We start from the raw sequence: 57671 nt of genomic DNA on the forward strand, positions 1-57671 counted from the left end.
TTGCCGATTTTGAGGCGGAGTGCGCCAAGCACGTCGGCTACGACTTTTTTCGTGTCGGCAGAGAAGAGCAGCAGGTCGCCTTCTGCGGCACCGGTACGTTCCTTCAGGGCTTCGATTTCTTCAGGCGTAAAGAACTTCACGATCGGGCCTTTGAACTCGCCTTCCTTAACTTGAATCCAGGCCAGACCTTTGGCGCCATAGCGGGCCGCAAACGGCCCCAGGTCGTCGATTTCTTTCCGGCTCCAGGTGCCGCAGCCTTTGGCGTTCAGCACTTTGACTTCGCCGCCTTTTTCGATTACGGAGGCAAATACCTTCACACCGCTGCTTGCCACCAGGTCACTTACTTGGATCAGCTCAAGGCCAAAACGCAGGTCCGGTTTGTCGGAGCCGTATTTGTCCATTGCTTCGGCATAAGTCAGGCGCTGGAACGGAAGCGGAATGTCCACGTTGATCGTCTCTTTGAACAGGCGGGCCATCAGCTGCTCCATCATGCCCAGCAGTTCGTCCTGGCTCAGGAAGGAGGTCTCAAGGTCAACCTGGGTGAACTCAGGCTGGCGGTCGGCGCGCAGGTCCTCGTCGCGGAAGCAGCGGGCGATTTGGAAATAACGTTCGATGCCGCTGACCATCAGAAGCTGTTTGTACAGCTGCGGAGATTGCGGCAGGGCGAAAAATTCGCCTTCATGCACCCGGCTTGGCACGAGATAGTCGCGTGCGCCTTCCGGAGAGCTTTTGGTCAAAATCGGCGTTTCAACTTCAAAAAATCCTTGCTCGTCCAGGAAGTCGCGGAAAATCTTCGAAGCTTTGGAACGCAACCGAAGTGTATTTTGCATTTCCGGACGGCGCAGGTCCAGGTAACGGTATTTGAGGCGGAGCGATTCGTCGACTTCAATGCCGTCCTCAATAAAGAACGGAGGGGTTTTGGCCGTGTTCAGCACTTCGATTTCCGTAATTTGCACTTCCACTTCACCTGTAGGCAGGTTAGGATTGACGGTTTCAGGGCTGCGTTTCACGACTTTGCCGGTCACGGACAACACGTATTCACTGCGCGCACGGTCGGCAATGGTCAAAGCTTCGCCCGAATAAGCCGGGTTAAAAACGATCTGTACAATGCCGCTGCGGTCGCGCAGGTCAATGAACAATACGCCCCCCAAGTCGCGGCGGGTCTGCACCCAGCCGTTCAGCGTTACCGTTTCTCCGATTTGGGCCTCTGTGATCTGGCCGCAATGATGTGTCCTTGTCTTAGACATACAATTAACTCCCTTTTATATAAATTTGATTGATCTAAACCATTTACTTTTCATTTCTTCAGCTTCATTTCATATGGCGCTTCACAATTTATTTCAGCTCATCAGCCAGCTCGGACAGCTTCACCGTTCTCTGCTCGCCGTTCTCCATCGACTTCAGCGCAATTTCGCCGCGCGACAGCTCGTCGTCGCCCAGAATCGCCGTGTAGCGCGCCTGCATCCGGTCCGCTGATTTCATTTGGGCTTTCATCTTCCGGCCCAGATAATCGCGTTCCGCCGAGAAACCGGCCTGCCGCAGCTTGAACAGCTGCTTGGTGATCTCCTGCTCGGCCGCTTTGCCCAGCGCTACCAGGTAGACGTCCAGCGGCTTGACTGCCGGCACTTCCACGCCTTGGTTTTCCAGGATGAGCTGAATCCGCTCCAGGCCGATGCCAAGCCCGATGCCTGGCTGGTCCGGACCGCCGACTTCGCCGACGAGGCCGTTGTAGCGGCCGCCGCCGCCCACAGTGTCAATAGCGCCGATGCCTTGCGCTTTATACTCAAAGGCAGTAAGCGTATAGTAGTCCAAACCGCGAACAAGACGAGGATTTACGGCGTAATCAACGCCCATTTCGTCGAGATACTTTTTGACCTGCTCAAAATGGGTGCTGCACTCCTCATCCAGACTATCCAGGATCGACGGCGCGTTGACGAATTTCTCCTGGTCCGTTTTGCAGTCCAGCACGCGCATCGGATTCCGGTGAATCCGGGACTGGCAGTCCTTGCACAAGCTGTCCTTCATCGGCAGCAGGAAGTCCAGCAGCTTCTCGCGGTAAGCGGCCCGTACGGCGGCATTGCCGACGGAGTTCACTTCCACCTTGACGCCTTTCAGGCCCAGCTCGATGCAGAACTGATAACCCAAGGAGATCACTTCGGCATCAATCGCCGGATCCGTGGCGCCAAACGCCTCAATCCCGAACTGATGGAACTGGCGCTGACGACCTGCCTGCGGACGTTCATACCGGAACATCGGACCGATGTAATAAAGCTTGCTCACATCAGGTTCACCGTACAGTTTATTTTCAACGTAGGAACGGACCACGCCGGCAGTCCCCTCCGGACGAAGCGTCATGCTCCGTCCGCCTTTATCTTCAAACGTGTACATTTCTTTCTCAACAATGTCCGTAGTTTCGCCGACGCCGCGTTCGAACAGGGAAGTTTGCTCAAAAATCGGCGTCCGAATTTCCCGGTAATTAAATCTGCGGCACAAATCGCGTGCTTTTTCCTCTACGAACTGCCATTTCTCTACAGTACCCGGAAGCAGATCCTGAGTGCCTGTCGGTTTTTGAAAAGCCATCGTTAGTTCCTCCACTTTCTTGTCTCGGTATAGGAAACTTGAATTTTTACCATATAAAAAATCCCCCGCCTCTGATGCTTAACGCAACAGGGACGAGGGACCTGATTATTTAGTCACCCGTGGTGCCACCCACATTCCGGCCGATTGCCTAACCACCTGCAACCAGTCGCTTTAACACGGTTAACGCCCGTCTACGCCATACGGCTACTGCAAGGTTCGCCGCAGGTTCTCCAGGAGGTCTTTCGTTCAATCATCTACGGAATTCTTCCAGCCTGCCCCGCAATCCGAACGTTGTACGTTCCTTGCGGTTCCGGAATTCCTCTCTGTGGTAGTGGGGTTGAAGTACTTTGTCCCTTCGTCGAAATTCGAAATATCGAATATAACTGTTATTGTTAGATTTTAAGGAACTAAAGGAACAAAGTCAAGAAAGAAACAAGAAAAAAACCTGCTTCATTCAGCAGGTTCAACAGCATATATTAAAAAAGGGGGTCATGCCTTTATTATAAACAGCCAATATTACAAAGAAACAGTTGCAATATTACAGTTATATTACAAAGAGGCAAGCGCTTCCCCTAATTCGCCTCAATTAATCAAAACGTTCTACATAGGCCCCTTCCGAACGCAGCTTCTGCACGACTTCCTCATACTGCTGCTCGTTCACCCGGGCGCTTAATACATATTGAAGATCATTATAATCGTCATTTGAGATCGGATAGGTGCCAAGCTCTAGATCATCCTGCTCGGGACGGTCTTCACGCCGATCCCGCTCGGCTTCCGTATCGTTATCCTTGACGTTGTTAAGCGGAATAGCGCTTTGCGTCGTATAAACGCCCCCGCTGCCTCCTCCTGCCGTCTGTGCTCCGCCCGCATACATCCCCGGGGTGCTTCCGACTGGAGCGATCGGAATCAAAATTTCGCGGTCGTTGCCGATGCCGCCTTCAAGACGGCCTACCTCCAGATTCTCCAAAGAATACCCGATCAAACGGGTTCTGGCAGATTCGGCATCATCTTCGGTTTTAAAATACGCTTGAATATGCCTGGACATGAATATCACTTCCTTTTCTTTTTTTGGGGGTATATTCACAGCACCTTCAGCAGTTCCCGAACAAACGCGGGCTCATCTTTAGGAGTACGGGAGGAAATGAAGTTGCAGTCCACCACGACTTCCTCATCGACAAAATTAGCACCGGCGTTCACCATATCATCCTGAAGCGGAGGATAAGAAGTGATCGTTCTGCCTCGCAGCAAACCTGCGCTGGCCAGAATTTGTGGCCCATGACAGATCGCCGCTACCGGTTTTTTGGAGGCATCAAACGCCTTGACAAATTCCAGTACGTTCGGATCCAGCCGCAAATTTTCCGGCGAAGAGCCGCCCGGGATCACCACGGCATCGTAATCGTCTGCTTTAACGTCCGTAATGGCTTTGTCTGTTGTATATTCAGCTTTGCCTTGCTTGCCTTTTAAAGTTTCGCCGGCTTTGAGCCCGATGATATCTGCTTCATGTCCGGCCTGTTTTACTTCATCGTAGGGTACCTGCATTTCGGAATCTTCGAATTCGTTAGCGAGTAAAAAAGCTACTTTGCTCATCGTATATCGTTCTCCTTTCCAGCGGTGTTAATCTTATGTTCATGTTGTTATTACCCTTCCTGCTTAGGTTTCTAACAAGTCCTCCTCTCAGCTTATGGCAGGGAGGAATATCCTCTACGGGAAAAAAGCATCCCGGTCTCAGGACGCCCTAGTTATGAATCCGGTCATAAGGTCCGGCTCAGGAACGGCTTCCCCGGTTTGGGCCGCTGTTCCTCGGCCTGTTCCCTTGAAGCGCTGTTCCCGGCTTTTCCCCGGCGATTCGGCCGAGCTCAGCCGCTTCCCGAATATGGCCCGGGAAATAAAGCGCGCCCGAATAGCAAGCAGCAGGTTTATCCGATTGTCGCAATGAGAAGAACCCCTTTACCAAATTTCATTCTTTTAAAGAATGCCCGAAATAAAAAACCTCTATGCGGTTACGGCATGGTCATAGCCATAACGCTGCATAAAGGTTCAAATTTCGCGATTATTTCTGTGGGCTTTCCACCCAGAACGTCACAGGTCCCCAATTCACGAGCTCAACGTCCATTTCAGCCCCAAAACGGCCGGTTTCCACCGTCAGCCCTTTGGCGCGCAGCAAGTCGTTAAAGCGGTTATAGAGCGGCTCAGCCTTGTCTCCGCCCGCTGCTTGGCTGTAGCTCGGCCGTTTCCCCTTCCGGGTATCCCCATATAACGTAAATTGGGATACAGACAGGATGCTGCCGCCCACATCCAGAACGCTGAGGTTCATTTTCCCGTCTTCATCATCAAAAATCCGCAATCCGGAAATTTTCTCCACCAAATAAACGGCGTCCGCTTCCTGATCGTCATGGGTAACCCCGACAAGCAGCGCCAGTCCCGTGCCGATCTGGCCTGTAATTTCGCCTTCCACTGTGACCTGCGCCCGTTTGCAGCGCTGTACAAGTACCCGCATGTTCCAACCAATCTCCTTGCTTGATTATTGCATAATCCGGTGAACGGAATACACATCCTGTACCCGTTTGATTTTTTTCAACGACAGCCTGTAAATGATCTGTATTGCGAATGAGGATCGTCATATGGATCAGCGCCAATTTGTTTTTATCCGAGCGGCCCGAAACAGCCGAGATATTCGTTTTGCTTTCCGACACAGCCTGAAGCACTTCATTCAGCAGGCCTCTGCGGTCATGTCCGGTGATCTCAATATCCACGCTGTAATTAGCTTCAACAGCGTCTTCCCATTCCACATCGATTACACGTGCTGCTTCTTCTCCGTCGTCGCCGGCCGGAATGTTCGGACAATCCTTCCGGTGTACGGATACACCGCGGCCCCGAGTAATATAACCGATAATGTCGTCGCCCGGAACCGGATTGCAGCAGCGCGCAAAGCGGACCAGCAAGTTGTCGACGCCCTTGACCTTAACGCCGTTAGTCGGACGATGTTTCTTCTCATCCGGCTGGGCTTTGACTTCCTTCACTTCCGAGGTAAGCTCGATCTGCCCCGCTTCTTCCTGCTCCTTGCGGAGTTTCTCCGTGAGCTTCGTACAGCATTGGGCGGCGGTTAATCCGCCGAAACCAATGGCCGACAGCATATCCTCAATGTCGTTAAAAGCAAACTTGCGAGCAACATCAAGCAATTTGTCATCCGTCATTAAGGAAGAAGGTTCATAACCGGCGCGTTTCAATTCCCGCTCAATTAAATCTCGACCTTTTTCGACATTTTCTTCGCGTTTTTCTTTCTTGAACCACTGCTTGATCTTGCTCCGCGCATGTGAAGACTGCGCAATTTTGAGCCAATCCTGGCTGGGTCCATAAGAATGTTTGGAGGTTAAGATCTCGACGATGTCCCCGTTCTTGAGCTTATGGTCGAGCGGCACGATCCGCCCGTTGACCTTAGCCCCAATCGTCCGGTTGCCGACCTCGGTATGAATCCGGTAAGAGAAATCGAGAGGAACGGAGCCCATAGGCAGTTCGATGACTTCCCCTTTTGGTGTAAAAACAAAAACCAGATCCGAGAAGAAGTCCATCTTTAGGGATTCAACAAATTCAGAAGCATCCTGGGCTTCATGCTGCAGCTCCAGAATCTCTTTAAAAAACGGCATTTTGCTTTCCGGTCCTGTCGTGTCTCCTCCGCCTTCTTTATAAGCCCAATGGGCAGCGATACCGAACTCGGCCGTTTTGTGCATTTCCCACGTCCGGATTTGCACCTCTGTAGGCTCGCCGTTAGGACCCACTACAGTCGTATGAAGGGATTGATACATATTCTCCTTCGGCATGGCGATATAGTCCTTGAACCGGCCGGGCATCGGCTTCCAAAGCGTATGGATGATGCCAAGCGTCGCATAACAATCCTTGATATTGTCAACGATAATGCGAATAGCAAACAGATCATAAATTTCGTTGAACTGTTTGTTTTTACTCGTCATTTTCTTATAAATGCTGTAAATATGTTTTGGCCGGCCGGACAAATCGGCCACCACGCCCATTTCGTCCAGCTTCTCGGAGATGCGCGAAATAACGGAATCGATAAAGGCCTCGCGTTCCGCACGTTTCTTATGCATTAAATTGGCAATCCGGTAATACTGCTGCGGATTCAAATAACGAAGCGCAATATCCTCCATCTCCCATTTGATCGCGGAAATACCGAGACGGTGCGCAATGGGGCAAAAGATTTCCAGCGTTTCATAAGCAATCCGGCGCTGGCTTTCTTCGGACTGGTATTTCAATGTCCGCATATTGTGGAGCCGGTCCGCAAGCTTGATCACAATAACCCGGATATCCTGAGCCATCGCAATAAACATCTTGCGGTAGTTCTCATTTTGCTGCTCTTCCTTCGACTGGAAGCGGATGCGTTCCAGCTTAGTCAGACCGTCAACCAGCATTGCGCAGCCGCTGCCGAATTGCTCTTCGATTTCCTGGAGGGAAACCGTCGTATCTTCCACTACGTCATGCAGCAGGGCCGCAATAATGGACAAGACATCCATGCCCATATTAACGACAATATCCGCTACAGCGAGCGGATGAAGAATATAAGGTTCTCCCGATTTGCGGACTTGACCATGATGAGCTTGTTCGGCGAATTCGTACGCTTCGCGGATGCGGTTCAGATCAGCTTCTGTAATATAGGCCGACGCCTTTTCAAGTAATCGCTGTATACCCATTGAATCGTTGTCGTTTCCTTTCTATTCATAAATGAACAACCATGAGAACGCTCCATTGCAGCACATGATAACAACTCGTTCATTTATACGTAAAATAGGTTAATTCCGTCCATTCAAATTGAAATATGAAAATGGAACCTGTACATAGCTCTTCCGCATCAGGTTCCTCGAAAATAATGATTTCCTATAATTATGCCTCTTGCATCAGGCCGCGTCAACCATTCTGCATGAAGGCTTGGTAAAGATTTTGGGTAAATATTAAAATCGTTATTGAAAAATGGAGCTTAACTCTATAAGCTTTTAAGATTGAGGATACAACTGTGTGGAATAAATAAACAACAAGGGGCGGAAAACGTGCAACGTGAAATTCAAGTCAATGAAAAACTTCCTTTCGGGCCCGGGCTGCTGCTGAGCCTTCAGCATCTGTTTGCCATGTTCGGAAGCACCATCCTGGTCCCCAATCTGTTTCATGTCGATCCAGGAACGATTTTATTGATGAACGGGATTGGGACTTTGCTTTATATCCTGATATGCAAGGGGAATATTCCTGCTTATCTGGGCTCCAGCTTTGCTTTCATCGCGCCGGTAACCAGCGTATTGCAAGAACATGGTTATAGCTCTAGCAGTTATTCGCTGGTGCTGGGCGCCTTTGTTGTGACAGGGATTATATTCGCCATTGTGGCGCTGATCATCCGGTTCGCCGGGACAGGCTGGCTGGACATCGTCTTCCCGCCTGCGGCCATGGGGGCGATTGTTGCACTGATCGGTCTTGAGCTGATCCCAGTCGCTGCTCAAATGGCCGGACTTATTGCGCCGGACGGTGCAGATCCCGCTTCCTGGACCCCGGACGGCAAAGTGATCGCCCTGTCGCTGATTACCTTGACCGTAACCCTGCTCGGAGCCGTAATGTTCCGCGGTTTCCCTAAGATCATCCACATTCTGATCGGTATTGTGGTCGGCTACGTGCTCGCTTTCCCGCTCGGTTTGATGGATACTTCTGCTATCCGGGACGCTCACCTGGTACAGCTCCCAACTTTCACGACTCCTACGTTTAACTGGTCGGTCATTCTGACCATTATTCCGGTTTCGCTCGTCGTTATCGTGGAGCATGTCGGGCACCTGTTGGTGACCGGCAATATTGTAGGCAAAAATCTGTCCAAAGATCCCGGCCTGGACCGGTCGCTGCTTGGCAACGGCATCTCCACGATCCTTTCCGGCTTTGTTGGCTCCACGCCAAATACGACTTATGGCGAGAACATCGGAGTCATGGCGCTGACCCGCGTCTATTCCGTGTTTGTGGTCGGCGGAGCTGCGATCATCGCGATTGTGTTATCCTTCTCCGGTACCTTCACCGGCGCAATCGCGGCCATCCCCCAGCCGGTTATGGGCGGCGTCTCCCTGCTGCTGTTCGGAGTAATCGCAGCTTCAGGCCTGCGTATTCTGGTTGAGCAGAAAGTCGACTACTCTAAAGCGCAGAACCTGCTGCTGACGACGGTTGTCCTGGTAACCGGTCTGAGCGGAGCAAGCGTTACCTTGGGTTCCGTCCAGCTGAAAGGCATGGCGCTTGCCACGATTGTCGGCATCCTGCTCAGTCTGTTCTTCCGTCTGCTGCAGGTAACGGGCCTGTCCAACGAATCCGGCGAACCAGCGCCGCCAGCCAAAAATCCAGATTAATCCGGCAAAGAAATACAAGGACCGCCTTCCAAGAAGGCGGTCCTTGTATTTCTTTCAGCATGTCATTTTTGCAAATCAGAAAGGATACTGTGTCAGCGTAAAGACCTCCACGTCCGGCAGCTTGGCCCGGCCGTTCAGATCCTGCAGTTCAATCATAAACGCTGCGCCGACGACATTCCCGCCAACTTGACGAATCAGATCGACACAGGTTGCAATCGTTCCGCCTGTTGCCAGCAGATCGTCTGCAATCAGCACGTTTTGGCCCGGTTTAACAGCGTCGCTGTGCATAGCCAGAACATCCGTACCATATTCAAGATCATAGGAAACCTCAATCGTATCGTAAGGCAGTTTGCCTTTCTTGCGGATCGGCACAAACCCAACCCCAAGCGCATAAGCCAGCGGCGCTCCAACCACAAAACCACGGGCTTCCGGACCTGCGATCAGGTCGATCTTCAGATCGGCAATCATCTTTCTCATTTCCTCAATCGCTTCCCGGTATTTAGCCCCGTCATTCAGCAGGGTCGTAATATCTTTAAAGCTGATTCCCGGCTGCGGGAAATCCGGAATAACCCGGATATAATCTTTGAAATTCACTTGTCAATCTCCTCCTAAAAATATTCCAGTCATCCCGCAGAAATCAGGATACGCCTTTCATTCTGCCTAGAATCCATTCTGTCAGCTCTGAAATGCCGGCGAAGAGCAGATAATGCTCCATCTCAGCCAGCAGGCTCAATTCATTGTAGCGTATGGACGATTCCAAAGGTCTTTTGGCCGGAGCCGGATTTAATCTTATCATTCCCCGGTCTCTCGAAATAAAGTTCAATTCTTCAAAAATCGCCAGCGTCTTCGTAACCATCCGGGACGACAGGCGGGTTTGACCCGACAGCCAGCCGATCAGCTTCGATTCCGGCACAGCTTGCCCGGCCGCTTTGCGAAGCAGCGCATACACCTGTTTAAATTGCTCCCGTGTCGGGCTTTCCACACGTTCTGATTCTTCTCCTGCCGAATGCAAAAGATAGATCCGTTCCACTGCACCAAAGGAAGCAATCAACGTGTTCAGCTGCTCCGGCGTTTCAGGAGCATCTGCGATAAACAGCACCGTAACTTCCTCCGGCCGGCAGCTGGCCGCCGCTTCCTCGGATTCCATGATCAGACCAGCGTTCCTATCATATACCCAAACTGGCAATTCCCGCAATTGTCTATATAACTTTGTTCCGCTGTCTGGTCTGGCAACCAGTGCGGCCTGGCCTTTATTGTTCTCCGGCAGGGTCTGCCAATGATCAAATAATTCATCCAGCTTATGCCATGGGTTCTTGATCCCCCGATAATCAAAAATTTGGGTATGCTCCACAGAGCCGTCCATCAGCATCAACTGAGCTTTGCGGGAGCCGTTCCATTCATTGATGCTGGCTTCCGCCACCAGATTCATTACGGCGCCTTCCGTCAGCAGCCCGGCCCAAGAACCTTTGCCAAAAGCAACTGCTTCGACCACGCTTCCGTTTTGCTTCAGCGTAATTTTCAAATGCCTGCGGTCCTTGCCCATTTGGCGGCATTCCAGAATTTGTGTTCCCTGAATCAAGAAACGCGGGCAGCCATTGTTCATCCCGAAAGGCTCCAGCTTGGACAGCAGCTCAATCGTTTGTACATTGATTTCATCAAGGGTACACTCCAAATCTGCCGTCAGCACCGGTATGTAATGCTCTTCTTCCATAACCTTATCCGCATAGGCATTAAGACGTTCACTGAACGCTGCCAGCTGATCCCGATGCAGCGACATCCCCGCTGCGGAAGGATGACCTCCAAAATGATCGAGAAGATCAGCGCATTCAGTCAGCGCCTCGTACATGTCGTAACCCGGAATAGAACGGGCTGAGCCTTTGCACATGCCCGTTTCGGCGTCGATGCCGAGGATGAGCGTGGGACGGTAATATTTTTCAACAAGCTTTGAAGCCACGATGCCAACAACCCCGACATTCCAGCCCTCACCAGCCACTACTACGACAGATGGAATCTCCCCGTTCGGATGATTTTCTTCAAGCTGCTTTATGGCCTCCTGAACGATATCATCCACGATCTGCTGTCGTTCACGGTTCAATAAATCAAGCCGGTCTGCAAGGACAGCAGCTTTATCCGGATCTCCTGTAATTAACAGCTCTACTGCTTCTTTGGCATGCTCCAGCCGTCCGCTTGCATTGATTCGCGGAGCCATAGCGAAACCAATCGTAGTGGAATTCAGGACCGTGCTTCCAGAAACCTGGAGCAGCGCGGTCATTCCGGTAAGCGGCTCCTCCTTCATAGAAGCCAGCCCTTGCGTGACGAGGATCCGGTTCTCTCCCGTCAATGGCATTAAGTCCGCCACTGTTCCCAGTGCTACCAGCTGAGTCCATGAAGAAGGCACCTGTTCAACCAAAGCACAAGCCAGCTTGTAAGCCACCCCTACGCCAGCCAGCCCTTTGAAAGGGTAAGGACAAAACGGGAGTTTAGGATTGACAAGCGCATAAGCTTCGGGCAGAACGGCTGGGGGCTCATGATGATCCGTAATCACCACATCCAAACCCAATGTTTGGGCAAAGGCAACCTGTTGTACCGCACTAATTCCGGTGTCCACCGTCACGACAAGAGTCACCCCGCGCTGCGACGCCGCTTCCAGGGCATGATTATGCAGGCCGTAACCTTCTTTGGAGCGATGGGGAATATACCATTCGAAATCAGCCTGCAGATGTTCCATCAAACGGATCATAAGCGATGTGGATGAAACGCCGTCAGCATCATAATCGCCGTAGATTAGAATCCGTTCCCGGTTTGCCAGCGCCTGCCGGATGCGGGCTACCGCTTCCTCCATACCATGGAGACTGTAGGGGTCATGCAGTCCTTCTGCCCCGGCCAGCAAGAAAGCTTCAGCTTTCTCAGCTGTATCAAACCCGCGTGTCACAAGCAGGGATGCTACCATTTCGGGCAGCTTCATTTCCGACGTCAGCCTGGCTACCGCCTGTTGATCGGGCTTAAGTGTGCTCCAGCGATAATGGGCATGCAGCATCTGAAAACCACCTCCTGCTTCTCAATACCAACTCTATTTCATTGCAGCAATGTTTCATCCTGGTTCTTAATCTCGTAATTGCTTTTATAGGGATATCCGGAGTCGTACGGCATCACACGCACCTCGGCTTCCTGGATATAAGAGAATCTTCTGAGCAGCAAAACTTTAGCTCTTCCGGCAATTTCGACCGCCTCATGCATGGAAATACGCGGATTCACGCTAATCTGGGCATACACGGCGAGTTTGCTTCCGCGATCAGCGATTTGGAGCTCCTCAACGGTTATAACCCCGTACACCCGCTGGATCGTTTCCATCATTTGCTGCTGCTGCGTGTCATATTCCGGTTCTGGCACTGTTGAAGCGTGAATGATCGTCTCATACAGCATACGCCCCACTTTCCAGAGCACCAGAATCCCAACCACAATAGCCGCTGCCGGATCAAACTCGAGAAGAACGTCATTATCAAGTAAATCGCCAGTCATGGCACAGACCACACCAATTACAACGATAATCGACGAAAAAAGCGACAATCTGCGATCAGCCAGCAGCTTGTTTCGCGTCTCGCTGCGGCCCGCCTGCCGGAATTGATTGTGGAACAGCGCCTCATTAATGCCAATAGACAGAATAGCAGCCATTCCGGCAGCATAATGGGGAGCCGTAAAGGTCGACCCCATCAAGCTTCTAACAGACACAGCGATGGACTGAGCCGCTCCCCATACCAGGATCAGACTTAGCACGGCAATCATAAGCAGGCCGTTTCCTGTTTGTTTCCTTTTGGTCCGGGCGGTCTTCCCGGATCTTACAGGCGGCCTCCCCGGCATCCGTCCTGCTAAGGCATAAATGGCGTCTCCAGCGGAAAATAAAGCATCCGACAGCAATACCCTGCTGCCGCCCAACCAGCCTATGGCGCCCTTAAATAGAGCGAGGGTCAGACAGTTGAGGGCTCCCGCCCAGGATGCTTCATCCAGTTGCATAATTTGCCGGTTACTCATGTTAGTCCTCCTTGCAGATCAGATCCATCGAGCCAATCAGGTTTATCCGCTGTATGCGGACAAAGTGAGAAGTGAAAATGAAAGCCGCGTCATGGGCGACGCGGCTTTGCACTCTTTAATTATAGCTTAATTAGTCGCTTTTGCCGGTTTTTTGCTTGTGTTTACATTTTTGCCTTTAAGCAGGAACCAAAGCGGGCTCGCGATAAAGATCGAAGAATAAGCACCAAACAGCAGCCCGATGACCATCGCAAGCGAGAACATCCGAATCGCTTCACTACCGAAGATTAACAGAGCCACGGAAGCAATAAAGACGGTGAATACCGTGTTGATCGAACGTGTCATCGTTTGAGAGATACTTTTGTTTACCACGGCATGCAGATCCTGGCGAGTTTTCACTTTCGCAAAACGCATATTCTCACGAACCCGGTCAAAGATAACGACGGTATCGTTGATCGAATAACCGACGATCGTAAGCAGCGCGATAATAAACGTAAGGTTGACTTCCAGATGGAAGATCGAGAAGATCGCAATAACCATAAAGGCGTCATGGAGCAAGGCGATGATGGCCGCTACGGCAAAACGCCACTCAAAGCGAATTGTTACGTAAATGATAATCCCCAAGCTGGCCACAAGCACAGCAATCAGGGCATTTCGTTCAAGCTCCTTCGCAATTTCCGTATCTACCGTATTGATTTCAGTGGATGCGTCTTTGCCAAGCTTACTTGTAACAGCTGCCTGCAGCTTGCTTTGATCCGCTTCCGTCAATACATCCGAGAACCGGACACTGCTCTGCTGGGAACCGGGCGTAATGACCATATCTCGCTGGCCTAAACCAGCCTCATTCAGAACCTCCTGAATTTGCGCTTTGGACAACTGCTTAGCAGAAATGTCCACGTTGGAGCCTGATCGGAAATCAACCCCGTAATTTAACTGGAACACTAACAGGCTTATAATCCCTATTACGGTCACTAGGATAGAGAACGAATAGAAATATTTGCTGTATTTAATGAAATCCCAGTTCCATCTTGTTTTTGGGTTGGCTATTTTATCATTTGTATTAGAGGGCACCGATTTCACTCTCCTTCACACCAAGCAAGCCCGGTTTCTTGATGACATTTCCCTTCACCAGAAGCACAAGCAGATAGCGGGAGAAGAAAATGTTCGTAATAATGCTCACCACGATGTCGATCATCAGAACGAGCGCAAAGCTGCGAACGGAACCTGTTCCCATCCAATACATAACCGCTGCTGCGATGAAGGTAGTGACGTGAGCATCCATAACGGTCCTGAAGGAAACCTTGTTCCCTGATTTGACCGCGGACATAATGCTCTTGCCGCTTCTGAGTTCTTCCTTGATCCGTTCATCGGTAATGATGTTGGCGTCGACCGCCATCCCGATCCCGAGTACAAAGGCTGCAATCCCTGGAAGGGTAAGCGTCACTCCTGCAAAGTGGAAGACCAGCAGCATCATCCAGACATACGAAATCAGGGTAAAGCTCGCAATAACGCCAGGAAGATGATAGATGATCATCATAAACAGCAGAATGACCACGGATGCAATTCCGCCTGCCAGCAGCGTTTGATGAAGAGACAATTTACCCAAAGTCGCGTCCACGACCTGGGAATATTTTTCCGTAAGCTTCAGCGGCAAAGCACCGAGATTGATTGTATCTCTTAGCTCTTTCGCTTCGTCAAGCGTATAGGAACCCGTGATGACAGCGGTGCCTTGATTCAGCTCCTGTTGTACTTCTGGAGCGGAAAGCAGCTGATCATCCAGGAAGATCGCAAGTTGTCTTTCCGCGGAACCCGAAGGTTTAGCCGCAAGGCGTTTGGTCACTTCAGCGAACTTCTCTTTGTTTTTCAATTTGATGCTGATTTGCGGACGATTCAGCGAATCATAAGTGATGCTTGCTCCATTTTCGGCAAAATCACTGCCCACCAGCTCAATTTTATTGTACTGGTTGGCTTCTTTCTCTGTACCGTCCTTGCTGCGGAAAGTCAGCGATGCCGGTTCACTCAGCTTCTTGCGGACTTCCTCGTTGTTTGCTGCTCCCGGTATTTTGAGCCGGATCCGGTCCGTTCCTTCCGTCGTAACTTCAGGTTCCGTCCCGCCAAGCAAATTGGAACGTTTCTCAAGACTAAGTGCCGTTTGTGTCAGGGATTCCTTGGTAACTTTAGCCCCGTTCTCCAAAGGTGCCGCTTGATACAAAATCTCAAGCCCGCCTTTCAAGTCCAGGCCCAGTTCCATCTTATTAATCAACCAAGGGCTTGTCCCGGCCATAACCCCAATGGTGATTACCACTACGGCTATGAATGTGACGATTCTTTTCATCCCGTTCATTGTTCCCCTTTCATTCTCAATATTCCTATTATAGCCATGCAGGAAAACGCCGTCAATTTGTGAGAAACAAGTTGAAGCATGTCAAATTATGGTCTCCTCAGGCAAAAAAAGAACCCCTGTTATTCAAAACGGGATCCACGATAGGCGGAAAGCGTCAGATAATTCATAAAGGTTGTTGCTTTTAAGGTGAGAATGTCATTCACCAGACGGTGTACCGGCGGTATGCCATCCTTTTTGTATTTTGAGCTGATACATTCCCATATTTCGGCCGGCGTTACCTGTTCATAGCCGAACAAGCGAAATTCCTCTGCTTTGCTTTGGCAGAGCTCGTCAATGGCTTTAATCAGTTCCTCATCGTTGAATTCTTCTTCAGCCATCCGGGTAAACTCCTTTCGCTCTCGTAGGTTAACTGCAACCTCTCAGCCATTATACCATTTAATAGTGATGGTGGAATCAGTTAATATTTCGGTTCCTGCCTTCAAAAATCCTGCTTCTTCATAAAGTTGCTTGAATCTGGACAAAAGTAGCTGTCATGAAGCTGGACAGGTTAGGCATATCCATATATCAACTACCTGATCGCACTGCCCAGGATTATGAAAGAGATGAGGGACCCGATTTGAACAAACAATCTTTTATTCGCGGAACCATGATTCTGCTGGCTGCAGGCATCGTTAACCGGATCTTGGGCTTTATTCCCCGCATTTTATTGCCAAGAGTCATCGGCGCGGAAGGCGTGGGCCTGTACCAGCTGGGTTATCCCTTTTTTCTGGTGCTGGTCACCATCATCTCCGGCGGTATCCCCCTTGCCATTGCCAAGCTGATCGCAGAAGCCGAATCGGAGGGCAAACCCGAGAAATCCCGGGCCGTGTTGCGCACCAGTCTTATTCTTTCGGGGACGGCAGGTTTTGCTTTTATGCTTCTCTCCCTGCTCGCCGCCCCTTGGCTGATGAGAAACGTGCTCACCGACGGGCGTGTGTACCCGGCTTTTATCAGCATGAGCCCGATGATTTTAATTGTCGCTGTATCATCCGTCTTCCGGGGGTACTTCCAGGGAAAACAAAATATGATCCCGTCGGCAAGCTCGTCCATTCTGGAGACGCTGGTCCGAATCCTGTGCCAGCTTTGGTTCGCTTCCCTGTTCCTGCCGATGGGCATTGCTTACGCTGCGGCCGGCGCAATGCTGGGGGTAGTGGCTGGTGAAGCGATCTCTTTGCTCTCGCTGCTTTGGCAGTTCTTTCTCTATCGCAGGAAGGAAGACCCGTCGCAGCAGACTGAACGGACCGATCAGGACGGACAAACCCAGCCGGATTTCCTTCCTTCTGGCGCTGCGGCGCCAGCCGCTTCTCAGACAGGGTTGATGTATACCCTTCGCCGTATTTTAAAAATCGCAATACCGGTGACCGGAGGCCGGCTGGTCGGATCGCTTTCTTATCTGCTGGAATCTATAACTACGGCTCAGAGCCTGGCTATTGCCGGGGTCGCAACCGCAGTGGCGACGGCCCAATATGGGGCTCTCCAAGGGATGGTCATTCCTGTGCTTCTGCTTCCCGGGGCCCTTACGACCTCTCTGGCAATCTCCCTAGTTCCTTCTTTGGCGGAAGCTCAAGCCAAGGGAGACAGGAAAACGATCCACAAGCGACTCCATCAGTCCCTGCGGCTGGCGCTCGTCACCGGAGCTCCGTTTGCAGTCGTCATGTATGTACTGGCCGAACCTCTCTGCCAGCTTCTTTACAACAACACCGAGATTGCCGGCATGCTGAAGGTTATGGCTCCATTTGCTTTGTTTATGTACGCTCAAGCTCCCTTGCAAGCTACGCTGCAGGCTTTGGACAAACCAGGAACCGCGCTGACCAACACCTTGATCGGGGCCATCGTCAAAATCGGTCTGATTCTTTACCTCGCTTCAAACCCGTCACTGGGCATTTATGGAGCCATTATCGCCAGCATCGCCAACATCATCATCGTTACGCTGCTGCATGGCGCAGCGGTTTCCCGTGCGCTCCAGTACCGCTTCCCGGTTGCGGATGTCGTCAAAGTCATTTGTGCAATGGTAATCATGGCCGGCTGCGCCAGCTACCTGTATCATGAGATTCCCTTTACGCCTTCGGCCATTATTCAATTTATCCTCTCGGCCGCTGTTGCCTTTGTGCTTTACCTGATTTTGACCTTTGCAACGGGATTGATCGACCGCTTTGACCTGCAGCGGGTGCCCGTCTTCGGAAGATGGTTCCGCTGACCTTGATTTCTGCGGTCTAGGCTTGTCATGCTTGCCATACAATTAAAATATATCATTGACGTTTAGGAGGTTGTTTATGGAACACATCCGCCGCTTTATCCCTTTCCGCATTGCCGGCCCCACGCTTTCCGGACTGTGGTACGCTTATTTATGGATGATGATCGGTGCATTGTTTCTCTCTTTATTGCTTAAGTGGTCCCGGTTTGAAGAGGACAGTTTATCCACCTTTACGTATGTCGTGCACGCAATTTCCGTGCTTGCCGGCAGCTTTGTATCCGGCAAAAGAAGCGAACGCAAAGGGTGGTACCAGGGGGCGATCACCGGTATCCTTTACGCAGTTCTATTGTTTGTGATCAGTTTCCTTGCGCTGGACTCCTCTTTCAAAGGCGGTGATCTTCTTTACTTCATTCCGGCTTTTCTGATTGGAGCTACCGGCGGGATTTTTGGGAAAAATGCCAGAAAAAGCTGAGGCTCGTGCAAACTAAGGATATCCTCTCTCTATTTGGATATGATAAACTATTTAAATCGGAGTTTTGAACCTAGAGGAGGCTATTCCTGCTTTGCTTTACGAATCTATGTATTTTATATCCGGCTTAACCGTCTTGATGACCGCTATCCTAATTTATGTGGGAACGGGCCGGAATCCCTTGATTGCCGCATACCGGTTTATTTATGAACTGTTCCATTCCTGGAGGTTTCTGCTTGTGTTCATCGCCATGTGCTGCGTGCTTGTGGTGAATAAATATGAATTAAAGCTGGAAAGCTTGATGCCGGCTCGGAGCAATTATACCTCCGTTTTCTTTGGAATCGAAGGTCATTTTGTCCGTCATTTCCAACAGTTTTTTCACCATCTCTGGGTCTCCCAGATTTCGGCATTCTTTTATGTCATTATTCTTCAATCCTTGCTGGTGGCTTCCATTGGCATTTATGCGGGTCAGCGCAACAAAATATTTTTGTTTGCCTCCTGCTATACCGTGCTGCTGAATTATGCGGTCGCCATCCCTTTTTTCTTGTTTCTCCCGATCAACGAGGTGTGGTCCTACACCCCTGCGGGCGTGACTTTTTATATGCTGGAGGCCTTTCCTAAATTTGAAGAGGTTTATAGACCCCTCTCGGGATTGGATAACTGCTTTCCCAGCCTGCATACCGCGATTTCGGTCTCCATGGCCATTTTGGCCGTCCGTTCCGGGAACCGCAGATGGGCGGCCATCGCGTGTACGAGCGCCGTTATCATCATTTTCTCGATCTTCTACATGGGCATCCACTGGCTGACGGATATGCTGGGCGGACTCCTTTTAGCCGCTATTTCAACTACGATTGCAGTGTACTGGGCATCACGCACCGTTCGTTATGCAGAAGCCAAACCGATGCTGCTGCAGCAGCGATGATCCACTTGTTCTAACTATTCAAGAAATTCCGATCCTGAAAAATAAAAAGCCGGCTGCAGCCTTTCGAGCTGTATGCCGGCTTTATTATTCTACCTGCAAGCTACTTTCGCGATACCCGGTTCATGTCTTCCAGGGGAGTTACTCGGTAGCCGATGAAGCAACGCTGTGGCTGATCGCACTGCGGTCAAAGGTCATCTTCGTTACATCATTGACACGAATGACAACGATGTCGTCGGTCAATTCCACAATTGTGCCGTGGAGACCGCCGATCGTAACGATTTTATCCCCTTTTTTCAGTTCTCTCAGCATAGAGTTCCGATTTTTCTGTTTCTTCTGCTGTGGACGAATCAGCAGGAAATAAAATACGGCAAACATGATCACAAAAGGAACGATGATGCCAATAATCCCGTTGCTTCCTTGAGCCGCTGCATACTGGAACATATGCATGTTGAATCCCCCTTCATTCTAAAGACGATATTTTAGAATCCTTTTTCATTGCCAAACAGGCCGTACTTCTCGAAAAATTCATCCCGGAAGTCCAGCAGCCTGTCCTCCATAATCGCCTGACGAACCTGTTTCATCAGATTGAGCAGGAAATGCAGATTATGGTAAGTGGTCAAGCGCAGGCCAAACGTTTCATCACTCTTGATCAAATGACGAAGGTATGCACGCGAATAATTGCGGCATGTATAGCAATCGCATTCCGGATCCAGCGGACCGAAATCGCGGGCATACTGGGCATTGCGGACCACCAGTCTTCCTTGGCTGGTCATGGTTGTGCCGTTGCGGGCAATCCGGGTCGGAAGCACGCAATCAAACATGTCTACGCCGCGGATCGCACCTTCTATAAGCGCATCCGGTGAGCCTACCCCCATCAAGTAGCGGGGTTTGTTGCTCGGCAGTAAAGGCACCGTGTAATCGAGCACTTCATACATAAGATGTTTAGGCTCGCCTACACTCAGTCCACCAATAGCATAACCCGGAAAATCCAGGGAAGTCAAATCACGCGCGCTCTGCTTGCGAAGGTCTTCAAACATCCCGCCCTGCACGATGCCGAACAAACCTTGATCCTGAGGCCGGGCATGGCTTTCCAGGCATCTTTCCGCCCATCTTGTCGTGCGTTCAAGCGAATCTTTTACGTATTTATGTTCAGCCGGATACGGGGCGCATTCGTCAAAGGCCATCATGATATCCGAACCGAGGGCGTTCTGGATTTCCATTGCTTTTTCCGGAGAAAGGAACAGCTTGTCTCCGTTCAGATGGGAACGGAAGTGCACGCCTTCTTCGGTGATTTTTCTCATGTCGCTAAGCGAAAAAACTTGGAAGCCGCCGCTGTCCGTCAGAATCGCGCGGTCCCAGTTCATAAACTTATGCAGTCCGCCGGCTTCGCGGACAATTTCATGGCCCGGGCGCAGAAACAGATGATACGTATTGGACAAAATAATCTGAGCGTTCATCTCTTTCAGTTCTTCCGGACTCATCGTCTTCACCGTAGCAAGCGTGCCCACCGGCATAAAGATCGGGGTTTCGATGACGCCGTGCGGCGTATGAACGCGGCCGAGCCTGGCTCCGGACTGCTTGCAGGTTTTAATATGTTCGTAAGTAATCGCTGCTGCCAATCTTATCAACCATCCTCTAACAATCTATTAATAAATCAACATGGCATCTCCAAAGCTGAAGAAGCGGTATTCCCGTTCAATAGCTTCCTGGTATGCCTTGAGAATCCGTTCTCGTCCAGCGAGCGCGCTGACCAGCATCACCAGCGTCGACTTCGGCAGATGGAAGTTGGTAATCAGGCAGTCCACCAAACGGAACTGGTAGCCCGGATAGATGAAAATGCCGGTCCAGCCGCTGGATTTGACAATTTTCCCGTCTTCACATTTGCCAGCCACCGTCTCCAGTGTACGTGCCGAGGTTGTTCCTACCGCTACCACCCGGCCGCCCCGCGCTTTCGTCTCATTCAGAATATCGGCCGTTTCCTGCGGCAAAATATAATATTCTTCGTGCATCACATGATCTTCCACACGATCAACCGACATCGGACGGAAAGTTCCCAGGCCTACATGAAGCGTTACAAAAGCAATCGTAACTCCCTTGGCCTTAATCTGATCCAGCAGCTCCTGCGTGAAATGCAGCCCCGCCGTGGGGGCAGCCGCAGAACCTTCATGCCGGGCATAAACGGTCTGATAACGCTCCTTATCCTCCAGCTTCTCCTTAATGTAAGGGGGCAGCGGCATTTGACCGAGCCGATCCAAAATTTCGTTAAAGATGCCGCTGTATTGAAAATTGAGCACCCGACCGCCCATTTCGCCTTCTTCTTCCACTACGGCTTTAAGTTCATCACCGAAGACGATGACCGAACCTTTCTTGAGTTTCTTCCCGGGTTTGACGAGCGTTTCCCACTTGTCTCCCGATAAGTTTTTGAGCAGCAGCACTTCGGCTTTCGCCCCTGTATCTTCTTTAGTGCCAAACAGCCGCGCCGGCAGCACTCTCGTATCGTTAAGCACCAAAGTATCGCCCGGTTTCAACTCTTCCAGGATATGCGAGAATTGATGGTGCTCGATATGGCCCGTTTCTTTATTTAAGGTAAGCAGCCGTGAAGCTGTACGATCAAGCAGCGGAGTCTGCGCAATCAGATGCTCCGGCAGTTCAAAGTCATATAATTCTACATCCATTTACAATCAGTCCTTCGTAATCGTTACATTTTGATAATAGTGTTGCAAAATGCTCTGGTAATCATACCCGGCATCCGCCATTCCTTTGGCTCCCCACTGGGACATGCCAAGTCCGTGGCCGTTGCCCTGGCCGATAAAGAGGAAGCTATTCGTCTGATCCACTGCACGGGCTTGTCCGTCTCCACTCATGACAACCAGTCCACCACCGGACAAGCTGCTCTTGCCGGAGGCCGACAGGACGGTTGTCCCGGAGGCTGCGGTCGCGCTTGCGGTCTGTCCGCCTGCACCCTGTACAGTATACCTTCCTGTCTCCACAATATCAAACAATGTGCTTGGCAGACTGCCGAAGGTAGAACGGAACAAATCCGGATATTTGACCTTCAGCACTTGACCGTTCGCCTTGACCTCTACCGCACGTCCCGATGGCCCCCGCTTCGTCACCTGGAGCGAAGTAATGGAGGAAGGGATGGTGCTGGAAACCTTGCCTTTCATGCTGGCTACAAGCTGACTGGAGCTGAAAGGTCCACGGATCCAGGCATAAGAGCCGGATTCGTCCACCTGTTCAAGCACTACAGCCTCATCGCCGGGATTCATTTGCGCAACCGGATCTACTCCCGATTGGATCAATGGCAGCGGACGCACATTTGTACTGCTGGCCGTTACCGTCAAATACTTAAGTCCCGCAGCAGTTGAGGCGCCGGTCAGCTTGGTATTGTCTTCACGCACGTAACCGGTTTTGCCGCTGCTGAGCAGGACATGGTACCATTTCTTCAAGCTGGCGGAGGCCACCTGGTCTTCTGTACTTGGAACAGCAGCATATACCGGGGCCGGATTCCCCCAGACTTCGGAAGAATCAGCAGTCATTCCTCCGCTATTGGAGGAGAAAAGTCCTTCTATGACTTTCCCGCCGCTTTTCAGCACCTCACCTGCCGTACTGTCTACCGCCTGAATGATGCTGTCCGCTTCGGCGCCCACGCCGGAATAAACCTGGCTGAGTGTGGTATCGACTACCCCCGCAACATTAAATTTGGTTGGAGATTGAAACATGGCATAACTCCGGGCTGCCACAGCCTGTGCTTTAAGCGACTCCAGCGGCCAGGAAGCGGAGACCTCCCCGCCTACCACGGAATACAAATATTGCTCCATAGGAAGCTCATTTACGAGCGCCAGCTGTCCGTTCACCATACTGATTTCGAATCCGCCGCGGTATTTGCGGCTGGATCTTTCTTTGATCTGTGTAACGCCGCTTGGTCCGGCATCCACCCATAACTTGGCTCCGGTGCCCGTCAGCATATAAAAAGGGGTATTCACCGGCGTACTCAAGTCAGATGTCACGTCGCTTTGAATAATCAAAGCCGGTGAGGCCGCCTCTACCGGAGACAGCTGCAGATTTGGCAGCTTGGCGGAGACGGCTGCTTTGGCCGCCGCCAGCTGGGCATCGGTTGCAGCCTCGCCGATCCAGACAGAATAACTAGGCTTATCCCCCGCATCTGGCACCAGAACCTCCCATGCATCGATGCCCTGGGCATGAATTTGATCACGCAAGGACTGGGCATCGTAAGCGGAATTAAAATTCCCGGCCGAAAGATAAAGTTTGCCCCGCACTTCAGGTTTTTGCGAACCCAGCAAACTACCAAGCGTGCCGGAAACAGCGCTCAAAGCTTTGTTGGCTTCATCGGCAGTGGCGTACAAACCAGTATACAGCTGATAAACCGTCTTCCCTCCGGCATCTTCAGAGAACAAAAAAGGTTTGTTATTCGTAGCTTGAAGTTTTTTGGCTGCCGCAGCAGCCGTACTGAAATCGGATGTCTGCAGCGCTTTAATCCGAAAACCGTTCACGCTGAATTTTACCTGTTTGCCAGCAGCAGACTGAATCCAGTTCTTATAGCCGTCTGCTGTTCCCGGCCCTGCGCCGAGTTCTGTTGCAGGCAACAGGGTTACATAAGGAGTAGTAGACTTATAAGTGCTCCCGAGATCCAGAAACATAGCAACCCTGATCCGATTATCCTGCACCGGACTCATCGAATCATCGGCCGAAACCGGCACGCATAAAGCTCCAAACAAAAGTAATCCGGCTCCGAGCCCTCTGCTCCACTTCATTAAACCGGTTAACCTGCTGTTAAATTTCATACGAACCTCACTTTCCGTATTGCCTACTTTATAAAGTTTGTTATAAGTTGTTCACTTTCACATGGGGTCAGGAACCGGCAGCCCCAAATGTTGGTAAGCCGCCGGCGTTGCGACACGTCCTCTCGGCGTCCGCTGAAGGAATCCGATCTGGAGCAGATACGGCTCATAAACGTCTTCAATCGTCTGACTTTCTTCACCGATTGTCGCCGCGATCGTATCCAGGCCGACAGGGCCGCCCCTAAAGCTTGTAATCATCGCCCGCAGCATTTTATGATCAATCTGATCCAATCCCCTTGGATCGACCTGGAGCATGCGTAGGGCCTCTACAGCGGCATCCTCCGTTATGATCCCGTCGCCGCGCACTTGCGCGAAGTCGCGGACTCTTTTCAACAGCCGATTGGCAATCCGCGGCGTTCCGCGTGAACGAAGAGCAATTTCTTCCGCCGCATCCCCGACAATCTCAATGCTCAGAATATCCGCTCCCCGGGAGACGATATAACTTAATTCCTCTACCGAATAAAACTCCAGACGGCTGACCACCCCAAACCGGTCGCGCAGCGGCGCAGACAGAAGTCCGGCCCGCGTTGTTGCCCCTATCAATGTAAAAGGAGGCAGGTCCAGCCGCACCGATCTGGCGCTTGGCCCTTTGCCGATCATAATATCCAGTGCAAAATCCTCCATCGCCGGGTAAAGCACTTCCTCCACCGTTCTGTGAAGACGATGAATTTCATCGATAAACAGAACGTCGCCTTCCTGCAGATTCGTCAGCAGTGCCGCCAGATCGCCCGGACGTTCGATAGCCGGACCCGAGGTGGTCCGCAGATTAACGCCAAGCTCGTTGGCAATGATGTTGGCGAGGGTTGTTTTTCCCAGCCCCGGAGGGCCATACAGCAGCACATGATCCAGCGCCTCCTTGCGCATTTTGGCCGCTTCGATATAAATCTTCAAGTTCTCTTTAATTTGACCTTGTCCGATATATTCGGATAAATAACGAGGTCTCAGACTGAGTTCCACCGCCTGATCTTCCATCATCAGATTGGCTGAAATGATCCGGTCCTCCATGTTTGCACCGCCTCCTTCCTGTTCCTTGCTTTATCCGACATACAGCAGCTTGAGCGCCTTCTTCATCACGGCATCCACCGTTTCGTCCGGCGTTACGCTGTCCTTCATATTTTGCCATGCCTTATCCAGCTCGGCATCCGTGTAGCCCAGCGATTTGAGCGCCTCTTTGGCTTCCTGCCAGGTTGATTGATCCGGGTTAAACAAGTCCACTTCCAGCTCGGAGTGAATCACTATGCCGCCCGTACTGATCCCGTCCAGCTTGTCCTTCAGATCCAGAATAATCCGCTGGGCCGTCTTTTTGCCAATTCCGGGCAGTTTCGTCAAGAACGTTATATTCTCCTGATAAATCGCAGCTACTACACTATCCGGCGTTCCCCCGGCCAATATGCCAAGCGCTACCCTTGGTCCTATGCCCGATACCTCGATCAGCTTGCGGAACAGCTTCTGCTCTTCCCGCGTAGCAAACCCGAACAGCAGAATCGCGTCTTCACGCACATGATGGTGGGTATAAATCGTAACTTCTTCTTTGTCTTTACTTTTAGCAAAATAATACGGATTCGGACAGAACACCTGATATCCGACCCCATGCACGTCAAGCACCACATATTCCGTTTCAAAATGGACGACACGCCCTCTAAGAAAATCGATCATTTACGCAAAACCTCATTTATCCTGGAATTTAAAGTATAAGAATGAGCGTGGCAAATCGCAACCGCCAGCGCATCCGCCACATCGTCCGGCTTGGGCACTTTCTGCAGCTTAAGGAACATGCGGGTCATTTCCTGAACCTGTTTCTTCTCCGCTTTGCCGTATCCCACGATCGCCTGTTTGATCTGCATAGGCGTATATTCGGCAATCGGCAGCCCTTTTTGAACGGCAGCAAGCACCATAACGCCTCTCGCTTGGCTGACCGTCATGGCCGTTGTCACGTTTCGGTTGAAGAACAGCTTCTCCAAAGCCACCGCATCCGGCTTATATTTGTCGATCAATTGAGTCATTCCTTCATAAACATGAAGCAGCCGCTCTTCTTCGGGCGTGTGTGCTTCAGTTTGAATACATCCGTACTGCACGGGCACAACCTTGCTGCCCTCTTTATCCACAAACCCGAATCCTACGATCGCAATCCCCGGGTCAATCCCTAAAATACGCAAATTCATCTCTCCCAAACCCATGTCCGTCTCCAACATGAGGCGAACATATGTATTCAATCTATTATAGCAAACTTTATGCAATCAAGGGCAGGTTTAGATCCGGTTCGGACCGAATTTAGAGAAATAGACCTATAAAAATCGGGTAGGAGGCTACCCATTAATTGGGCAGCCGACCTCCCACACCACCGTACGTACCGTTCGGTATACGGCGGTTCCATTAGGAATGCGCAGTAACTTGTCGATAATAATCAGAAAAGAAAAGGAATCCGAGGTTCTTCAGCCTATTGTTACCGAGGGACTTCGAGAGGATTGGGCTATTGGAGATTCTCCAATAGCCCTTTCTTGTGTTTGCGTATTCCCACGCCTTCTGTTCATGAATTCCGAGCGATATAAGCCTTTCGAGTTTCGTCCTCACTCGTTTCCATTGCTTCCAGAAGACCATTCGGATACGCCTTCTCATCCATTTATCAGTGGTTTGGAGTAGTTGTTTCATGTCAGCAAGCTTGAAATAATTTACCCATCCCATGATGTAACGCCTAAGCTTCAGCGCCCGGTCGGTGTTGCCCATTCCGTTGCTTCTCGACGTTAGCTCTTTCACTTTAGCTTTCATCTTGGATACGGATTTGGGATGGATTCTGACCCGCGTTTCCCCTTTGCTCTGGTAGAATGAGAAGCCAAGAAATTTAACTTTTGTCGCATCGTCCACAATCGTTTTCTCCCGGTTTACCTTGAGAAACAACTTCTTCTCGATGTAAGGGAGAATTTTCGTCAGGGTACGCTCCGCACTCCTCCTGCTCCGGCAGAATATGAGCATATCGTCTGCGTATCGCACGAATCGATGTCCTCTTGCTTCCAGTTCCTTGTCCAATTCATTCAGCATGATATTGCTGAGAATCGGACTTAGGTTCCCTCCCTGCGGTACGCCGATTTCCGTGTCCTCAAACTTATGCTTCACGACGACTCCCGCCCGGAGATACTTATGGATGAGCGAGATCACTCGTCCGTCTTTGATCGTTCTTGAAAGCACCTCGATAAGCTTGCTTTGGTTGACGGTGTCAAAGTATTTCTCCAAGTCCATATCCACCACGTAACGATATCCCTCTTGCACGTATTGTTGGCTTCGTTTCATCGCGTGGTGTGCGCTCCGTTTGGGTCGGAATCCGTAGCTGTTGTCTGAAAACTGCCTCTCATAAATTGGCGTAAGCACTTGGGCGATTGCCTGCTGGATGACTCGGTCAACCACTGTTGGAATGCCAAGGTTTCTCTTCTTTCCGTTCTCTTTGGGAATCTCTACCCTTCGAACGGGATTCGGGCGGTACTTGCCGCCCAAGATCAGTTGCTTGATGGTCTCGCCGTTGTCTCTGAGATATTGTAGAAGTTCATCTACTCCCATCCCGTCGATTCCGTGCGATCCCTTGTTCGCTTTGACTCTCTTGAATGCTTCGTTCAAGTTGTCCCTGCTAACGATTTTCTCAAGCAACCGGTCCTTCGACTCGGTTGCGTTGGTGTCGTCGGTTTCGGTTATCCTCGCAGGACTGTGCACTCCCGCATATCCTTCGTGTTCCGCACTATTCTTTTGCAAAGAGTCTTCCGTTAGAAGTTGGCTGCCCTTGGCTCCTGTTTCGGTAACTTTCATTGACTTCACCTCCTAAGGTTCAGCCCTTCCCTCGAACCGTCGACTGTTCGCGGTACTATGGCGTCTGCTGACTTCTCATGATAAATCTTGTTTCAACCGTGATTCGAAGTGCATCTCCTCACGTCCATGAGACCTCCCACGGTAAGACGATTCACTTTCCTTCCATATACCCACATCATTTACATTGGTACGTCCGTGTAGTTAATTGGACTTCGTCTTGTTTAGCAGACTCATCCCGTATCCTATGCCTGATGATGTTCGTGTTCCTTGGGCCGGAAGTTTGCCTCCAGCTTCCTTTGGATTCCACCTCGCGGTGGACACCCTTGCTCTTGGCTAGTGGTTGGTAACTACAAACCCCCACAGTGGACTTTCACCACCTAGTTAATCGCCATGCGTGGCACACTAAAAAAGAGACGTTCCTGTGAACGTCCCAATTCGTTACCGCCAATCTCGGCTTTGATTTAATGCATGCTGCCCCCGGCCTCGGAGTCCAGCGCATAATCGCTGAAAGTCGAAATTACACTGTTGTATTCCTCCAGATCCTGTACTCGGATTCCGTTATGAAGCTGATTCACAATTTCTTTGGGGAGAGCGGATTCCATAGACTTGATATCAATTTGGAAAAACGTCCGCATCACCTTCTCCTTCTCCGGCTTGCCTTCAAACAAACTTAAGGTTCCATGGGCATCAAGCCCGATGTAGCCTTTCTCTTTACAGGTAGCCGACAGCTCGGCGACATGCTCCTCCAGCCAGACTTCTCCTTTATGATCAATCCTGCCCTGCCAGGCGGGATGAGCTTTCATTAATCCGATAATTTCGTCCGGCTTCATAATTCCGATGATTTTATGTTCAGAGCCGCAAACGTACACCGTACCTGTATGCACAATACGAGCCCGCTGGGAACGGGTCAACTCAGTTTTGAAATCTTCATGGGATCCCTCTTCGGCGTGGTCTTCCGTCCACTCCTGGATGCCGGCCAGCGTTTCCGCAGCCACCGGTCCGTCATCGCTCAGCAGTTCTTTTAACTGCTCGGAGAGAGGCATGCCCAGGCTCGCAAGACCAACTAGCAATCCTACAACCATAAACGTCCATAGGGCTCTTCTCCACCTTCTCCAGCGGTTTCTCATCCTTCTTTTCAATTTGAAAATACTCACAGGTGTATCCCTTCTATCCAGTGTTATTTTTTCCTATTTTGACCCTGCAGGGATGCAATTATGCAAATAACCTGATGATGACGGATCTCCGCAAATTATAAAAAAATCAGAACCACCCGTCCAACGGGTGGTTTGCACTAGGGGTATAACCCCTTGTTGCCAAACTGCGCCTAAAGACGCTAGCCTGACCACAAAGCGTTCAGGCTCAGTGTTATTTGTCTCTTTCACTTACCAGTTAAACTGGTTTTACTTTTTCTTGCTCTTGTTGCTGCTGAATGGATCTTCATACTCTTTTACACTCAGCTTATCCACTGCCTGGTCATGTGCCTCTTGCTCTCGAATGTATTTGGCGACGGTGGCTTCATTTAGCCCCACTGTACTTACGTAGTAGCCTTCCGCCCAGAATTTACGATTCCCATACTTATACTTCAAATTGGCATGCTTCTCAAAGATCATGAGTGCGCTTTTCCCTTTTAAATAGCCCATAAAGGAAGACACAGATATTTTCGGTGGAATCGCCACCAGCATGTGCACATGATCCGGCATCATATGTCCTTCTAATATCTCGACTCCCTTGTATTTACATAGACGCTTCATGATTTCAATTAGATCTCGTCTCACTTGATTGTAGATCTCTTTACGTCTATACTTCGGGGTGAACACAATGTGATACTTACACATCCACTTTGTGTGCGCTAAACTAAAGTTTTTATTTGCCATTTAAGACCATCCTTTCGAATTGAGCCTGAACATCTCAATTTTATCGGGATGGTCTTATTGGTGTAACCCTAGATCCCTCCACCCGCATAGCGGGTGGTTTTATATTTCGCGCGTTTCACGCGCTCAACAGGCTGAAGCCTAAAAAACAAAAAAGCAGCCATTCCTAAGAATGACTGCTTTACTGGAATCGGGATGACACGATTCGAACATGCGACCCCCTGGTCCCAAACCAGGTGCTCTACCAAGCTGAGCTACATCCCGATAACTATGGTGCCGGTGAAGGGACTCGAACCCCCACGGTTTCCCTCACGATTTTGAGTCGCGCGCGTCTGCCAATTCCGCCACACCGGCACGGTGTAAAACTATAAAGAAAATGGCGCGCCCTAAGAGATTCGAACTCCTGACCTTTTGATTCGTAGTCAAACGCTCTATCCAGCTGAGCTAAGGGCGCATAATGGAGCGGACGACGGGAATCGAACCCGCGACCCTCGCCTTGGCAAGGCGATGCTCTACCGCTGAGCCACGTCCGCATAAAATAAAGATGAAAAGTGAGCCATGAAGGACTCGAACCTTCGACACCCTGATTAAAAGTCAGGTGCTCTACCAACTGAGCTAATGGCTCGTACAATGAAATAAAATGGCGGAACCGACGGGATTCGAACCCGCGATCTCCTGCGTGACAGGCAGGCATGTTAGGCCTCTACACCACGGTTCCACAGCCTAAGGTCTTGCATGGGATCCCTCTTGGGAATAATTGCGGGGGCAGGATTTGAACCTGCGGCCTTCGGGTTATGAGCCCGACGAGCTACCGGGCTGCTCCACCCCGCGTCGTTATAAAGATTGTTTTGTTGTACGGGGCCTCCGAAAAGTAATCGGATTACGCTCCAAAGACTGAACTTCACTTTTTGGAGTGAAGTGGTGGAGGCTGAGGGGATCGAACCCCCGACCCTCTGCTTGTAAGGCAGATGCTCTCCCAGCTGAGCTAAGCCTCCGAGAAAAATATGGTGACCCGTAGGGGATTCGAACCCCTGTTACCTCCGTGAAAGGGAGGTGTCTTAACCCCTTGACCAACGGGCCTTACTAAAATCCTAACTGGCGGAGAGAGAGGGATTCGAACCCTCGAGACGCTTGTGACGCCTACACGATTTCCAATCGTGCTCCTTCGGCCAACTCGGACACCTCTCCATAATGGCTCCCCGAACAGGACTCGAACCTGTGACAACTCGATTAACAGTCGAGTGCTCTACCAACTGAGCTATCAGGGAACAATAAATATTAAATTTCGCTTGGCGGCGTCCTACTCTCCCAGGACCCTGCGGTCCAAGTACCATCGGCGCTGGAGGGCTTAACGGTCGTGTTCGGGATGGGTACGTGTGGAACCCCTCCGCCATCGCCACCAAACATGATTTTTGCGCTGCTTCACTTCCGCGTCTTTCGCTTCAGCAAAAGATCAGACCCTAGAAAGGACATGCAGCTTAAAATCGGTTCAGATGTTTGATCACCTGAAAACTGGATACGAAACAATCAATTGCGAATTAGTTGTTCTCGGGGCCCCCGCAAAGGATTTGGAATCAGCTGCGAAGCCAATCTTCACTTTGGTGGGTCCATTTTGGATAAGCCCTCGACCGATTAGTACTGGTCAGCTCCATGCATTGCTGCACTTCCACCTCCAGCCTATCTACCTCGTCGTCTTCAAGGGGTCTTACATACTGGGAAATCTCATCTTGAGGGGGGCTTCACGCTTAGATGCTTTCAGCGCTTATCCCTTCCGCACTTAGCTACCCAGCTGTGCTCCTGGCGGAACAACTGGTGCACCAGCGGTGCGTCCATCCCGGTCCTCTCGTACTAAGGACAGCTCCTCTCAAATTTCCTACGCCCACGACAGATAGGGACCGAACTGTCTCACGACGTTCTGAACCCAGCTCGCGTACCGCTTTAATGGGCGAACAGCCCAACCCTTGGGACCTACTTCAGCCCCAGGATGCGATGAGCCGACATCGAGGTGCCAAACCTCCCCGTCGATGTGGACTCTTGGGGGAGATAAGCCTGTTATCCCCAGGGTAGCTTTTATCCGTTGAGCGATGGCCCTTCCATGCGGTACCACCGGATCACTAAGCCCGACTTTCGTCCCTGCTCGACTTGTCAGTCTCGCAGTCAAGCTCCCTTTTGCCTTTGCACTCTTCGAATGATTTCCAACCATTCTGAGGGAACCTTGGGGCGCCTCCGTTACTCTTTAGGAGGCGACCGCCCCAGTCAAACTGCCCACCTGACACTGTCCCCATACCGGTTCACGGTACCAGGTTAGAACTCCGATACGATCAGGGTGGTATCCCAACGGCGCCTCCAAGGAAGCTTGCGCTCCCTCTTCCTAGGCTCCCACCTATCCTGTACAAATCGTATCAAAGTCCAATATCAAGCTGCAGTAAAGCTCCATGGGGTCTTTCCGTCTTGTCGCGGGTAACCTGCATCTTCACAGGTATTAAAATTTCACCGGATCTCTCGTTGAGACAGCGCCCAAGTCGTTACGCCATTCGTGCGGGTCAGAATTTACCTGACAAGGAATTTCGCTACCTTAGGACCGTTATAGTTACGGCCGCCGTTTACTGGGGCTTCAGTTCATAGCTTCGGAGTTACCTCCTAACCACTCCCCTTAACCTTCCAGCACCGGGCAGGCGTCAGCCCGTATACTTCGCCTTGCGGCTTCGCACAGACCTGTGTTTTTGCTAAACAGTCGCTTGGGCCTTTTCACTGCGGCCCCCTCGGGCTATTCACCCTACCGAGGCACCCCTTCTCCCGAAGTTACGGGGTCATTTTGCCGAGTTCCTTAACGAGAGTTCTTCCGCGCGCCTTAGAATTCTCTTCTCGCCTACCTGTGTCGGTTTACGGTACGGGCACCTTCACCTGGCTAGAGGCTTTTCTTGGCAGTGTGAGATCATGACCTTCGCTACTGCAATTTTCGCTCCCCATCACAGCCCAAGGTTATGTAGCACGGATTTGCCTATGCTACCCTCTCACTGCTTGGACGGACATCCATCAGTCCGCGTCACTACCCTGCTGCGTCACCCCATCGCTCATAACGGTTTACGGTGGTACAGGAATTTCCACCTGTTGTCCTTCGACTACGCCTGTCGGCCTCGCCTTAGGTCCCGACTTACCCTGAGCGGACGAACCTTCCTCAGGAACCCTTAGGCTTTCGGCGGATCAGATTCTCACTGATCTTTTCGTTACTCATACCGGCATTCTCACTTGTATGCTGTCCAGCGCTCCTTACGGTACACCTTCAACCTACATACAACGCTCCCCTACCCCTGATGCAAAGCATCAAGCCATAGCTTCGGTGGTGTGTTTAGCCCCGTTACATTTTCGGCGCAGAGTCACTCGACCAGTGAGCTATTACGCACTCTTTAAATGGTGGCTGCTTCTAAGCCAACATCCTGGTTGTCTGGGCAACTCCACATCCTTTCCCACTTAACACACACTTGGGGACCTTAGCTGATGGTCTGGGCTGTTTCCCTTTTGACAATGGATCTTAGCACTCACTGTCTGACTCCCGGTTAATCAGTCTATGGCATTCGGAGTTTGACTGAGCTTGGTAACCCTTGCGGGCCCCGCACCCAATCAGTGCTCTACCTCCACGACTGTACCACCGAGGCTAGCCCTAAAGCTATTTCGGGGAGAACCAGCTATCTCCGAGTTCGATTGGAATTTCTCCGCTACCCCCACCTCATCCCCGAACTTTTCAACGTTCGTGGGTTCGGGCCTCCAGTGCGTGTTACCGCACCTTCACCCTGGACAGGGGTAGATCACACGGTTTCGGGTCTACGCCCACGTACTATAATCGCCCTATTCAGACTCGCTTTCGCTGCGGCTACGGCTTCTCACCTTAACCTTGCACGGGAACGTAACTCGCCGGTTCATTCTACAAAAGGCACGCCATCACCCTGCTGACGAACAAGTTCGCAGCATAGGGCTCTGACTTCTTGTAAGCACACGGTTTCAGGTTCTCTTTCACTCCCCTTCCGGGGTGCTTTTCACCTTTCCCTCACGGTACTGCTTCGCTATCGGTCACTAGGGAGTATTTAGCCTTACCAGATGGTCCTGGCAGATTCATACGGGGTTTCACGTGCCCCGCACTACTCGGGATCCGTCTCGGAGGGAATAGACTTTCGGTTACAGGGCTTTTACCTCTTCTAGCGGGCCTTTCCAGACCTCTTCGCCTACCCTATTCCTTTGTAACTCCATGTGAGACGTCCCACAACCCCAAGAGGCAAGCCTCTTGGTTTAGGCTCTTCCGCGTTCGCTCGCCGCTACTGACGGAATCACTACTTGTTTTCTCTTCCTCAGGGTACTTAGATGTTTCAGTTCCCCTGGTCTGCCTCTTCATTACCTATGTATTCAGTAATGAGTGACTGGCTATTACACCAGCCGGGTTTCCCCATTCGGACATCCCCGGATCAAAGCTTGCTTACAGCTCCCCGAGGCCTTATCGTTGTTCGCCACGTCCTTCTTCGGCTCCTAGCGCCTAGGCATCCTCCGTGTGCTCTTAGTAGCTTAACCAAATCGCTCGGATTTTGGGTCAACACGCTCTGTTGTTCCCCGGTTTCTTATTTGAAATGAATCAAGGTTGAAACCGACTCACAAAGGATCGATTGCCTCCAAAATGCCTCGCTCTACAGTTAGCACTTCACTTGTTCTCTAAGATCACAAGTTTCAGCTAAAAAAGAATGTTCTAATTCGCATTTGTTGTTTCGTTATCCAGTTTTCAAGGATCAAGGCAGTTTCGGAAAACTGCGGTTTTTGAGAGTTTGAGCTCTCAAAACTGACCAACGAGTGAGAAGTGAAAGCTTTGCGAAGCAAAGATACTTCGAGAGCATCCTTCTTCGCGGTATTTGTACCGCTTCGCTGCGGAAGCGAGGTACTCCATAGAAAGGAGGTGATCCAGCCGCACCTTCCGATACGGCTACCTTGTTACGACTTCACCCCAATCGTCTACCCCACCTTCGGCGGCTGGCTCCCCTAAGGGTTACCCCACCGACTTCGGGTGTTGTAAACTCTCGTGGTGTGACGGGCGGTGTGTACAAGACCCGGGAACGTATTCACCGCGGCATGCTGATCCGCGATTACTAGCAATTCCGACTTCATGCAGGCGAGTTGCAGCCTGCAATCCGAACTGAGACCGGCTTCTAAAGATTCGCTCCAGATCGCTCCTTCGCTTCCCGTTGTACCGGCCATTGTAGTACGTGTGTAGCCCAGGTCATAAGGGGCATGATGATTTGACGTCATCCCCACCTTCCTCCGGTTTGTCACCGGCAGTCACTCTAGAGTGCCCAGCCTTACCTGCTGGCAACTAAAGTCAAGGGTTGCGCTCGTTGCGGGACTTAACCCAACATCTCACGACACGAGCTGACGACAACCATGCACCACCTGTCTCCCCTGTCCCGAAGGAAAGGCCTATCTCTAGACCGGTCAGGGGGATGTCAAGACCTGGTAAGGTTCTTCGCGTTGCTTCGAATTAAACCACATACTCCACTGCTTGTGCGGGTCCCCGTCAATTCCTTTGAGTTTCAGTCTTGCGACCGTACTCCCCAGGCGGAATGCTTAATGTGTTAACTTCGGCACCAAGGGTATCGAAACCCCTAACACCTAGCATTCATCGTTTACGGCGTGGACTACCAGGGTATCTAATCCTGTTTGCTCCCCACGCTTTCGCGCCTCAGCGTCAGTTACAGCCCAGAAAGTCGCCTTCGCCACTGGTGTTCCTCCACATCTCTACGCATTTCACCGCTACACGTGGAATTCCACTTTCCTCTTCTGCACTCAAGTCACCCAGTTTCCAGTGCGACCCGGAGTTGAGCCCCGGGATTATACACCAGACTTAAATGACCGCCTGCGCGCGCTTTACGCCCAATAATTCCGGACAACGCTTGCCCCCTACGTATTACCGCGGCTGCTGGCACGTAGTTAGCCGGGGCTTTCTTCTCAGGTACCGTCACTCGGATAGCAGTTACTCTACCCGACGTTCTTCCCTGGCAACAGAGCTTTACGATCCGAAAACCTTCATCACTCACGCGGCGTTGCTCCGTCAGACTTTCGTCCATTGCGGAAGATTCCCTACTGCTGCCTCCCGTAGGAGTCTGGGCCGTGTCTCAGTCCCAGTGTGGCCGTTCACCCTCTCAGGTCGGCTACGCATCGTCGCCTTGGTGAGCCGTTACCTCACCAACTAGCTAATGCGCCGCAGGCCCATCCACAAGTGACAGATTGCTCCGTCTTTCCCAAGAAAGTCATGCGACTCTCTTGCGTATCCGGTATTAGCTACCGTTTCCGGTAGTTATCCCAGTCTTGCAGGCAGGTTGCCTACGTGTTACTCACCCGTCCGCCGCTAAGCGGATCAGGAGCAAGCTCCCGATCCACTCCGCTCGACTTGCATGTATTAGGCACGCCGCCAGCGTTCGTCCTGAGCCAGGATCAAACTCTCCAATAAAGATGGAAGGTCCCTGCCACCCGAAGGCGGTAGGTTTTCCATTCAAAGTGTTTGTTTAGCTCATTTTGAATCTGACGAGATTGGAGCGAATTTCAAATCGACATGGATTTCAAATCCGTCCCAAAATATCTCATTTATTTCTCACTCGTTGTTCAGTTTTCAAAGATCAAACTTGTCATTCCGTCGCCGCTTTCGTTCTCAGCAGCAACTCTTATATCTTATCACGGTCGTTCCGACTTTGCAAGAACTTTTTTTTAAAAGTTTGCTCGTAATTCATTCAAAAAATTGACCGGATTAATATCCTAACATTAACTTATCAATTAATGCAAGACATTTTTTTGTTTCGACCTCTTAAATTTCTTAGTAGAAATCGAACGGAAATATAATTTATCATAGATCCGCATAAAATGCAAGAGATTTGCAAAAAAACAAACGGAGCACAAGCTCCGTTTGTCAAAGGTAATATTTGACCTGTCAGTTGCCGAGCCAAGGGTTTCTTTTTGTGGACTTGGCTTTGTTGGAGGTGTTCCGGGCTTTTGCGTCTTTTTCCTGACCCCGCGTTTGTTTTTTACCTCCGTTGTGTCTTTTCGATCCAGGTTCTGTTGAGACCTTTACTTTATTCTCATCTTTGCTTACAGCTACGTCTGCTTCCCGCAAAGAGCTTTGAGTTTCATTTTGTTCATTTACAGTAAAGCCGTTACCGGACTCAAAGTTTTCGCGGCTGCCCATTCCGCCAACCGGCGAACCAGGTACCATCGCTCCGTATGGCATTCCATACGCCATTAAATTTGGTGGATAGAACCCCGGCATATAGGAAGAGTTCGCCATATGATCGCCATAAGGGAAACTATTTTGATTAGGTGCGGTCCAATGCGGTGCTTGATAAGCGGAAGGTCCTGTGCCGTCATAAATCGCAGGATTAGGAACATTCCATCCTCCGATATTTTCCGGCAGTGCATTAGGATAAGGTTGAATATGAACATCTCCTACAGACGATCCACCGCATCCGCATGGCTGCGGAACATACATATTTGTTTCTGGGACTGCCATTTCCGGCGAAACGTTACCGGGCATAACAGGCATATTGCTTCCATAAGGATCACTTGAAATACCTGGGTAGCCATTATCGGCAACTCCCATTTGCGGCATCATATGATTCACTTTAGCTTCAGCCTCAGGGGATACGTTGGCTGGTGTAAAATGGGTTGGGCCTGTATTTGAAGGACTGTATCCTATAGGCGAGACATAAGAAGGACCCAGGTTATCCGGTGCCGTATTCGGCATAAATTCCATCGGGGATACATTCGGAGCAGCGTTCATAGGCGCATAATGGAAAGGAGATACGTTGGTTGGACCGATGTTCATTGGGGCCATGTTCGTTGGAGCTAAGTTCGTCGGAGCCATGTTCGTCGGAGCCATGTTCACAGGAGCCATGTTCGTCGGAGCCATGTTCACAGGAGCGATGTTGGCTGGGGCTAAATGGGTTGGGGCTGTATTAGGCATATAGTGGATCGGAGCATTCAGGTTTGGCGCAAACGGATAAGGCCCTGTCTGGGCTGGAGCCAGCTGGGTTGGTTCGTGATGAACAGGCGGCGAATTAGGAATGTTCACATTAGGAAAATCATAATAGGATGCCACATTCGGCACAACCGGTTCGTTAGGCATGTAGACATTTTCGTTGGGTTTCACTTCCGAACAGCCACAAGGTTTTTCTTTAACAGGATGATCATTGACATTCTCGGGTACAACTGGGGCATATTCGAAATGTGTGGGCTGCTGCACCACGATTTCCGAATACTCAATTTCATAGTGATATTCCGGTTTCGGTTTCTCTGGCATGATAGGAATCGGCACAGCCGGCTGCTCAGGCATTGGAGCAGGTTTCTCAGCCTCCGGAGCGACAGGCGCTGGTTCTGGCGCAGGGACTACCGGTGCAGTCGGTTTCTTTGGCGCCGTATTTTTTTTGCCGCTGTTTGTATTAGGTACGGGGGCGTTTTCAGTCCCACTCCCTGCTCCCGTATTACTTCCGCCCGATGGGATATTTACCACCTCGCCAACAAGCAGAGCGTTCGGATTCTTGAGCTGCGGATTGGCATCGATCATCGCCTGAAGGGATACTCCCCATGCCTTGGACAGCTTCCAGAGCGTATCTCCCTGCTTCACAACATGTTTGTAAATAACGCCGTCTTCCTGGTCAACAGCTACAGCAGAAGAAGGAATTTTGACTTTGTCTCCGATCATTAACACGTCAGGGTTGGTGATTTGCGGATTCGCGTCTATCAATGTTTGCAGAGGAACGTTATACTTCTTCGAAAGTTCGTATAAAGTGTCGCCCTCTTTGACCATGTGTATCTTCACGTGGCAAAAACCTCCTAATCTTTCTTGGGGCCGTGATATTAGCCCGTTTTCCATTGATACATCCTATGCACCAGCCCGGAATTTGTTATCCTAAAACTGAAAAAAAAACCTTCCACTCCCCCTGATCCGGGTTCCTGAAAGGTTTTAATCTTCTTTTATCCCCAAGCTTTAACGCCGTCCTGATCCACAATCGAGCGGAATTCTTCAAGCAGCTTAAGCGTAATCGGACCGGCATGACCTTCGCCGATGATGCGCCCATCCACTTCCCGGACCGCAATAACCTCCGCCGCAGTACCGGTCAGGAATACTTCGTCCGCCACGTATACATCGTGCATGGTGAAGGGCTCTTCTTTGAGGCTGTAGCCCTTCCTCCGGCAGATTTCGATAATCGCCTGACGGGTGATGCCGTCTAATGCGCCAAGATAACAAGGAGGCGTGAGGATCACTCCATTTTTGACGATAAAAATATTATCCCCCGAGCCCTCCGTCACATAGCCTTGTGCGTTCATCATAATCGCCTCGCCGGCGCCGGACAGGTTGGACTGGATTTTGACCAAAATGTTGTTCAAATAATTAAGGGACTTAATCTTCGGATTCAAGGCATCCGGAATATTGCGGCGGGTGGAGACAGAGACCGTTTTGAGCCCGGTCCGGTAAGCCTCCTCCGAATAGATCGCCAGCTGCTCGGCAATGATGATTACCGATGCCTTCTTACAGCGGTTTGGATCAAGGCCGAGGTTGCCGGGGCCGCGCGATACGACCAAACGGATATAGCCGTTCCTCAGCTCATTGCGCCGCAGTGTTTCGATCAGCGCATCCTGCATTTCCTCAAAGCTTAGCGGAATTTCGAGCATGATTGATTTAGCGGAATCGTACAAGCGCTGCAAATGCTCTTTACATTTAAAGATGTTGCCGTTATAAATACGGATACCTTCAAAAATACCGTCGCCATACAAAAAGCCATGATCATAAACGGAAACAACCGCCTGATCTTTGGTTACATACTTGCCGTCCAAATAAATGACCTGCTCTGCCATCCGCCTTCAGTCTCCTTCCGATTTTAATTCCGGCTGCAAATCCGTATAAGTATAACTCGGATATGAACCCAATACCCTTACCTGACAGCCCAGCGCTTCAATCTCCGCAACTGCAGCGCCAAGCAGGATCGATTCCACCTCTTCAAGCACATCCATATAAAAATAGTAGTTGCCCAGCTTCTTTTTGGTCGGGCGCGATTCGATCCGCGACAAGTTCAGCTTGCGCCAGGCAAAAGCCGACAGCACTTGGTGCAGCGCACCCGGGAAGTCGGCGGGCAGCGTCACCAGGATGCTTGTTTTCCGCGTTGCCTTCCGGCCCGCAAGCTCAATCTTCTCAGGGCCGATCAGGACAAACCGCGTAAAATTGTTGTTATGATCGGTAATCTTCCGCGCAAGCGGATCTAATCCATACCGTTCAGCGCCAAGCACGGTGCCTATCGCCGTCCAGCCTTCTCCCGCGTGACTCGCTACGCTTTGGATCGCTTCGGCCGTGCTGCCCACATTCTCTAGTTCAGCCTGGGGCAGGTGCGTCCGGATAAACTGCTGGCACTGCGCCATAGCTACCGGATGGGAGAGAACCCGTTTGATCCGGCTGTAATCCACTTGTCCTTCGGATTCAAATTCATTTTTGCGGCCAATCAGATTTTGAATGGACGGATACACCCACTCAAGCTGCATCGGCACATCCACCTCATGGACAAGCCAGTCCATATGGAGGCTTACCGAGCCCTCAATCGTATTTTCAACCGGAATAACGCTGTAATCCGCCTCTCCATTGACCACCGATAAAAAGACGTCCGAGATCTGCTTGTAGTGTTTCAGCCGGACCTCTTCATCTCCAAAAAGATACAAAACCGCTTCGTGCGAAACCGTGCCTTCCGGCAGCAGTGCTATAGTTCTCATTTCTGATTCCCCTTTACTGTCATACACGCAGAACCGCCGGTACACCGGCGGACTGAATTAAAGCCCGCTTACTTTCAGAAAGCCGGTCAGACCAGATTCCCGGCGGCAAACGGAGCCGCCTCATGAGCGCCGACTCTGCTTGCTCCTTCGGAACAAGGCTCCAGCCAAAGCAGCTTGGCTTCGATCCCGTGCTCGCCCAATGTCCTTTGGATAAACGCCTCAAGCTCGCTTCGGCGATCCGAATTCCTTTCGACCAAAGCCAGAAGCGTAGGGCCGGCACCGCTGAGCGCTGCGCCAAGAGCGCCATGACTGCAGGCCTCCGCCAGAATCTGTTCCATTCCGGGGATAAGCGGAGCCCGGTAAGGCTGATGAATCCGGTCCTGCATAGCTGCGGCAATCAGGTCTAGTCTGCCGGAGGCCAAAGCTCCAGTCAGCAAAGAGGCGCGGCTGACATTAAACACCACATCCTTCATAGACAAGGAATCCGGCAGTATTTTGCGTGCTTGCTCGGTCGGCAGCCAGAAAGAAGGAATCGCTACTAGCACCTGCAGCTCCGCAGGAGGCTCTATCCGCAGATGAACAGCCCGCTCCCCATCCCAAACCGCCGAGACGATCCCGCCAAACAAAGAAGCCCCCACATTGTCGGGATGTTTCTCGACCGCTGTGGCCATATCAAACAACTTTTCCATAGATAACGGAGCTCCGATCAGCTCATTAGCGGCATATAATGCGCCGACAATCGCCGAAGCGCTGCTTCCCAAACCTCTCGTGAGCGGAATATCGGAGGCCATAGAGATTTCGAGTTCAGGAACCGCAACGCCCGCCTCTGCGAACACCTGCTGGGCCAGCTTGTAAACCAGATTGGACTTATCCTTCGGAATCCCCCGCAGCTCTTCCCCATACAGGTGAAAAACGGTCCTTTCCGCCGGCTTCATTTCGATCCAGGCAAACAGAGATAAAGCCATGCCCAGCGTATCGAAGCCGGGCCCCAAATTGGCGGTGCTGGCCGGAACCTTGATCCGGACCCCTTCGGAACGGATCATACGCCGTTACCTTCCAGCTTGGCGATAGCCGCCATTACGGCTTCTTCCGAATCCTGAACAACAAGCGGCTCCGCTCCGATGCTCTTGATCGCAATATTCGGGTCCTTCAGACCGTGACCGGTCAGGACGCAGACCACCTTCTCCCCGCCTTTGAAATAACCTTCACGTTTCAGTTTATATACCCCAGCAACAGAAGCAGCAGAGGCCGGTTCGGCAAAAATGCCTTCACGCGAAGCAATCGTCCGATAAGCGCTCAAAATTTCTTCATCCGTCACATAATTAATTTGGCCGCTTGATTCCTCGGCTGCTGCGACAGCCGTCTTCCAGCTGGCCGGATTGCCGATGCGGATCGCGGTTGCCACCGTTTCCGGCTCCAGAATCGGTTCGCCTTTGACGATCGCCATCGCCCCTTCGGCCTCAAAGCCGACCATACGCGGCAGCGAGCTGATTTTCCCTTTGGCATGATATTCCTTGAAGCCTTTCCAGTATGCCGAAATATTTCCCGCATTGCCGACTGGAATAGCCAGAACGTCCGGCGCTTCGCCAAGCTGGTCGCAAACTTCGAAAGCCGCCGTCTTCTGCCCTTCAATCCGGTAAGGGTTCACCGAGTTAACCAGCGTAATCGGATGTTTGGCCGTAATTTCTCGCACAATTTCCAGCGCCCGGTCAAAGTTGCCTTCAATCGCGATGACTTTGGCTCCGTAAATCATGGCTTGAGCAAGCTTGCCAAGCGCTATGTTGTTATTAGGAATCAAAACGATACAATTCAAACCCAATCTTGCGGCATAAGCCGCAGCTGCAGCAGACGTATTGCCGGTAGAAGCACACATAATGGTCCGGCTGCCTTCTTCTACCGCCTTCGCTACAGCCATGACCATACCACGGTCTTTAAAGCTGCCTGTCGGATTCAAACCTTCATATTTAAAATAGAGGTCAAGCCCCAGCTCCTGCGACAGGTTCTCCGCCCGGACAAGCGGCGTATTGCCTTCCTGCAGCGTCAGCATCGGCGTTTTATCCGTTACCGGCAAATATTCTTTGTAGGTTTGCAGCAATCCTTGATATCTCATCTTGATCTCCAGCTCCCTTTTATTTAGAACTCTATATTTTATCCTTCAACCCGATAACTGCTTTTAATGCGCCGAATCACTTCGAGCGACTCGAAATGTTTGATGACCTTCTCCATGCTGGCTTTGTTGGCCAAATGTGTGACGATCATGATCTCCGCCCCCGGCTGCTGGGCATTCGGAGTTTGAATGACGGAATCAAGACTGACCTCGTATTCAGCAAACACTTGAGTGATCTGCGCAAGAACACCGGCCTTGTCGTCTACCTGGAGCAGCAGGAAATTTTTATAAAAGACCTGGTCATCCGCCTTCAGCTTCTTCTCCTTATAAGGGACAATCGCTCTCAGTCCGTTGACGCCGAGCTTCATATTCTTGATGACCGCCACAAGGTCGGCAACCACAGAGGTAGCTGTCGGCATTTCGCCGGCTCCCGCTCCGTAGAACATCGTTTCTCCCACCGCTTCTCCATACACGTATACCGCATTAAAAACGCCGCTAACGGCCGCAATCGGATGGGAGGTCCTCACCATCGTCGGCTGCACGCTGATCGAGATGCCTTCATCATGGCGTTCCGCAATGCCAAGCAGCTTCATTTCATACCCCAGCTGTCTGGCATAAGCGATATCCTCTTTGGATACGGAGGAGATGCCGCGCACGCTCACATCGCGAAGCTCGACATTGGTACGGAAACCCAAGGTACCTAAAATGGCCATTTTTCGGGCCGCATCCAGCCCTTCCACATCCGAAGTCGGATCGGATTCCGCATAACCGAGCTGCTGGGCTTCTTTCAATACATCCTCGTAAGAGGCGCCTTCCCGGCTCATTTTAGTAAGGATATAATTGGTTGTTCCGTTCACAATGCCCATGATCTTCGTAATTCTGTCCGAGGAGAAGCCCTCAATCAGCGTCCGGATGATCGGAATTCCTCCGGCTACGCTGGCTTCGTAGAACACATCGCACTGCTGCTCGACCGCCTTGGCCAAGATTTCACTGCCGTATAAAGCCATAAGGTCCTTGTTGGCCGTCACGATATGTTTTCCATGCTCAAGCGCATCCAGCAAATAAGTTTTGGTGTCCTCGACACCTCCCATAACCTCGATAATAATATCGATGTCAGGATGACGGATCACTTCCCAAGGATCCTGAGTCAGTATGGCCGGATCAACGGCAATGCTGCGTTCCTTCTCCAGGCTTTTGACAGCAATTTTCTCAATCCGAATCGGTGAACCAACCTGGCTCATCAGGTCCTCTTGGTGTTTCTCTACGATCCTGACCACACCGGTCCCTACCGTTCCCAATCCGAGTAACCCTATCTTAATTGCGTTCAAGCTGTCCCCTCCCCATCGCTTCAATTTCTCTATTTGTTTTTGTTTCTGATATTCACAGTGCTTTAACCTTGGCCCACAATCTGGACCTTCTTGACCCCGGTAACGCTGCGCAGCTTGCTCAGCATTTCATCCAGCTCTTCGGTCAGTCTGGAGGTTTCTACCGAAATCACGACGTTGGCCACACCCTGGAGCGGAATACTTTGATTAATGGTGAGCACGTTGCCGCCAAAGCCGGCTACCAGGGCGAGCATTTGGGAGAGGATTCCTGAACGGTGTTCCAGATCCAACGAAATAGTGACGATACGGTCCCGTTCAAGCTGATTCAATTGATGAATCCCGTCCTTGTATTTATAAAAGGCACTGCGGCTCAAGCCTACCTGCTCAACCGCCTCATGCACCGTTTTGACATTCCCGCTGGCCAGCAGCTGCTTGACCTGAAGGGTTTTCAGTACGGCCTCCGGTAAAATATCTTCACGTACCAGATAATAGCGTTCCCGCAAAATCGTCCTCTCCTTAAAGACTCCTGTATTTATATAGTGGACATTATAACCTATACATGTTATGTAAGCAATAGAAAACAACCTATTTATTATAACATTGATCAAAGCTTTTTCCGTTGTTGACAAAAATGAAAAAGAACCCGCCATTCTCCTTGCAGGAAAACAACAGGCTCTATCCTTTATGCTGTTCATTATGCTTGCAGACTCTGGCAGAATCAGCCGAAAGCGAGCCGGCCGCTATAACGTTTCTATATCAATAGTAGTAGCTGCTTCCTTCAACGAATTCAAATTCAAAGTCGCCGATCCGGACAATCGTTCCGTCGGTAGCCCCGCGTTTGCGCAGTTCCTCGTCGATCCCCATGTGACGCATCGTGCGGGCCAACTTAAGGATCGCATCATGGGAGTTCAGCTGCATCCGCTTCATCATCCGCTCGACGCGCGGGCTGGAGACAACATAAGCTTCATTGTCACGGGTAATCGTAAAGCTGTTGTCTTCCTGTTTATCCAGCTTGTAGATTTTCCGCTCTTCCAGCTCGCTGACCTCTTCAATGGCCGGAGCTTCCGGAATCGAATCCAGCAGATCCGCCGTTTTATACATCAGCTCCTGGACCCCTTCCCGCGTCAGCGAAGAAATCGGCATGATCAGCAGATCCGGACGAACCTCCGCCACTTTCTTGCGGAATGTTTCAAGGTTCTCTTGAGCCTCGGGCATATCCATTTTGTTCGCCGCCACAATTTGTGGTCGTTTCTCGAGCTCGGCGTTATACAGCTTCAGCTCGTCATTAATCTTCACCCAATCCTCGAACGGATCGCGTCCTTCAGAACCTGCCATGTCCACCACATGGACGATGACCCGGGTACGCTCGATATGGCGCAGGAACTCATGCCCCAAACCCACGCCTTCATGCGCGCCTTCAATTAATCCCGGCAGGTCAGCCATAACAAAGCTGCGGCCTTCGCCGACGCTGACAACCCCGAGATTCGGCGTAATGGTTGTAAAATGGTAAGCGCCGATCTTCGGCTGTGCCGCCGATACGACGGACAGAAGCGTGGATTTGCCTACGCTCGGGAAACCAACCAGACCTACGTCGGCCATAACCTTAAGCTCCAGGATAATCCAGCGCTCTTCGCCTTCTTCCCCGTTCTCCGCCAGCTCCGGCGCCGGATTGCTTGGCGTTGCAAAACGGATATTGCCTCGTCCGCCCCGTCCGCCGCGAGCAACCACAACCTGCTGGCCATGGCGGGTCATATCCGCCAGCACTTCGTTCGTTTCCTCGTCAATGATGACCGTGCCCGGCGGAATGCGGACGATCATATCATCGGCCCCGGCTCCGTGCTGGCTTTTGTTGCGGCCTTTCTCGCCGCGCTGCGCCTTAAAGTGACGCTGGTAGCGGAAATCCATCAGCGTGCGCAAGCCTTCATCCACCCGAAAAATCACGCTGCCGCCGCGTCCGCCGTCACCGCCGGCCGGCCCGCCTTCCGGCACATATTTCTCGCGCCGGAAAGACACGATGCCATCGCCGCCATCGCCGCCTTTAACATAAATCTTGGCTTTATCTACAAACATGCTTTCACCTCTTCTATATAGCCAGTGGCATGCGAAGCTCGCAAATGCCCTGCTGCATGGCTTCTTCTTTCACATAAATCCGCTTGTTCCGGATCGCTTTGACCGTATTGGCTTTAAGCAGCTCCGGATTGCCCGAGCTGCCCGCGGGTTCAAAGCGGACCACCACTTCGCCGCCTTCCCGGTAAATGGACATTTTAAGCCCGATGATTTCGCCCCATGAGGAACGTCCGGCAAATTGATAAGCCCGAATAGTCTCGATCACGGTCTCCGACCATTCCTCCGCTTCCTGCCGGCCCAGCAGCGGTCCAAGCTCCAAGCCTTCCTGGATGGCAACCTCCAGCTGCACGGAGTTGTTCATTTCCCGGAAAGACTGCAAATAAAAAACAAGCGAGGGAATACCCAGTCTGGAAATATGACTTTCCGCGGCCATCCGTTCTTTTATTCTGTCCAAACTGCCGAGCAGTTTATCATGTTTGCCGAGCTTAATATAGCCGTATAAAATCTGCAAATCATTCATCCAATCATGCCGATAATGCGCCAGGGTTGAAGTTGCGGTCCGCTGGAAAGATTCGAGCAGACGCCGTCTCTCCGACTCCTGCTGCTTTCGCATATAAACCCAATACCCGTAAATAACAGCGCCAACCCATAAACATAACAGAATATGGATAAGCAACGAGCGGTTAAAATAAAACAGAACCAAAGGAATCAGCAGCAGAATGCCGGCAATGATCGTTAACGATCTACGGTCGTTCATGATTAATCTCAATCCTCTACGCATTTTTACCTTCCCTGTCCAACATACACCAGTATAACATAAAGTATCGTCTTCGAAGTGGAATGAGAAACTGTGCTGGGCAATGAATCCTGGAAAAACGCTCCGCTGCGCGGAGCCTGCATGACCGGCTGTTTGCATTTTCCAGTCCGGATTCTCAAAAAAAATCCCCGGCACTCTGCCGGGGATTTTCGCCGTTCGGGCTTGTTCTTAAGCTTCTACTGCAGCCGCTACAGGAGCGACTTCAACAGGGTACACGCTCACTTTCTTGCGATCGCGGCCCCAACGTTCGAACTTAACAACGCCGTCCACTTTCGCAAACAAAGTGTCGTCTTTACCGATGCCCACGTTAGTGCCCGGATGAATTTTCGTTCCGCGTTGACGAACGAGAATGCTTCCGCCGGTAACCACTTGACCGTCAGCACGCTTAACGCCAAGGCGTTTCGCAATACTGTCACGGCCGTTCTTTGTGGAACCTACACCTTTCTTGGATGCGAACAACTGAAGATCCAATTTCAACATGTCTGGTCAACCTCCTTCTTTAATTAGTCACATCTATAATCTTAACGTACTGTCCATAGGTTTGCTCAATGGTCCGAAGCATCACGACGAGCGAAGATAACAACAGCCTAGCCTCAGCTTTGGCTTCGTCGGGAGCTGCAGGCGGAAGATCCGCGCTTAAAAAGCCGTTCTTCATACGTGAATCCATTACGATTCCGGTCAACTCTTCAACAGCGTTCACAGAGCCTACGGTAACAGCGGATACACCGGCGCAGACAATATCCCTTCCAGCCTCTGCGAAGTTCGCATGGCCTTCAATCCGAAATCCGGTAACGGACTTCTGCTCATCGCGTTTAATGGTTACGATAATCAAGTATCGTCACCTTCTTACGCTTGGATTTTCTCAATAGTCACCTTCGTGTACGGTTGACGATGACCTTGTTTTTTGTGGTAGTTCTTCTTAGGTTTGTATTTGAATACAACAACCTTAGCGCCTTTACCATGGCGTTCTACTTTCGCTGTTACAGTAGCGCCGGATACTACTGGAGTTCCTGCTACCAAACCGTTGTCGTTAGAAACAGCCAATACACGGTCGAAAGTTACGGTTTCACCGTCAGCTGCATTCAGCTTCTCGATGTAAAGAACGTCGCCCTCTTGAACACGGTATTGTTTGCCACCAGTTTCGATAATTGCGTACATTTGCTTGCACCTCCTCATGTCTCAGACTCGCCTAATTCAGGTGACGCTTTATTTCAAGCATACTTATGTACCCGATTGGTGCGGTTACAGCATGTGTACAAGATGTACTTGAAACACATACTCATGTATATTAACACACCCTAAGCAGGAAATCAACCCAAAAAGCAATCGCGCTCTAGGCTTCATCCCCACTCCCTGAGGCTCAAGAAGGCTGGCAAAGCGAGCCTTCTCTCATATGGCCCGCTTACTTACGTTCCGTGTTCTCCCGCATCTTCTTGCGGGTTATCTCAACCAAACCGAGTCTGGTCCACCCCAGGATATGATGCTGGGTCCGGTCGCTGCGCATGCAGCTATGGAGCCTAGCTAACACCTCGCTCCGATGATCCTCAAGCTCCATATCAATAAAGTCGATGATGATAATGCCGCCGATATCGCGAACACGCAGCAGCCGGGCGATTTCTTCCGCCGCCTGCAGGTTGGTACGGAACACGGTTTCCTCCAGGGAATCCGTGCCGACATATTTTCCCGTATTCACGTCTACTACATTCATCGCTTCCGTCTGATCCCAGATCAGATATCCGCCGTCCGGCAGCCAAACCTTGCGCTGGAAATCCTTGTCGAGCTGCTGCTTCACACCGTACGCTTCAAACAGCGGCGTGCTGGACTGGTGAAATTTGATCTGCGGCTTCCAGCCGGGGTCCAGACTGCCAAGGAATTGACCGGCTTCCTCGGCCTGTGCAGCGCAGTCCACGAGCAGCTCATCCGTTTGCGGGCTGAATACATCCCGGATCAGCCGCTGCACGAGGCTCAAATCCCGATGCAGGAGGGCCGGCGCATTCAGCTTGTCCGCCTTCTCCAGCACGCCTGCCCACTGCCGGCGAAGCAAGGCCAGATCCTCTTCGATGGCGCCCGCGTCCTGATCTTCTACAATCGTACGAAAGATCAGGCCTTCCTCTTCCAGACGCAGCTGTTCTCCAATCTCCTTCAGCCGGCTGCGCTCGGCTTCGTCTTCGATCTTTTTCGAAACGGCAACGTACCCTGCTGTAGGCATATACACAATAAATCTGCCCGGGAGCGAATAATGCGTTGTCACCCGTGCTCCTTTGGTGCCCATAGCATCCTTTGTGACCTGCACCACAATTTCCTGCCCCGGTGAAAGCAGCTCCGAAATCGAAGGTTTGACCTTCGGCTGTTTCTCCAAATGAGGCGAAAGACAATCGTCTATGTACAAAAAAGCGTTTTTCCGTTGTCCAATATCCACGAATGCCGCCTGCATACCCGGAATGACATTAGCCACCCGTCCCTTAAAGACGCTGCCCACAAGACCATTTCCGTCCGAACGCTCAACGGCATACTCTACTAGGCGCCCGTTCTCGAGCAGCGCCATTTCGGCAGAACCGTGTTCGTAATGCACTACCATTTGTTTCATACTCTCACCTGCTGCCATTTCCCCGATTTATTTGTTCAGTCTTTGATAGACGTTTATTTCCCGTGATTAACCGCCAAACCGTTCAGAAACAGATCGATCATCTTCTGTTCCGGCACAATTTCCAGAAGTTCTCCTTTTGCGTTCACTACATATACAAAATGATACTTCTCTCTCCTAAGTAGACGCAGGATTCTGTCCAAAGGTTTCGCCGAATCCGCAACCAAAGGCTGGGCATTTCTGGCAGAGGGTTTATAGTCTGAGAACAGCCGCTGCCGGCCGATCAGAAAACGGATAAACCGGAACGGAATATTTCCGTGATCCACCCAATTGGAGTAAAACAAAAAGAGGCCGACCATCAGCAGATTCAGCTGAATTCCCCGGTCATCAAGCAGCGGATAAAACGAATAAGCGATCAAAAGCCCGCTGAAAACAATACTGATCCGGGTTGCCCACAGCAAGGTAGTATGGTAGGGCAAAAAGAGGCTGAAAAAAGCCTGCCCGATCTTCCCCCCGTCAAGCGGCAGAATCGGCAGCAGATTAAACAAGACAATCAGCATATTGGCTTCAATAAAATAAGTTAAAGAAGCCCCATTCCACCATCCCGCAGCATGCATCAGCAGCCCCATTCCCGCTAATATAACGTTCTGCAGCGGACCGGCTAACGCAATCCCGATTTCTTTCCTGGCATTCATGCGTCCGTCCTCTTCCACTACGGCTACTCCTCCGAACGGAAGCAGTTGAATAGAGAGCACGTTTAGACCCAGCATCCGGGCCGCTGCGGCATGTCCAAGCTCATGGACAAACACAATCCCGAAGAGCACGATTAATTCGGCAAAATGTCCCGTCAATACGGAGGTTAACATAATTATAACAAATAAGGGGTGGAATGAAACCGGAATTCCGGCAATCTTAATCAAGCGGCACCACTTCTGCCGGATCGATGTAGAGGCCGTCTTTTTTCATCGCAAAATAAACGGTGTCGGAGCCTCCGCTCTCCGCTTTGGCAAAGCTGCCGACCTTCTCTCCGCCCTCCAGCCAATCCCCTTCAGACACCGAAACCTCCGTTAAGCGGCCATAAATGGACACATAACCGTCGCTGTGCTGAACAACAACCGTTTTGCCTGTCAGCGCATCTTCGCTGACCTCCGCGACTCTCCCTGTTTCAATGCTTTTAACCTCCTGGGCTCCTTTTGAATCCAGATCCGGAACAATTTCCACGCCTTTCAAGCTGATGGCAAAACTCTCCGCCAGCTTGCCCTGAACGGGAATCGTAAACCCATGGGAGCTCTGTACCAATTGCTGAGGCCCTCCATCGTCTCCGAATATCGGAATAAAGCTCGGCGCTCCTCCAAAGTTTCGTTCATACCACGCCTCCGCCGCCTGAAAATCCATCTCCTGCTTCAGCGTCGTCGAAACAAAGCTTTCAATCGGAGCCGACCAGGCCGGCTGCATATGATGAATCCCCCACAATGCTCCAAATAGAACTGCGCTGACCAATGTACGAGTCCATAAGGAGCGTATGAAAGAACCACTTCTTTGCGGCCCGTCCGGCTGTTCGGGCGAACCCGGCCCCTGTCCGCCTCCAGAACCGATTTGCGAAGACGGAAAGGTTCTCTGCCCAAAGGCATCCTCCCGCCACAGGCCCCGGCCTTGCTTCCAGAGCAGCTCCGGATCCCGTTCCTGCTGCTTGCCGCCTGCCCCTGTGTCCGCTGCCCCTCCCGGAGATTGAACAGACTCCTCGCTGCTTGCACTGTATCCGAAGTCTTCAGGATTAGACACCCGGGTATAGAGCTGAAGCTGGCGTTCTTCCCGGCTCAGCAGCTCCCGAATGCGCTCTTCCCGGCGTTTCCTTACGTTGTTCTTAACATCCATAACCTGTTCCCCTCTCCCATTTATGCGCCATGGGGCTTGTTCGCTACATTTTATGATTGCGGGGGAAGGAATATGAACAACATGTCCTCACGAAAAATCCGCCGAAACGGATGCATACGCTTTATATCAAAAAAGGTGTTCTCAAAACTGCAAAGCAGCTCTGACAACACCTTTGTTTGAAGCGGATGAAAATGATATCAACCAATAGATCAATAAGTTCAATAAGTTCAATTCAGCCAAGCGCTTGAAGAACTTAACCGCCCATGCCAAAAAATTTCTTGAATTTCGTAAACGCGCCCTTCTTCTGATTCAGCTGCATCAGCGGAACCGTGTCGCCGAGAATACGCCGTGCAATATTGCGATAAGCAATAGCTGCCGAAGAATTCGGATTCATAACCGTAGGTTCACCCGTGTTCGCAGCTTTGATAACGTGCTCGTCATCCGGCACAATGCCAATCAAATCAATGTTCAGCACCTGAATAATGTCCTCAATATCCAGCATGTCTCCAGATTTGACCATATTCGGACGAATCCGGTTCACGACCAGTTTCGGAGATTCGACCTGCGTACCTTCCAGCAGGCCAATGACACGGTCGGCATCCCGGACGGCGGCATGTTCAGGCGTTGTAACCACAATAGCCCGGTCCGCGCCGGCAACCGCATTCTTGAAGCCCTGCTCGATTCCGGCAGGACAGTCAATAATGACATATTCATATTCTTTCTTCAGCTCAAGCACGATATCCCGAACCTGCTCAGGTGAAACCGAATTTTTATCTTTCGTTTGCGCAGCAGGGAGCATGTAAAGCTCGTCAAACCGCTTGTCCTTCACAAGAGCCTGGTTCAACCGGCACCGGCCTTCGGCCACGTCCACCAGATCATAAATGATGCGGTTCTCAAGCCCCATCACGACATCCAGATTGCGAAGCCCGATATCCGTATCCACCAGGCAAACCTTTTTCCCCAGCAGCGCCAGGGCCGTGCCAATATTAGCCGATGTAGTTGTTTTGCCTACGCCGCCTTTTCCTGAAGTGACGACTATTGCTTCTCCCATATCTACACCCCTTTAAACACATTAAAGTCCGGACGAACTTTCCCGACGTGGTTAATTTTATCAATTTGCATGGAGCCTTCCTGCAGGAAAGCGAACTCCATGCTTGTCTCCCGGTTCTCCCATTCATCCGGAGGCCTGCTGATGACTTCGGCGATCCGAAGCTGGGTAGGCGCCAGAAAAGAGGCGGCGATCACCGCTTTCTCATTGCCATCCGATCCGGCATGGACCATTCCGCGGAGCGCTCCGATTACGATCACATCGCCGGTGCAAATGATTTGTCCTCCCGGATTCACATCGCCCATAAACAGCAGATTTCCTTCATGCCTTAGGATCTGCCCCGAGCGGACCATTCCGCAAACCGTTCTGATGGCCGGGCCTCCCTGGTCGTCCTGAACGAGCCCCGGGGTTTCCACTGACCGGATAAGCAAGTTGCCTTTCTGCTTCAATGTATCTAGAATCAGCGTTTTCTGTTCTTCGGAAATATTTCGCATGCCCATCTTCACGTCAACATGAACAATGGGACCTGTTAATATATTCTGATGGCTGTGCTCCAGCTTATAGCGCAGTTCATTCAAAAGCTCCGAGAAATCACATTGATCATCAAACAGGAAAACCAGGCCATCTTTGATGCCCTTGATCGTTACATGGTTGGATTTTACCGTCATTGCCTGTCCCTCCCACTATGTAATTCGCGCAAAGCCCTCTAATCTCCTGCTTTCTACGCAAATTGACAATGAACGCTACGCCGTTTCCTCTTTAGAACGCTGGCGGGAGGTTTTATTCTCCAGAAAACGTCTGAGCGGGACGTACACAACAAGCGCAAAGACGAAGTGAAAAATCATGTTTGGCAGCATATGGTTCATCAGCGACCAGCTGTAGGCCTGATGATTGAGTTCAAACAATTTGTAAATGCCGAACAGGAGCGAATCCATGAGCAGGCTTCCCATCAGAACTGCAAACAGCATAAAAGGAAGCGGAGTGCGATTTCCCTTGAATAACAAGCCGACTAAATAAGCCGAAAAGCCCATCGTAAAAGAAAATTGTCCGATCATCACCCCATAATAAATCACATCCTGAAGCAAACCGAACACAAGGCCCAGGAGCAGGGCTTTATGCCGGTTCTCATAAACGGAAACAAACAGGATCATGATATAAACCAGATGAGGGACAAGCCGGGTCTGCCATGCCGGAGGAATCAGCCAGGGCAAAAGGGCTCCCTCCGCAATAAACAACAGAAACAGCAGCAGAATGAGGAACACATTGCGGTTTTTGATCATCATTGCGGAACCTCTGGAGTCACCACTACAAACAGCTCATTCCAGTCGGAGAACTCCGTAGCCGGTTTAATATAAGCGGTATCAGTCAACCCGAATTCGCCGGCCTGGCGACTTTCTACCGTACCAATTACCATAAACCGCGGGAATTCCCCACCGAGTCCGGAAGATATGATTATGTCGCCCTTTTTCAACGGATCTTCACTTTTGATCTTCGTCATCAGGAACATGCCTTTCTCCTGATCATAGCTTTCAATCATACCGAAGGACTTATTCTCGTTGCCTTGAACCGTAGCTGCGATCGCATTAGAGTTAGGGTCCTTGGAATCAAGCGTGGTCAGCAGCTTTACGGTGGCTGTAAAATTGCTGACCTGGCTGATCGTACCTACCAGGCCTTTGTCCGAGGTCACAGCCATATCTTTTTTGATGCCGTTTCTGCTGCCTAGGTCAATCACAAGCGTCTGGTTGTCCGGGTCATTGTTAACGCTGACCACGTGGGCAATCCGATATTGATAATCTTTGTTGAGAAGCTCCTGTTGTTCCGTAAACTTCAATTGCTGATGCAAGCGTTCGTTTTCACGCTCGATAGTGTTGTATTTGGCTTTATCCCGCGTGTAATGGGCGAGCGCAATCTTGAGCTCCTCATTTTCCTTCTGCACGGAACGCAAGTTCGAGATATCTTCAAAGAAACCCGCGATATAGGAGACGGGCTTATAGACGATATACTGTACAAATCCGACGGTATCTTTGCTAAATTTCTCCGGCCAGGACAAACCTGCCCGCGGCCCGAGCGTAAAGCCCATGACCGCGATAAACAGGATCAAACCCATCAGCAGGAAAAACAGTCGTTTGTTGCCCAGTAATTTGAACAGTTTAAGCACCCTCTAACCATACATTTTCTCTCTCCCACTGCAAGGGTGGTTATATTTATTATGTTATATCGTGTTATACCGATCAGCGTTTCGAACGTCCGGACTGGCCTTTAGCTTTAAACATGTGGATGTTGTCCAGCGCACGGCCCGTACCGATTGCCACGCAATCCAGCGGATTCTCGGCTACAATGACAGGCATGCCCGTCTCGCCGGCCAGCAGCTTGTCAAGGTTGCGAAGCAAAGCTCCGCCTCCGGTCAGCACGATTCCTCGGTCCATGATATCGGCAGCCAGCTCCGGCGGACATTTCTCGAGCGTCACTTTCACGGCTTCGACAATCGCGTTAACCGTATCGTTCAAAGCTTCGGAGATTTCGTCCGAAGTAATGGAAATGGTTTTAGGCAGACCGGTTACAAGGTCACGGCCACGGATTTCCAGCGTTTCAACGGTCTCAAGCGGAAGCGCGGAACCGATATCCATTTTCAGCTGCTCGGCCGTTCTTTCCCCGATCATCAAATTATATTGGCGTTTGATGTATTGAATGATGGATTCGTCCATCTCATCGCCAGCCACGCGTACGGATTTGCTGGTTACGATGCCGCCCAGCGAAATAACAGCCACCTCTGTGGTGCCTCCGCCAATATCGACAACCATGCTGCCCGTCGGTTCCCAAACCGGAAGATCAGCGCCGATGGCTGCTGCAAACGGCTCTTCAATCGTATAAGCCTCGCGGGCTCCGGCTTGTTTGGTTGCATCTTCAACAGCGCGCTGCTCGACCGCCGTAATGCCGGAAGGTACACAGACCATCACGTTAGGATGGCGCTGGAACATGGAACGCTGCTTCTGAGCCTGCGAAATAAAATATTTGATCATCGTAGCGGTTGTGTCAAAATCCGCGATAACGCCATCTTTCATCGGACGGATCGCGCGGATGTTGCCCGGCGTTCTGCCGATCATTTTTTTGGCGGATTCGCCTACCGCCACAATATTTTTAGAGTCGGTATGGATCGCAACCACGGATGGCTCTCGGACAACGATCCCTTTCCCGCGCACATAAACAAGTGTATTTGCCGTTCCCAAATCAATTCCTAAATCTTTCGTAAAACCACCAAACATGCTGTTAATCTCCTTTTCTTGTATCGCCGCTGCTCGGCAGGATATCTGGACTATTATATTACATCAAACCTTGTTCCTTCAAACTGACAAAACGCCCGTCTCCGATGATCAGATGGTCCAAAACATCAATGCCGATAATGGCTCCGGCTTCACATAAACGTTTAGTAATCTGGATATCTTCCGGGCTCGGCGAAGGATCACCACTCGGATGGTTATGCGCGCACACAATCGATGCGCTGCTGCATTTCATAGCGGCGCGGAAAACTTCCCTCGGATGGACGATCGAGGCATTCAGGCTCCCCATAGAAAGCGTCTCTTGACCGATGAGATGATTTTTGGTATTCAGAAACAAACAGATGAAATGTTCTTTATTCAGGTAGCGGAGCTCATCCATAACGATGTCAGCCGCGTCTTTCGGACTCCGGATGATCAAGGCTTCCGTTCGGGTTGCACGCGCCAGCCTTCGGCCGATTTCGATGGCCGCAAGCAGCTGTATGGCTTTAGCTTCCCCGATTCCTTTAATCTCCATGATTTCATCCAGACTCAAATCGACAAGACCTCGGATCTCTCCGGCTTTGGCCAATAACCTTTGGGCGACATGAATCGCCGATTCCCGGCGGGTTCCCGTTCCCAGCAGTATGGCAAGCAGTTCAGCATGACTCAGCGCACCCGCTCCATATCTCATCAGGCGTTCTCTCGGTCGTTCTTCATGGGGGATGTCGCGCAGCATATAAAGCGGCGACTCCATCTTTTTCCTCTCCTCATCCGAACTCAGACTTTCAAATTCAAGCAAACATTCAAGTAACGTTTAGCTGTCTTCAAAAGTTTCATGTTCTTTCAAATTTCGTTTCCATTCAGCACATCAAGCTCAAATTCGGCAAGCATGTCCGCAAGCAAAGAGAGCGGCAGTCCGACAACATTAAAGTAGTCGCCTTCGATTCCGGTTACCAGCACTGCTCCAAGTCCTTGAATCCCATACGCTCCTGCCTTGTCCAATCCTTCTCCGCTGCTTACATAGGCTTGTACCTGGCTTTCGCTCAGAGGTTTCATAGTCACTCTGGTCATCCTGGAGCGCACCACCAAACGTCCGCTTTCCGCATCCAGGCAGGCAACGCCGGTGTACACCTCATGCTGGCGCCCCTGAAGAGAAGTTATCATTTGCACGGCATGGGCTTTATCTTCCGGTTTACCCAAAATTTCCCCATCGCGAACCACAACCGTGTCACTCCCTACGATAACCGCTTGAGGCCGGTCATTTAGAGAGTCATAAACCTGCCTCGCCTTACGGCTGGCAAGCTCGCACACAGCCTGTTCCGGAGACCAATGCGGTTCAAGAGTTTCGTCGGCATAGCTGGGAATTACGGAAAAGGGAATGCCCAGAACAGTAATCAACTCTTGTCTGCGGGGGGAAGTTGAAGCCAAAATAATGGATTTGGAGGGTTTCATAGTCAAACGTAAATTTCTCCTTCATTCACGTCTATTTCAGTAGAATTTGTCAGGCCTTTTATTATTCCATCTCAAAAAAACAAAATGGCATAAGTAGTGACAAGAGGTTACCCTGTCAAGCCTCGCCATTTTTTGACACTACTTATTATAAGGTTATTTGTCCCTCAATACAAACAAAAATCCGGAAGGGGAAAGTATTTCCTTTCCCTTCCGGATCACCAGCAGCCGCCTTCAATTCTGCTGGAAAAGCAGCTGCTCATTCAGCACATATCGCATCATGGAATTTTGCACTTCCCACAGATGGGATTTGGCTTTCGTTTTGTCAAACTGGAGCAAAGCCTCCACCGCGCTGTTCATCTCCGTTTCCATATTCTGAATCAGCTGTTTGCCGCTTCCGCTGAAACCGTCGCGGACGGCAGCCGCGCTTTGCGTAAACTGGACATGCTTCTCCTTCAGATCCGCTGTCAGATCGGCGGTTAGATCCGGCTGCTGCTCAAGCAGGAGCGAAGCTGAGGTTCCGCTGAGCAGCTTGACCAGGTCCGCGCTCTGCTGGGCATATTGCTCAAGCGTTCCCGCCTCCAGGCTGTAGTGCACGGAGGCTGTGGAAGGAATCGCGGCTTCATGCAGGATCAGATCCACCCCGTCAGCCTTCATTTCGCTGCTCAGCAGCTTGGCCTGCTCCCTGTCCGATGAAATAGCCGCATAGACCCGTTTATTATCAAGCGTATCCTGCGCAGCGGCATATCCTGCGTCCTGGAGTTCCTGCTGGGCACGGGTTACCCCGTCCTGGGAACTAAATACTCCATACTGCAGAAAAAAGTAGTCCTGAGCCGGAAGACTAATCTGAACGGACGCGCCGCTGACCTCCTCCTGCTTGAGCT

The 57671-nt window shown here is 51.0% G+C and carries 49 protein-coding genes, 11 tRNA genes, 3 rRNA genes, 1 pseudogene and 1 other annotated feature (2 of these 65 only partly in view); of the genes and pseudogenes, 4 read left to right on the forward strand and 60 right to left on the reverse strand.

Features of this window, described 5'->3' with window-relative positions; genetic code table 11:
• The 7 genes and pseudogenes from aspS to AWM70_RS13305 all read right to left on the reverse strand — a co-directional run.
• Positions 1 to 1247, reverse strand: partial view of an aspartate--tRNA ligase gene (gene aspS / locus AWM70_RS13280; RefSeq protein WP_068697139.1) — the 5' portion only. Its footprint begins 550 nt before the window's first position; only the first 1247 of its 1797 coding nucleotides appear in the window; its start codon is at positions 1245 to 1247; its stop codon lies off the left edge, out of view.
• Between the two features lie 88 nt (positions 1248 to 1335).
• On the reverse strand, positions 1336 to 2580 hold the full coding sequence (hisS, locus tag AWM70_RS13285; RefSeq protein WP_068697142.1) for a histidine--tRNA ligase: 1245 nt from the start codon (positions 2578 to 2580) through the stop codon (positions 1336 to 1338).
• Between the two features lie 586 nt (positions 2581 to 3166).
• Positions 3167 to 3625 (reverse strand): hypothetical protein, encoded by a 459-nt coding sequence (locus tag AWM70_RS13290; RefSeq protein WP_068697144.1) that lies wholly within the window; start codon positions 3623 to 3625, stop codon positions 3167 to 3169.
• A gap of 35 nt (positions 3626 to 3660) precedes the next feature.
• Entirely contained in the window at positions 3661 to 4167 is a 507-nt protein-coding gene (locus AWM70_RS13295) for a type 1 glutamine amidotransferase domain-containing protein (RefSeq protein WP_068697146.1), read from the reverse strand.
• 178 nt (positions 4168 to 4345) lie between these two features.
• Positions 4346 to 4513 (reverse strand): hypothetical protein, encoded by a 168-nt coding sequence (locus tag AWM70_RS23485; protein WP_169823444.1) that lies wholly within the window; start codon positions 4511 to 4513, stop codon positions 4346 to 4348.
• 117 nt (positions 4514 to 4630) lie between these two features.
• Positions 4631 to 5077: a D-aminoacyl-tRNA deacylase gene (gene dtd / locus AWM70_RS13300; protein ID WP_083180304.1), complete on the reverse strand. Its 447-nt coding sequence runs from the start codon at positions 5075 to 5077 to the stop codon at positions 4631 to 4633.
• A gap of 24 nt (positions 5078 to 5101) precedes the next feature.
• Positions 5102 to 7283: pseudogene (locus AWM70_RS13305) on the reverse strand (RelA/SpoT family protein).
• A 354-nt stretch (positions 7284 to 7637) separates the two neighbouring features.
• Between AWM70_RS13305 and uraA the strand changes: the two are divergent.
• Complete coding sequence (gene uraA / locus AWM70_RS13310; RefSeq protein WP_068697148.1) at positions 7638 to 8957, forward strand: uracil permease; 1320 nt, start codon at positions 7638 to 7640, stop codon at positions 8955 to 8957.
• 75 nt (positions 8958 to 9032) lie between these two features.
• Here the strand turns inward: uraA and AWM70_RS13315 are convergent, their stop codons facing one another.
• The 6 genes from AWM70_RS13315 to AWM70_RS13340 all read right to left on the reverse strand — a co-directional run bounded on the left by AWM70_RS13315 (position 9033) and on the right by AWM70_RS13340 (position 15704).
• Entirely contained in the window at positions 9033 to 9551 is a 519-nt protein-coding gene (locus AWM70_RS13315; protein ID WP_068697150.1) for an adenine phosphoribosyltransferase, read from the reverse strand.
• A gap of 43 nt (positions 9552 to 9594) precedes the next feature.
• Complete coding sequence (gene recJ, locus AWM70_RS13320; RefSeq protein WP_068697152.1) at positions 9595 to 11994, reverse strand: single-stranded-DNA-specific exonuclease RecJ; 2400 nt, start codon at positions 11992 to 11994, stop codon at positions 9595 to 9597.
• 38 nt (positions 11995 to 12032) lie between these two features.
• The gene (locus AWM70_RS13325) at positions 12033 to 12986 is read right to left on the reverse strand and encodes a cation diffusion facilitator family transporter (protein ID WP_068697154.1); all 954 of its coding nucleotides are present in this window, start codon (positions 12984 to 12986) and stop codon (positions 12033 to 12035) included.
• A 126-nt stretch (positions 12987 to 13112) separates the two neighbouring features.
• Positions 13113 to 14030 carry a protein translocase subunit SecF gene (gene secF / locus AWM70_RS13330; RefSeq protein WP_083180556.1) on the reverse strand — a complete coding sequence of 306 codons (918 nt, stop codon included), beginning with the start codon at positions 14028 to 14030 and terminating at the stop codon, positions 13113 to 13115.
• Between the two features lie 13 nt (positions 14031 to 14043).
• Positions 14044 to 15318, reverse strand: coding sequence for a protein translocase subunit SecD (gene secD / locus AWM70_RS13335; protein ID WP_068697157.1), 1275 nt, complete (start codon positions 15316 to 15318; stop codon positions 14044 to 14046).
• A gap of 128 nt (positions 15319 to 15446) precedes the next feature.
• On the reverse strand, positions 15447 to 15704 hold the full coding sequence (locus tag AWM70_RS13340) for a post-transcriptional regulator (RefSeq protein ID WP_068697159.1): 258 nt from the start codon (positions 15702 to 15704) through the stop codon (positions 15447 to 15449).
• A gap of 239 nt (positions 15705 to 15943) precedes the next feature.
• Here AWM70_RS13340 and AWM70_RS13345 point away from each other — a divergent pair, with 239 nt between their 5' ends.
• The 3 genes from AWM70_RS13345 to AWM70_RS13355 all read left to right on the forward strand — a co-directional run bounded on the left by AWM70_RS13345 (position 15944) and on the right by AWM70_RS13355 (position 18951).
• Entirely contained in the window at positions 15944 to 17563 is a 1620-nt protein-coding gene (locus AWM70_RS13345) for a putative polysaccharide biosynthesis protein (RefSeq protein ID WP_068697161.1), read from the forward strand.
• Between the two features lie 76 nt (positions 17564 to 17639).
• On the forward strand, positions 17640 to 18032 hold the full coding sequence (locus AWM70_RS13350; RefSeq protein ID WP_068697163.1) for a TIGR04086 family membrane protein: 393 nt from the start codon (positions 17640 to 17642) through the stop codon (positions 18030 to 18032).
• Between the two features lie 91 nt (positions 18033 to 18123).
• A complete protein-coding gene (locus AWM70_RS13355; RefSeq protein WP_237167711.1) occupies positions 18124 to 18951 on the forward strand; it encodes a phosphatase PAP2 family protein in 828 nt (275 codons plus the stop codon).
• Between the two features lie 138 nt (positions 18952 to 19089).
• On the opposite strand, the gene yajC is transcribed toward AWM70_RS13355, so the two are convergent.
• The 47 genes from yajC to AWM70_RS13590 all read right to left on the reverse strand — a co-directional run.
• Positions 19090 to 19398, reverse strand: coding sequence for a preprotein translocase subunit YajC (gene yajC, locus AWM70_RS13360; RefSeq protein ID WP_418303157.1), 309 nt, complete (start codon positions 19396 to 19398; stop codon positions 19090 to 19092).
• Between the two features lie 32 nt (positions 19399 to 19430).
• Positions 19431 to 20570 (reverse strand): tRNA guanosine(34) transglycosylase Tgt, encoded by a 1140-nt coding sequence (tgt, locus tag AWM70_RS13365; protein WP_068697164.1) that lies wholly within the window; start codon positions 20568 to 20570, stop codon positions 19431 to 19433.
• Positions 20571 to 20597: 27 nt separating this feature from the next.
• Positions 20598 to 21626, reverse strand: a complete 1029-nt coding sequence (gene queA / locus AWM70_RS13370; RefSeq protein ID WP_068697167.1) for a tRNA preQ1(34) S-adenosylmethionine ribosyltransferase-isomerase QueA — start codon at positions 21624 to 21626, stop codon at positions 20598 to 20600.
• Between the two features lie 6 nt (positions 21627 to 21632).
• Complete coding sequence (locus tag AWM70_RS13375; protein ID WP_099093091.1) at positions 21633 to 23726, reverse strand: SpoIID/LytB domain-containing protein; 2094 nt, start codon at positions 23724 to 23726, stop codon at positions 21633 to 21635.
• 87 nt (positions 23727 to 23813) lie between these two features.
• Positions 23814 to 24818 (reverse strand): Holliday junction branch migration DNA helicase RuvB, encoded by a 1005-nt coding sequence (gene ruvB / locus AWM70_RS13380; RefSeq protein WP_068697176.1) that lies wholly within the window; start codon positions 24816 to 24818, stop codon positions 23814 to 23816.
• A 30-nt stretch (positions 24819 to 24848) separates the two neighbouring features.
• Positions 24849 to 25469 carry a Holliday junction branch migration protein RuvA gene (ruvA, locus tag AWM70_RS13385; RefSeq protein WP_068697179.1) on the reverse strand — a complete coding sequence of 207 codons (621 nt, stop codon included), beginning with the start codon at positions 25467 to 25469 and terminating at the stop codon, positions 24849 to 24851.
• Complete coding sequence (ruvC, locus tag AWM70_RS13390; RefSeq protein WP_068700666.1) at positions 25466 to 25969, reverse strand: crossover junction endodeoxyribonuclease RuvC; 504 nt, start codon at positions 25967 to 25969, stop codon at positions 25466 to 25468. Before ruvC ends, ruvA begins: the two co-directional genes overlap by 4 nt.
• Before the next feature lie 217 nt (positions 25970 to 26186).
• The gene (ltrA, locus tag AWM70_RS13395) at positions 26187 to 27605 is read right to left on the reverse strand and encodes a group II intron reverse transcriptase/maturase (protein WP_068693838.1); all 1419 of its coding nucleotides are present in this window, start codon (positions 27603 to 27605) and stop codon (positions 26187 to 26189) included.
• 461 nt (positions 27606 to 28066) lie between these two features.
• The gene (locus AWM70_RS13400; protein WP_237167712.1) at positions 28067 to 28732 is read right to left on the reverse strand and encodes a BofC C-terminal domain-containing protein; all 666 of its coding nucleotides are present in this window, start codon (positions 28730 to 28732) and stop codon (positions 28067 to 28069) included.
• A gap of 273 nt (positions 28733 to 29005) precedes the next feature.
• On the reverse strand, positions 29006 to 29479 hold the full coding sequence (tnpA, locus tag AWM70_RS13405) for an IS200/IS605 family transposase (protein ID WP_068693347.1): 474 nt from the start codon (positions 29477 to 29479) through the stop codon (positions 29006 to 29008).
• A 187-nt stretch (positions 29480 to 29666) separates the two neighbouring features.
• A tRNA-Pro gene (locus AWM70_RS13410) sits at positions 29667 to 29740 on the reverse strand.
• 7 nt (positions 29741 to 29747) lie between these two features.
• Positions 29748 to 29830: transfer RNA gene (locus AWM70_RS13415), tRNA-Leu, on the reverse strand.
• 23 nt (positions 29831 to 29853) lie between these two features.
• Positions 29854 to 29930 (reverse strand) — tRNA-Arg (locus AWM70_RS13420).
• A gap of 4 nt (positions 29931 to 29934) precedes the next feature.
• Positions 29935 to 30009 (reverse strand) — tRNA-Gly (locus AWM70_RS13425).
• A 19-nt stretch (positions 30010 to 30028) separates the two neighbouring features.
• Positions 30029 to 30101: transfer RNA gene (locus tag AWM70_RS13430), tRNA-Lys, on the reverse strand.
• Between the two features lie 16 nt (positions 30102 to 30117).
• Positions 30118 to 30194 (reverse strand) — tRNA-Asp (locus tag AWM70_RS13435).
• A 39-nt stretch (positions 30195 to 30233) separates the two neighbouring features.
• A tRNA-Met gene (locus AWM70_RS13440) sits at positions 30234 to 30307 on the reverse strand.
• Positions 30308 to 30395: 88 nt separating this feature from the next.
• Positions 30396 to 30471: transfer RNA gene (locus tag AWM70_RS13445), tRNA-Val, on the reverse strand.
• Positions 30472 to 30481: 10 nt separating this feature from the next.
• Positions 30482 to 30556: transfer RNA gene (locus AWM70_RS13450), tRNA-Glu, on the reverse strand.
• Positions 30557 to 30572: 16 nt separating this feature from the next.
• Positions 30573 to 30664: transfer RNA gene (locus tag AWM70_RS13455), tRNA-Ser, on the reverse strand.
• Positions 30665 to 30668: 4 nt separating this feature from the next.
• Positions 30669 to 30744: transfer RNA gene (locus AWM70_RS13460), tRNA-Asn, on the reverse strand.
• Positions 30745 to 30763: 19 nt separating this feature from the next.
• Positions 30764 to 30880 (reverse strand): 5S ribosomal RNA (gene rrf / locus AWM70_RS13465).
• A 208-nt stretch (positions 30881 to 31088) separates the two neighbouring features.
• Positions 31089 to 34036 (reverse strand): 23S ribosomal RNA (locus tag AWM70_RS13470).
• A 369-nt stretch (positions 34037 to 34405) separates the two neighbouring features.
• Positions 34406 to 35960, reverse strand: a 16S ribosomal RNA gene (locus tag AWM70_RS13475).
• Together the 16S, 23S and 5S rRNA genes with 11 tRNA genes alongside form the textbook arrangement of a ribosomal RNA operon.
• Before the next feature lie 474 nt (positions 35961 to 36434).
• The gene (locus AWM70_RS24400; RefSeq protein ID WP_083180305.1) at positions 36435 to 38372 is read right to left on the reverse strand and encodes a LysM peptidoglycan-binding domain-containing protein; all 1938 of its coding nucleotides are present in this window, start codon (positions 38370 to 38372) and stop codon (positions 36435 to 36437) included.
• A gap of 101 nt (positions 38373 to 38473) precedes the next feature.
• Entirely contained in the window at positions 38474 to 39355 is an 882-nt protein-coding gene (ilvE, locus tag AWM70_RS13485; RefSeq protein ID WP_068697185.1) for a branched-chain-amino-acid transaminase, read from the reverse strand.
• 6 nt (positions 39356 to 39361) lie between these two features.
• A complete protein-coding gene (pheA, locus tag AWM70_RS13490; protein ID WP_068697188.1) occupies positions 39362 to 40258 on the reverse strand; it encodes a prephenate dehydratase in 897 nt (298 codons plus the stop codon).
• A gap of 86 nt (positions 40259 to 40344) precedes the next feature.
• Complete coding sequence (gene thrB / locus AWM70_RS13495; RefSeq protein ID WP_068697189.1) at positions 40345 to 41301, reverse strand: homoserine kinase; 957 nt, start codon at positions 41299 to 41301, stop codon at positions 40345 to 40347.
• Positions 41298 to 42368 carry a threonine synthase gene (gene thrC, locus AWM70_RS13500; RefSeq protein WP_068697190.1) on the reverse strand — a complete coding sequence of 357 codons (1071 nt, stop codon included), beginning with the start codon at positions 42366 to 42368 and terminating at the stop codon, positions 41298 to 41300. Before thrC ends, thrB begins: the two co-directional genes overlap by 4 nt.
• 38 nt (positions 42369 to 42406) lie before the next feature.
• Positions 42407 to 43693, reverse strand: a complete 1287-nt coding sequence (locus AWM70_RS13505; protein WP_068697192.1) for a homoserine dehydrogenase — start codon at positions 43691 to 43693, stop codon at positions 42407 to 42409.
• Positions 43694 to 43755: 62 nt separating this feature from the next.
• Positions 43756 to 44193 (reverse strand): ACT domain-containing protein, encoded by a 438-nt coding sequence (locus AWM70_RS13510; RefSeq protein ID WP_068697193.1) that lies wholly within the window; start codon positions 44191 to 44193, stop codon positions 43756 to 43758.
• A gap of 253 nt (positions 44194 to 44446) precedes the next feature.
• Positions 44447 to 45760, reverse strand: coding sequence for a GTPase ObgE (gene obgE, locus AWM70_RS13515; RefSeq protein ID WP_068697195.1), 1314 nt, complete (start codon positions 45758 to 45760; stop codon positions 44447 to 44449).
• Positions 45761 to 45773: 13 nt separating this feature from the next.
• Positions 45774 to 46514 carry a Spo0B domain-containing protein gene (locus tag AWM70_RS13520; RefSeq protein ID WP_068697196.1) on the reverse strand — a complete coding sequence of 247 codons (741 nt, stop codon included), beginning with the start codon at positions 46512 to 46514 and terminating at the stop codon, positions 45774 to 45776.
• 228 nt (positions 46515 to 46742) lie between these two features.
• A complete protein-coding gene (gene rpmA, locus AWM70_RS13525) occupies positions 46743 to 47054 on the reverse strand; it encodes a 50S ribosomal protein L27 (RefSeq protein WP_068697198.1) in 312 nt (103 codons plus the stop codon).
• Positions 47055 to 47073: 19 nt separating this feature from the next.
• Positions 47074 to 47406, reverse strand: a complete 333-nt coding sequence (locus AWM70_RS13530; RefSeq protein WP_068697200.1) for a ribosomal-processing cysteine protease Prp — start codon at positions 47404 to 47406, stop codon at positions 47074 to 47076.
• Positions 47407 to 47420: 14 nt separating this feature from the next.
• Complete coding sequence (gene rplU, locus AWM70_RS13535) at positions 47421 to 47732, reverse strand: 50S ribosomal protein L21 (RefSeq protein WP_068697202.1); 312 nt, start codon at positions 47730 to 47732, stop codon at positions 47421 to 47423.
• A 13-nt stretch (positions 47733 to 47745) separates the two neighbouring features.
• Positions 47746 to 47828 (reverse strand) — a sequence feature (ribosomal protein L21 leader region).
• A 148-nt stretch (positions 47829 to 47976) separates the two neighbouring features.
• Positions 47977 to 49161, reverse strand: a complete 1185-nt coding sequence (locus tag AWM70_RS13540) for an Rne/Rng family ribonuclease (protein ID WP_068697204.1) — start codon at positions 49159 to 49161, stop codon at positions 47977 to 47979.
• A gap of 53 nt (positions 49162 to 49214) precedes the next feature.
• Positions 49215 to 50078: a M50 family metallopeptidase gene (locus AWM70_RS13545; protein WP_068697206.1), complete on the reverse strand. Its 864-nt coding sequence runs from the start codon at positions 50076 to 50078 to the stop codon at positions 49215 to 49217.
• Positions 50071 to 51033, reverse strand: coding sequence for a M23 family metallopeptidase (locus tag AWM70_RS13550; RefSeq protein WP_068697208.1), 963 nt, complete (start codon positions 51031 to 51033; stop codon positions 50071 to 50073). The genes AWM70_RS13545 and AWM70_RS13550 overlap by 8 nt, the downstream gene beginning before the upstream one ends.
• Before the next feature lie 253 nt (positions 51034 to 51286).
• Positions 51287 to 52084 (reverse strand): septum site-determining protein MinD, encoded by a 798-nt coding sequence (gene minD, locus AWM70_RS13555; protein WP_068697209.1) that lies wholly within the window; start codon positions 52082 to 52084, stop codon positions 51287 to 51289.
• A 2-nt stretch (positions 52085 to 52086) separates the two neighbouring features.
• Positions 52087 to 52749, reverse strand: a complete 663-nt coding sequence (minC, locus tag AWM70_RS13560) for a septum site-determining protein MinC (protein WP_068697211.1) — start codon at positions 52747 to 52749, stop codon at positions 52087 to 52089.
• Between the two features lie 75 nt (positions 52750 to 52824).
• Complete coding sequence (mreD, locus tag AWM70_RS13565) at positions 52825 to 53358, reverse strand: rod shape-determining protein MreD (RefSeq protein ID WP_068700668.1); 534 nt, start codon at positions 53356 to 53358, stop codon at positions 52825 to 52827.
• A gap of 2 nt (positions 53359 to 53360) precedes the next feature.
• A complete protein-coding gene (gene mreC / locus AWM70_RS13570; RefSeq protein WP_068697213.1) occupies positions 53361 to 54239 on the reverse strand; it encodes a rod shape-determining protein MreC in 879 nt (292 codons plus the stop codon).
• Positions 54240 to 54312: 73 nt separating this feature from the next.
• Positions 54313 to 55344, reverse strand: a complete 1032-nt coding sequence (locus tag AWM70_RS13575; protein WP_068697215.1) for a rod shape-determining protein — start codon at positions 55342 to 55344, stop codon at positions 54313 to 54315.
• Between the two features lie 58 nt (positions 55345 to 55402).
• Positions 55403 to 56092, reverse strand: coding sequence for a RadC family protein (gene radC / locus AWM70_RS13580; RefSeq protein WP_068697217.1), 690 nt, complete (start codon positions 56090 to 56092; stop codon positions 55403 to 55405).
• A gap of 89 nt (positions 56093 to 56181) precedes the next feature.
• The gene (locus AWM70_RS13585) at positions 56182 to 56790 is read right to left on the reverse strand and encodes a Maf family protein (protein WP_068697219.1); all 609 of its coding nucleotides are present in this window, start codon (positions 56788 to 56790) and stop codon (positions 56182 to 56184) included.
• A 231-nt stretch (positions 56791 to 57021) separates the two neighbouring features.
• A protein-coding gene (locus AWM70_RS13590; RefSeq protein ID WP_068697221.1) for an SPOR domain-containing protein crosses the window boundary here: on the reverse strand, positions 57022 to 57671 show its final stretch. Its footprint extends 790 nt past the window's final position; only the last 650 of its 1440 coding nucleotides appear in the window; its start codon lies off the right edge, out of view; the stop codon is at positions 57022 to 57024.

The sequence above is a fragment of the Paenibacillus yonginensis genome (assembly GCF_001685395.1).
GTDB lineage: Bacteria > Bacillota > Bacilli > Paenibacillales > Paenibacillaceae > Fontibacillus > Fontibacillus yonginensis.

Coding starts and splice junctions, on each gene's coding strand:
- yajC (WP_418303157.1), bottom strand. CDS start 19,398: ATGCATATGTTCCAGTATGCAGCGGCTCAAGGAAGCAACGGGATTATT.
- AWM70_RS13350 (WP_068697163.1), top strand. CDS start 17,640: ATGGAACACATCCGCCGCTTTATCCCTTTCCGCATTGCCGGCCCCACG.
- thrC (WP_068697190.1), bottom strand. CDS start 42,368: ATGAGATATCAAGGATTGCTGCAAACCTACAAAGAATATTTGCCGGTA.
- AWM70_RS13520 (WP_068697196.1), bottom strand. CDS start 46,514: ATGAACGACCGTAGATCGTTAACGATCATTGCCGGCATTCTGCTGCTG.
- AWM70_RS13375 (WP_099093091.1), bottom strand. CDS start 23,726: ATGAAGTGGAGCAGAGGGCTCGGAGCCGGATTACTTTTGTTTGGAGCT.
- queA (WP_068697167.1), bottom strand. CDS start 21,626: ATGGATGTAGAATTATATGACTTTGAACTGCCGGAGCATCTGATTGCG.
- tnpA (WP_068693347.1), bottom strand. CDS start 29,479: ATGGCAAATAAAAACTTTAGTTTAGCGCACACAAAGTGGATGTGTAAG.
- AWM70_RS13575 (WP_068697215.1), bottom strand. CDS start 55,344: ATGTTTGGTGGTTTTACGAAAGATTTAGGAATTGATTTGGGAACGGCA.
- ilvE (WP_068697185.1), bottom strand. CDS start 39,355: ATGGCAGAGCAGGTCATTTATTTGGACGGCAAGTATGTAACCAAAGAT.
- ruvB (WP_068697176.1), bottom strand. CDS start 24,818: ATGGAGGACCGGATCATTTCAGCCAATCTGATGATGGAAGATCAGGCG.
- rpmA (WP_068697198.1), bottom strand. CDS start 47,054: ATGTTGAAATTGGATCTTCAGTTGTTCGCATCCAAGAAAGGTGTAGGT.
- AWM70_RS13550 (WP_068697208.1), bottom strand. CDS start 51,033: ATGGATGTTAAGAACAACGTAAGGAAACGCCGGGAAGAGCGCATTCGG.
- thrB (WP_068697189.1), bottom strand. CDS start 41,301: ATGATCCGTTCCGAAGGGGTCCGGATCAAGGTTCCGGCCAGCACCGCC.
- AWM70_RS13540 (WP_068697204.1), bottom strand. CDS start 49,161: ATGAAACAAATGGTAGTGCATTACGAACACGGTTCTGCCGAAATGGCG.
- hisS (WP_068697142.1), bottom strand. CDS start 2,580: ATGGCTTTTCAAAAACCGACAGGCACTCAGGATCTGCTTCCGGGTACT.
- AWM70_RS13400 (WP_237167712.1), bottom strand. CDS start 28,732: ATGAGAAACCGCTGGAGAAGGTGGAGAAGAGCCCTATGGACGTTTATG.
- dtd (WP_083180304.1), bottom strand. CDS start 5,077: ATGCGGGTACTTGTACAGCGCTGCAAACGGGCGCAGGTCACAGTGGAA.
- secD (WP_068697157.1), bottom strand. CDS start 15,318: ATGAAAAGAATCGTCACATTCATAGCCGTAGTGGTAATCACCATTGGG.
- radC (WP_068697217.1), bottom strand. CDS start 56,092: ATGGAGTCGCCGCTTTATATGCTGCGCGACATCCCCCATGAAGAACGA.
- AWM70_RS13290 (WP_068697144.1), bottom strand. CDS start 3,625: ATGTCCAGGCATATTCAAGCGTATTTTAAAACCGAAGATGATGCCGAA.
- AWM70_RS13325 (WP_068697154.1), bottom strand. CDS start 12,986: ATGAGTAACCGGCAAATTATGCAACTGGATGAAGCATCCTGGGCGGGA.
- pheA (WP_068697188.1), bottom strand. CDS start 40,258: ATGAGAACTATAGCACTGCTGCCGGAAGGCACGGTTTCGCACGAAGCG.
- minC (WP_068697211.1), bottom strand. CDS start 52,749: ATGACGGTAAAATCCAACCATGTAACGATCAAGGGCATCAAAGATGGC.
- AWM70_RS13295 (WP_068697146.1), bottom strand. CDS start 4,167: ATGAGCAAAGTAGCTTTTTTACTCGCTAACGAATTCGAAGATTCCGAA.
- recJ (WP_068697152.1), bottom strand. CDS start 11,994: ATGCTGCATGCCCATTATCGCTGGAGCACACTTAAGCCCGATCAACAG.
- ruvA (WP_068697179.1), bottom strand. CDS start 25,469: ATGATCGATTTTCTTAGAGGGCGTGTCGTCCATTTTGAAACGGAATAT.
- minD (WP_068697209.1), bottom strand. CDS start 52,084: ATGGGAGAAGCAATAGTCGTCACTTCAGGAAAAGGCGGCGTAGGCAAA.
- AWM70_RS24400 (WP_083180305.1), bottom strand. CDS start 38,372: ATGGAAAACGGGCTAATATCACGGCCCCAAGAAAGATTAGGAGGTTTT.
- AWM70_RS13585 (WP_068697219.1), bottom strand. CDS start 56,790: ATGAAACCCTCCAAATCCATTATTTTGGCTTCAACTTCCCCCCGCAGA.
- obgE (WP_068697195.1), bottom strand. CDS start 45,760: ATGTTTGTAGATAAAGCCAAGATTTATGTTAAAGGCGGCGATGGCGGC.
- ltrA (WP_068693838.1), bottom strand. CDS start 27,605: ATGAAAGTTACCGAAACAGGAGCCAAGGGCAGCCAACTTCTAACGGAA.
- rplU (WP_068697202.1), bottom strand. CDS start 47,732: ATGTACGCAATTATCGAAACTGGTGGCAAACAATACCGTGTTCAAGAG.
- AWM70_RS13340 (WP_068697159.1), bottom strand. CDS start 15,704: ATGGCTGAAGAAGAATTCAACGATGAGGAACTGATTAAAGCCATTGAC.